Annotated in this window: 53 protein-coding genes (2 of these 53 only partly in view); 28 read left to right on the forward strand and 25 right to left on the reverse strand. The window is 71.0% G+C overall.

The genetic code is table 11. From position 1 onward, the window contains the following. The 6 genes from AB0B72_RS04750 to AB0B72_RS04775 form a co-directional block, all read left to right on the forward strand. Positions 1-686: the 3' portion of a DUF5937 family protein gene (locus tag AB0B72_RS04750; protein ID WP_367736948.1), read on the forward strand. 280 nt of this gene lie to the left of the window's left edge; only the last 686 of its 966 coding nucleotides appear in the window; its start codon lies beyond the left edge, outside the window; the stop codon is at positions 684-686. 93 nt (positions 687-779) lie between these two features. Continuing rightward, positions 780-2,141: a glutamine synthetase family protein gene (locus tag AB0B72_RS04755; protein WP_367737172.1), complete on the forward strand. Its 1,362-nt coding sequence runs from the start codon at positions 780-782 to the stop codon at positions 2,139-2,141. Between the two features lie 373 nt (positions 2,142-2,514). Further along, a complete protein-coding gene (locus AB0B72_RS04760) occupies positions 2,515-3,588 on the forward strand; it encodes an ABC transporter ATP-binding protein (protein WP_367736949.1) in 1,074 nt (357 codons plus the stop codon). Further along, entirely contained in the window at positions 3,585-4,940 is a 1,356-nt protein-coding gene (locus tag AB0B72_RS04765; protein WP_367736950.1) for an ABC transporter permease, read from the forward strand. The genes AB0B72_RS04760 and AB0B72_RS04765 overlap by 4 nt, the downstream gene beginning before the upstream one ends. 2 nt (positions 4,941-4,942) lie before the next feature. Beyond that, positions 4,943-7,696: an alkaline phosphatase family protein gene (locus tag AB0B72_RS04770; RefSeq protein ID WP_367736951.1), complete on the forward strand. Its 2,754-nt coding sequence runs from the start codon at positions 4,943-4,945 to the stop codon at positions 7,694-7,696. 320 nt (positions 7,697-8,016) lie between these two features. Continuing rightward, positions 8,017-8,796, forward strand: a complete 780-nt coding sequence (locus AB0B72_RS04775; protein ID WP_367736952.1) for a hypothetical protein — start codon at positions 8,017-8,019, stop codon at positions 8,794-8,796. Positions 8,797-8,863: 67 nt separating this feature from the next. On the opposite strand, the gene AB0B72_RS04780 is transcribed toward AB0B72_RS04775, so the two are convergent. Further along, positions 8,864-9,727, reverse strand: a complete 864-nt coding sequence (locus AB0B72_RS04780; protein WP_367736953.1) for an alpha/beta hydrolase — start codon at positions 9,725-9,727, stop codon at positions 8,864-8,866. Positions 9,728-9,795: 68 nt separating this feature from the next. On the opposite strand from AB0B72_RS04780, the gene AB0B72_RS04785 reads away from it, so the two are divergent. After that, the gene (locus tag AB0B72_RS04785) at positions 9,796-10,500 is read left to right on the forward strand and encodes a type 1 glutamine amidotransferase (protein ID WP_367736954.1); all 705 of its coding nucleotides are present in this window, start codon (positions 9,796-9,798) and stop codon (positions 10,498-10,500) included. A gap of 340 nt (positions 10,501-10,840) precedes the next feature. Continuing rightward, complete coding sequence (locus AB0B72_RS04790; protein ID WP_367736955.1) at positions 10,841-13,846, forward strand: bifunctional [glutamine synthetase] adenylyltransferase/[glutamine synthetase]-adenylyl-L-tyrosine phosphorylase; 3,006 nt, start codon at positions 10,841-10,843, stop codon at positions 13,844-13,846. 79 nt (positions 13,847-13,925) lie between these two features. Here AB0B72_RS04790 and AB0B72_RS04795 read toward each other — a convergent pair whose 3' ends face one another. Next, positions 13,926-14,336: a hypothetical protein gene (locus tag AB0B72_RS04795; RefSeq protein WP_367736956.1), complete on the reverse strand. Its 411-nt coding sequence runs from the start codon at positions 14,334-14,336 to the stop codon at positions 13,926-13,928. A 308-nt stretch (positions 14,337-14,644) separates the two neighbouring features. Here AB0B72_RS04795 and AB0B72_RS04800 point away from each other — a divergent pair, with 308 nt between their 5' ends. After that, the gene (locus tag AB0B72_RS04800; protein WP_367736957.1) at positions 14,645-16,393 is read left to right on the forward strand and encodes a hypothetical protein; all 1,749 of its coding nucleotides are present in this window, start codon (positions 14,645-14,647) and stop codon (positions 16,391-16,393) included. A 42-nt stretch (positions 16,394-16,435) separates the two neighbouring features. On the opposite strand, the gene wrbA is transcribed toward AB0B72_RS04800, so the two are convergent. After that, positions 16,436-17,053, reverse strand: coding sequence for an NAD(P)H:quinone oxidoreductase (wrbA, locus tag AB0B72_RS04805; protein WP_367736958.1), 618 nt, complete (start codon positions 17,051-17,053; stop codon positions 16,436-16,438). Positions 17,054-17,255: 202 nt separating this feature from the next. Here wrbA and AB0B72_RS04810 point away from each other — a divergent pair, with 202 nt between their 5' ends. Next, positions 17,256-17,612, forward strand: a complete 357-nt coding sequence (locus AB0B72_RS04810; RefSeq protein ID WP_367736959.1) for a winged helix-turn-helix transcriptional regulator — start codon at positions 17,256-17,258, stop codon at positions 17,610-17,612. 110 nt (positions 17,613-17,722) lie between these two features. Here the strand turns inward: AB0B72_RS04810 and AB0B72_RS04815 are convergent, their stop codons facing one another. Continuing rightward, a complete protein-coding gene (locus AB0B72_RS04815) occupies positions 17,723-18,226 on the reverse strand; it encodes a DinB family protein (protein WP_367736960.1) in 504 nt (167 codons plus the stop codon). Positions 18,227-18,385: 159 nt separating this feature from the next. Between AB0B72_RS04815 and AB0B72_RS04820 the strand changes: the two genes are divergently transcribed. Next, entirely contained in the window at positions 18,386-18,889 is a 504-nt protein-coding gene (locus AB0B72_RS04820; RefSeq protein ID WP_367736961.1) for an SRPBCC domain-containing protein, read from the forward strand. 61 nt (positions 18,890-18,950) lie between these two features. On the opposite strand, the gene AB0B72_RS04825 is transcribed toward AB0B72_RS04820, so the two are convergent. After that, entirely contained in the window at positions 18,951-19,712 is a 762-nt protein-coding gene (locus AB0B72_RS04825) for a GNAT family N-acetyltransferase (RefSeq protein WP_367736962.1), read from the reverse strand. A 22-nt stretch (positions 19,713-19,734) separates the two neighbouring features. Then, complete coding sequence (locus AB0B72_RS04830) at positions 19,735-20,793, reverse strand: methyltransferase (protein WP_367736963.1); 1,059 nt, start codon at positions 20,791-20,793, stop codon at positions 19,735-19,737. Positions 20,794-20,931: 138 nt separating this feature from the next. On the opposite strand from AB0B72_RS04830, the gene AB0B72_RS04835 reads away from it, so the two are divergent. Continuing rightward, positions 20,932-22,362 carry a serine hydrolase domain-containing protein gene (locus AB0B72_RS04835; RefSeq protein WP_367736964.1) on the forward strand — a complete coding sequence of 477 codons (1,431 nt, stop codon included), beginning with the start codon at positions 20,932-20,934 and terminating at the stop codon, positions 22,360-22,362. A 365-nt stretch (positions 22,363-22,727) separates the two neighbouring features. Here AB0B72_RS04835 and AB0B72_RS04840 read toward each other — a convergent pair whose 3' ends face one another. After that, positions 22,728-23,393, reverse strand: a complete 666-nt coding sequence (locus tag AB0B72_RS04840) for a hypothetical protein (RefSeq protein WP_367736965.1) — start codon at positions 23,391-23,393, stop codon at positions 22,728-22,730. A 1,415-nt stretch (positions 23,394-24,808) separates the two neighbouring features. Between AB0B72_RS04840 and AB0B72_RS04845 the strand changes: the two genes are divergently transcribed. Beyond that, positions 24,809-25,075, forward strand: a complete 267-nt coding sequence (locus AB0B72_RS04845; protein WP_367736966.1) for a tyrosine-type recombinase/integrase — start codon at positions 24,809-24,811, stop codon at positions 25,073-25,075. Between the two features lie 27 nt (positions 25,076-25,102). Here the strand turns inward: AB0B72_RS04845 and glnA are convergent, their stop codons facing one another. Both glnA and AB0B72_RS04855 read right to left on the reverse strand, forming a co-directional pair. After that, the gene (gene glnA, locus AB0B72_RS04850) at positions 25,103-26,527 is read right to left on the reverse strand and encodes a type I glutamate--ammonia ligase (protein ID WP_367736967.1); all 1,425 of its coding nucleotides are present in this window, start codon (positions 26,525-26,527) and stop codon (positions 25,103-25,105) included. 194 nt (positions 26,528-26,721) lie between these two features. After that, the gene (locus tag AB0B72_RS04855) at positions 26,722-27,813 is read right to left on the reverse strand and encodes a hypothetical protein (protein ID WP_367736968.1); all 1,092 of its coding nucleotides are present in this window, start codon (positions 27,811-27,813) and stop codon (positions 26,722-26,724) included. Positions 27,814-27,919: 106 nt separating this feature from the next. Here AB0B72_RS04855 and AB0B72_RS04860 point away from each other — a divergent pair, with 106 nt between their 5' ends. Continuing rightward, positions 27,920-28,384 (forward strand): RDD family protein, encoded by a 465-nt coding sequence (locus AB0B72_RS04860; RefSeq protein WP_367736969.1) that lies wholly within the window; start codon positions 27,920-27,922, stop codon positions 28,382-28,384. Here AB0B72_RS04860 and AB0B72_RS04865 read toward each other — a convergent pair. The 9 genes from AB0B72_RS04865 to AB0B72_RS04905 all read right to left on the reverse strand — a co-directional run bounded on the left by AB0B72_RS04865 (position 28,381) and on the right by AB0B72_RS04905 (position 37,906). Further along, positions 28,381-29,178: a class I SAM-dependent methyltransferase gene (locus AB0B72_RS04865; RefSeq protein ID WP_367736970.1), complete on the reverse strand. Its 798-nt coding sequence runs from the start codon at positions 29,176-29,178 to the stop codon at positions 28,381-28,383. The genes AB0B72_RS04860 and AB0B72_RS04865 overlap by 4 nt on opposite strands. Before the next feature lie 14 nt (positions 29,179-29,192). Then, entirely contained in the window at positions 29,193-29,864 is a 672-nt protein-coding gene (locus AB0B72_RS04870; RefSeq protein WP_367736971.1) for a DUF4191 domain-containing protein, read from the reverse strand. Positions 29,865-29,893: 29 nt separating this feature from the next. Continuing rightward, a complete protein-coding gene (gene lipA, locus AB0B72_RS04875) occupies positions 29,894-30,835 on the reverse strand; it encodes a lipoyl synthase (RefSeq protein ID WP_367736972.1) in 942 nt (313 codons plus the stop codon). A 73-nt stretch (positions 30,836-30,908) separates the two neighbouring features. Further along, positions 30,909-31,571, reverse strand: coding sequence for a lipoyl(octanoyl) transferase LipB (gene lipB, locus AB0B72_RS04880; RefSeq protein WP_367736973.1), 663 nt, complete (start codon positions 31,569-31,571; stop codon positions 30,909-30,911). Beyond that, on the reverse strand, positions 31,568-32,314 hold the full coding sequence (locus AB0B72_RS04885) for a Type 1 glutamine amidotransferase-like domain-containing protein (RefSeq protein WP_367736974.1): 747 nt from the start codon (positions 32,312-32,314) through the stop codon (positions 31,568-31,570). Before AB0B72_RS04885 ends, lipB begins: the two co-directional genes overlap by 4 nt. A 31-nt stretch (positions 32,315-32,345) precedes the next feature. After that, complete coding sequence (locus tag AB0B72_RS04890; protein ID WP_367736975.1) at positions 32,346-33,239, reverse strand: TIGR01777 family oxidoreductase; 894 nt, start codon at positions 33,237-33,239, stop codon at positions 32,346-32,348. A gap of 82 nt (positions 33,240-33,321) precedes the next feature. Beyond that, positions 33,322-34,851 carry a 2-oxoglutarate dehydrogenase, E2 component, dihydrolipoamide succinyltransferase gene (gene sucB / locus AB0B72_RS04895; protein ID WP_367736977.1) on the reverse strand — a complete coding sequence of 510 codons (1,530 nt, stop codon included), beginning with the start codon at positions 34,849-34,851 and terminating at the stop codon, positions 33,322-33,324. A 32-nt stretch (positions 34,852-34,883) separates the two neighbouring features. Further along, the gene (lpdA, locus tag AB0B72_RS04900) at positions 34,884-36,263 is read right to left on the reverse strand and encodes a dihydrolipoyl dehydrogenase (protein WP_367736979.1); all 1,380 of its coding nucleotides are present in this window, start codon (positions 36,261-36,263) and stop codon (positions 34,884-34,886) included. Between the two features lie 131 nt (positions 36,264-36,394). Continuing rightward, positions 36,395-37,906 (reverse strand): leucyl aminopeptidase, encoded by a 1,512-nt coding sequence (locus AB0B72_RS04905; protein WP_367736980.1) that lies wholly within the window; start codon positions 37,904-37,906, stop codon positions 36,395-36,397. Positions 37,907-38,042: 136 nt separating this feature from the next. On the opposite strand from AB0B72_RS04905, the gene AB0B72_RS04910 reads away from it, so the two are divergent. Together AB0B72_RS04910 and AB0B72_RS04915 are read left to right on the forward strand one after the other, a co-directional pair. Then, positions 38,043-38,390 carry a GntR family transcriptional regulator gene (locus AB0B72_RS04910; protein ID WP_367736981.1) on the forward strand — a complete coding sequence of 116 codons (348 nt, stop codon included), beginning with the start codon at positions 38,043-38,045 and terminating at the stop codon, positions 38,388-38,390. Beyond that, positions 38,387-39,391, forward strand: a complete 1,005-nt coding sequence (locus AB0B72_RS04915; protein WP_367736983.1) for a DUF1648 domain-containing protein — start codon at positions 38,387-38,389, stop codon at positions 39,389-39,391. The genes AB0B72_RS04910 and AB0B72_RS04915 overlap by 4 nt, the downstream gene beginning before the upstream one ends. On the opposite strand, the gene AB0B72_RS04920 is transcribed toward AB0B72_RS04915, so the two are convergent. Both AB0B72_RS04920 and AB0B72_RS04925 read right to left on the reverse strand, forming a co-directional pair. Continuing rightward, the gene (locus AB0B72_RS04920; protein ID WP_367736985.1) at positions 39,384-40,169 is read right to left on the reverse strand and encodes an adenosylcobinamide-GDP ribazoletransferase; all 786 of its coding nucleotides are present in this window, start codon (positions 40,167-40,169) and stop codon (positions 39,384-39,386) included. The genes AB0B72_RS04915 and AB0B72_RS04920 overlap by 8 nt on opposite strands. 208 nt (positions 40,170-40,377) lie before the next feature. Further along, entirely contained in the window at positions 40,378-41,598 is a 1,221-nt protein-coding gene (locus AB0B72_RS04925) for a bifunctional adenosylcobinamide kinase/adenosylcobinamide-phosphate guanylyltransferase (RefSeq protein ID WP_367736986.1), read from the reverse strand. 252 nt (positions 41,599-41,850) lie between these two features. Here AB0B72_RS04925 and AB0B72_RS04930 point away from each other — a divergent pair, with 252 nt between their 5' ends. After that, positions 41,851-42,057: a hypothetical protein gene (locus AB0B72_RS04930; RefSeq protein ID WP_367736987.1), complete on the forward strand. Its 207-nt coding sequence runs from the start codon at positions 41,851-41,853 to the stop codon at positions 42,055-42,057. Between the two features lie 150 nt (positions 42,058-42,207). Here AB0B72_RS04930 and AB0B72_RS04935 read toward each other — a convergent pair whose 3' ends face one another. After that, positions 42,208-43,206 (reverse strand): aldo/keto reductase family protein, encoded by a 999-nt coding sequence (locus AB0B72_RS04935; protein ID WP_367736988.1) that lies wholly within the window; start codon positions 43,204-43,206, stop codon positions 42,208-42,210. Between the two features lie 243 nt (positions 43,207-43,449). Here AB0B72_RS04935 and AB0B72_RS04940 point away from each other — a divergent pair, with 243 nt between their 5' ends. Next, the gene (locus AB0B72_RS04940; protein ID WP_367736989.1) at positions 43,450-44,778 is read left to right on the forward strand and encodes an SMI1/KNR4 family protein; all 1,329 of its coding nucleotides are present in this window, start codon (positions 43,450-43,452) and stop codon (positions 44,776-44,778) included. 46 nt (positions 44,779-44,824) lie between these two features. Here the strand turns inward: AB0B72_RS04940 and AB0B72_RS04945 are convergent, their stop codons facing one another. Then, positions 44,825-45,436 (reverse strand): DUF3043 domain-containing protein, encoded by a 612-nt coding sequence (locus AB0B72_RS04945; RefSeq protein WP_367736990.1) that lies wholly within the window; start codon positions 45,434-45,436, stop codon positions 44,825-44,827. 144 nt (positions 45,437-45,580) lie between these two features. On the opposite strand from AB0B72_RS04945, the gene AB0B72_RS04950 reads away from it, so the two are divergent. From AB0B72_RS04950 to AB0B72_RS04970, 5 genes are read left to right on the forward strand one after another with little or no spacing between them, the layout of a single operon-like run. Next, positions 45,581-46,381: a PspA/IM30 family protein gene (locus tag AB0B72_RS04950; protein WP_367736991.1), complete on the forward strand. Its 801-nt coding sequence runs from the start codon at positions 45,581-45,583 to the stop codon at positions 46,379-46,381. Further along, positions 46,378-46,656 (forward strand): hypothetical protein, encoded by a 279-nt coding sequence (locus AB0B72_RS04955; RefSeq protein ID WP_367736993.1) that lies wholly within the window; start codon positions 46,378-46,380, stop codon positions 46,654-46,656. Before AB0B72_RS04950 ends, AB0B72_RS04955 begins: the two co-directional genes overlap by 4 nt. After that, positions 46,656-47,555 (forward strand): zinc metalloprotease HtpX, encoded by a 900-nt coding sequence (gene htpX, locus AB0B72_RS04960; protein ID WP_367736994.1) that lies wholly within the window; start codon positions 46,656-46,658, stop codon positions 47,553-47,555. Before AB0B72_RS04955 ends, htpX begins: the two co-directional genes overlap by 1 nt. Before the next feature lie 10 nt (positions 47,556-47,565). Next, on the forward strand, positions 47,566-48,114 hold the full coding sequence (locus tag AB0B72_RS04965) for a hypothetical protein (RefSeq protein ID WP_367736995.1): 549 nt from the start codon (positions 47,566-47,568) through the stop codon (positions 48,112-48,114). Positions 48,115-48,158: 44 nt separating this feature from the next. Further along, positions 48,159-48,908: a maleylpyruvate isomerase family mycothiol-dependent enzyme gene (locus tag AB0B72_RS04970; protein ID WP_367736996.1), complete on the forward strand. Its 750-nt coding sequence runs from the start codon at positions 48,159-48,161 to the stop codon at positions 48,906-48,908. Between the two features lie 24 nt (positions 48,909-48,932). On the opposite strand, the gene nadA is transcribed toward AB0B72_RS04970, so the two are convergent. After that, positions 48,933-50,087 (reverse strand): quinolinate synthase NadA, encoded by a 1,155-nt coding sequence (gene nadA, locus AB0B72_RS04975; protein WP_367736997.1) that lies wholly within the window; start codon positions 50,085-50,087, stop codon positions 48,933-48,935. 278 nt (positions 50,088-50,365) lie between these two features. Here nadA and AB0B72_RS04980 point away from each other — a divergent pair, with 278 nt between their 5' ends. Then, complete coding sequence (locus tag AB0B72_RS04980; protein WP_367736998.1) at positions 50,366-50,719, forward strand: HesB/IscA family protein; 354 nt, start codon at positions 50,366-50,368, stop codon at positions 50,717-50,719. A gap of 399 nt (positions 50,720-51,118) precedes the next feature. Continuing rightward, positions 51,119-52,105, forward strand: a complete 987-nt coding sequence (locus AB0B72_RS04985; RefSeq protein ID WP_367736999.1) for a carbohydrate kinase family protein — start codon at positions 51,119-51,121, stop codon at positions 52,103-52,105. A 32-nt stretch (positions 52,106-52,137) separates the two neighbouring features. On the opposite strand, the gene AB0B72_RS04990 is transcribed toward AB0B72_RS04985, so the two are convergent. After that, positions 52,138-52,359: a sulfurtransferase TusA family protein gene (locus AB0B72_RS04990; protein ID WP_367737173.1), complete on the reverse strand. Its 222-nt coding sequence runs from the start codon at positions 52,357-52,359 to the stop codon at positions 52,138-52,140. Positions 52,360-52,433: 74 nt separating this feature from the next. Continuing rightward, positions 52,434-53,567, reverse strand: coding sequence for a cysteine desulfurase family protein (locus tag AB0B72_RS04995; protein WP_367737000.1), 1,134 nt, complete (start codon positions 53,565-53,567; stop codon positions 52,434-52,436). 321 nt (positions 53,568-53,888) lie between these two features. On the opposite strand from AB0B72_RS04995, the gene coxB reads away from it, so the two are divergent. The 3 genes in view from coxB to AB0B72_RS05010 are tightly spaced (each overlapping or abutting the next) and all read left to right on the forward strand, a layout consistent with a single transcriptional unit that may run on beyond the window. Further along, on the forward strand, positions 53,889-54,584 hold the full coding sequence (gene coxB, locus AB0B72_RS05000) for a cytochrome c oxidase subunit II (protein WP_367737001.1): 696 nt from the start codon (positions 53,889-53,891) through the stop codon (positions 54,582-54,584). Further along, positions 54,581-56,242, forward strand: a complete 1,662-nt coding sequence (ctaD, locus tag AB0B72_RS05005) for a cytochrome c oxidase subunit I (protein ID WP_367737002.1) — start codon at positions 54,581-54,583, stop codon at positions 56,240-56,242. Before coxB ends, ctaD begins: the two co-directional genes overlap by 4 nt. Then, positions 56,242-56,375 carry the 5' portion of a cytochrome c oxidase subunit 4 gene (locus AB0B72_RS05010; protein ID WP_367737003.1) on the forward strand. It continues 262 nt past the right edge of the window, so only the first 134 of its 396 coding nucleotides appear in the window; the start codon lies at positions 56,242-56,244; its stop codon lies beyond the right edge, outside the window. Before ctaD ends, AB0B72_RS05010 begins: the two co-directional genes overlap by 1 nt.

A 56,375-nucleotide genomic window follows, 5' to 3' on the forward strand; every position in this document is an offset into this window, starting at 1 on the left:
TCACCGATCCGCGGACGGCGGCCGAGGAGGCGGCGTGGGTGCCGACGACCGACTCCGAGGCGGTCGCGCGCTTCCGGGAGGACCCGGCCAAGGGCGTCCAGCGGGTCGCCGACCGGTTGTGCGACTACTGGGCGGTGGCGCTGGAGGAGTTCTGGCCGCGGATCCACGGCCTGCTCGACGCCGACGTGATGTGGCGCTCCCGCAGGCTGGCGGCCGGGGGAGTGCGGGAGCTGTTCGCCGACCTCCATCCCGCCGTCGCCTGGCACGGCGACAGGCTCGTCACGACCAAGAGGTGCCCGCCGTACGAAGGGGCCATGGCGCCGGAGGGGCTGGTGCTGGTCCCCAGTGCCTTCGGCTGGCCCGACGTGTCGGTGATATGGGAGCCGTACCAGCCGATGCTGAGCTACCCGGCCCGCGGCGTGGGAGACCTGTGGTCGGCCGGCCCGCCCTGCACCCCGGACGCGCTGGCGGCGCTGCTCGGCCGCACCCGCGCGCACATCCTGACCGCCGTCGAGGAGCCGAGGTCGACGACCGCACTCGCACGGCGGCTCGGCCTCACGCCCGGCGCGGTCAGCCAGCACCTGGCCGTGCTCGCGGGGGGCGGTCTGGTGGCGGGGCGGCGGCTCGGCAGGCAGGTGCTCTATCACCGCACGTCGCTGGGGGACGCGCTCGCCTCAGGGGAGTGAAGGACCGCCGCCTCACACCCCCTCGTAACCCCTGTGAAACACACAAGAGGCACACTGGTAGACGACCAGACCTGTATTTCCGAGAGGTACGCCTTGGACCGCCAGCAGGAATTCGTCCTCCGCACGCTCGAAGAGCGGGACATCCGGTTCATCCGGCTGTGGTTCACCGACGTGCTCGGTTTCCTGAAGTCGGTGGCGATCGCGCCGGCCGAGCTGGAGGGCGCCTTCGCCGAGGGCATCGGGTTCGACGGCTCCGCGATCGAGGGATTCTCGCGGGTGTACGAGTCCGACATGCTCGCCAAGCCGGACCCGTCGACCTTCCAGATCCTGCCGTGGCGCAGCGAGTCCCCAGGCGCGGCCCGCATGTTCTGCGACATCCTCATGCCGGACGGCTCGCCCTCCCACGCCGACCCCCGCTGGGTGCTCAAGCGGACGCTGGCCAAGGCCGCCGACATGGGCTTCACCTTCTACACCCACCCCGAGGTGGAGTTCTTCCTCCTGCGCGGCCGGCCGGAGAAGGGACAGAAGCCCGAGCCGATCGACGACGGCGGCTACTTCGACCACACCCCGCACAGCGCCGGGCACGACTTCCGGCGCAACGCGATCATGATGCTGGAGTCGATGGGCATCTCGGTGGAGTTCAGCCACCACGAGGGCGCCCCCGGCCAGCAGGAGATCGACCTCCGCTACGCCGACGCGCTCACCACCGCCGACAACATCATGACCTTCCGCCTGGTCATGAAGGAGGTCGCGCTGGAGCAGGGCGTCTGGGCGTCGTTCATGCCCAAGCCGTTCACCGACTATCCCGGGTCGGGCATGCACACCCACATGTCGCTGTTCGAGGGCGACCGCAACGCCTTCTACGAGCCCGGCTCCGACTACCAGCTCTCCAAGATCGGGCGGTCGTTCATCGGAGGGCTGCTCAGGCACGCCCCCGAGATCACCGCCGTCTGCAATCAGTGGGTCAACTCCTACAAGCGGCTGTGGGGCGGCGCCGAGGCGATCGCCGGGGCGGGCGGCGAGGCCCCCGCGTACGTCTGCTGGGGCCACAACAACCGGTCGGCCCTCGTCCGGGTGCCGATGTACAAGCCGCACAAGGGCGGCTCCACCCGCATCGAGTTCCGCTCGCTCGACTCCTCGTGCAACCCGTACCTGTCCTTCGCCGTGATCCTCGCGGCGGGGCTCAAGGGCATCGAGGAGGGGTACGAGATGCCCCCGGGCGCCGAGGACGACGTGTGGGCGCTCACCAGCGGGGAGCGGCGGGCTCTCGGCATCCAGCCGCTGCCGCAGTCGCTCGACGAGGCGATCGCCGCGATGGAGCACAGCGAGCTGGTCGCCGAGACGCTGGGGGAGCACGTCTTCGACTTCTTCCTCCGCAACAAGCGCACCGAATGGCAGGAGTACCGCCGCCAGGTCACCGAGTTCGAGATCGGCCGGTACCTGCCGGTGCTCTGACCCCGGACCGATCGGGCCGGCCGCCGGCCTGCGACGACACCCTGAACCACCGTGGCGACCTCTTATGGTCGCCCCGGTGGTTCTCGGCTTTCTGGGGGTATTTTCGCCGCTTTTAGGTTATTTGCGACGTTTCCGCCTATTCGCTTTCCGCTGTGGTACAGGCGCCCGCCTGCTCCGGATGGCGATGGTGCTTGCTCGACGGGGGTCCCGTACGTGAAACCTCCCGGGGTCAAGTGGACGATCTTTGTCTGTTCACGCGCCATAAATCCTCTATTGCCGTAATACACACCTTCCGCGTCCTTAGCGTGACTAGCTTTCTCGCTGCCGCACCGATGATCGCCGACCGGTGCCGGGTGCCGACGGAAGGACACGGATGCGAAAGACGGACACGCACGAAAGCCCGGCGGTCCGGGCCCGCGGGATCACGAAGTCCTTCGGTGACGTGGTCGCACTCGACGGCGTCGACCTCGACATGGCGAGCGGGCAGGTCCACGGCCTGGTCGGCCCGAACGGCGCGGGCAAGACGACGCTCCTCGGCCTGCTGCTGGGCCTGGCGGTCGCGGACAGCGGCCGCCTGGAGATCCTGGGCACGCCGGTCGGGCGGACGCTCGCCGTACCGGACGGCGTCGCGGGCTTCGTGGACGGACCGGGGCTCTATCCCTCGCTCACCGCCCGGCAGAACCTTTCGGCCCTGGCCTCCCTGCGCCGGCACGACGCCGGGCCCGCCGCCGACGTCGGCGACGCGCTGGAGCAGGTCGGGCTCACCGACGTCGCCGACGACCGTGTGCGGGGGTTCTCGCTGGGGATGCGCCAGCGGCTGGGGCTGGCCGCCGCGCTGCTCACCAGGCCGCGGCTGCTCGTCCTCGACGAGCCGGCCAACGGCCTGGACCCGGCCGGCAAGCACCATGTGCACCGCGTCATCACCGGGCTCGCCGCGGAGGGGACCGCCGTGGTCCTGTCCAGCCACCGGATGGACGACCTCGCCGCGCTGTGCTCCGACGTCACCATCCTCGCCACCGGACGGGTCGTCTTCTCCGGGCCGGTGAGCAAGCTCGCGGCGGAGAGCGGCGAGCTCGACTACCGGCTGCTCACCTCCGATCCGGCGGCCGCGCACCGGCTGGCGGCGGAGACGCCCGGCCTCCGTGTCGTGCCAGGAGGCGACCCCGGGCGACGGGCGGACGCCGCCGCCGTCGTCGTGCGAGGGCCGGTGGAGGCCCTCGACGAGCTGGTCGTGCGGCTCGTGGGAGCCGGCGTGGCGCTCCGGGAGCTGGGACCGGTGGTGACGCCGCTCGAGGCCGCCTTCCTGGCCCTGACAGGGACCGGCGTCGAGACCGGCGTCGAGACCGGTGCCGAGACCGGCGTCGAGACCGGCGTCGAGACCGGCGTCGAGACCGGCGTCGAGACCGGCACCGTGCCCGCGCAGACCGACCAGGAGGACCCGCGATGACCGCGACCGTCACCGAACCCCGGGCCGGCGCCCGGCCGGCGCCCGTGCTGCACGGCTACCGGTTCGAGCTGGTCAAGCTGCTCTCCCAGTGGCGGATCCGCCTGCTGCTGCTCGCCTGCTGGATCGCCCCCGCGGTCTTCGTGGCCGCGGTCAGCCTGCAGACCTCGCTGCCGGCCGACACGGTCTTCGGCCGCTGGATGAACGCGACCGGCTGGGCCGGGGCGCTCGTTGTGCTGGACTTCTCCTGCAGCTGGGCGCTCCCGCTGCTGACGGCACTGGTCGCGGGCGACGTCTTCGCCGTCGAGGACCGGCTGGGCACCTGGCGCCATCTCCTGGTGGCGGTGCGCTCCCCGCGGCGGATCTTCGTGGCGAAGACCCTCGCCAGCCTCACCGTGATCCTGCTGCTCGTGGCCGGGCTGGCCGCGTCGGGCATCGCCGGCGGTCTGGCCGCGGTCGGCAACCGGCCGCTCGCCGGCCTGGACGGCCATCTCCTCGCCCCGGCGGACGCGGCCGGCACGGTCCTGCTCGCGTGGGCCTGCGTGCTGGCGCCGACGCTGGCGTTCGCCGCGGTCGGCCTCCTCGGCTCGGTCGCCCTGGGCCGTTCTCCGATGGGGCTGCTGATGCCCGCGCTCCTCGCCTTCGCGCTGCAGCTCGCGCAGCTGCTGCCGCTGCCGGTGGCCGTCCAGCTGGCCCTGCCGAGCCACGCCTTCCTCGCCTGGCGCGGGCTTTTCACCAGCCCGGCGCAGGCGGGCCCTGTTCTGATCGGTCTCGTGGTGAGCCTGGCGTGGGCTGCCGCCGCCACCGCCCTGGCCTACCGCCTCTTCCTGCGCCGCGACTTCACCGACCTCGCGTACGACGGGTCGGGCCGCCGGGTCGTCGCCGCGGCCGCCGTGCCGCTGGCCGCGCTGGTCGCCCTCACCGTCGGCGTGATCGCCGTCGCGACCCCGGCCACGGGCTCGGGGATCGAGAAGGGCAAGCTGCAGGGCTCGCTCGCCACGGCCTACGCCCACCTGTACCGGCTGCAGACCCAGGAGCTCCATCGCCCCGAGGTCACCGAGGCCCAGCTGGGTGCAGCCGCGTCCTGCGACAAGGGCGGCTCCCGGGTCGCCGACGAGGGGCCGGGCAACGACTGGCGGTGCGTCGTGTCCTGGCGCCTTCCCGGCGCGACCGCCGTGGGCAGCGCCATCTACCAGCTCGACGTCACCGCGGACGGGCGGTACGTCGCCGACGGAGACGGGCCGAAGGAGGTCAACGGCTACTTCCAGGTGCGCACTCCAAACGGAGACGCGCCCAACCCCCTGTGGCAGTTCGACGGGAACGTCGACCTGCTCACCAGCACCACGAAGGATTGATCATGCAAGTCACGCGCCAGCGCTCCACGAAGGCCGGAAACGGGTCCTTCGATCGGGTCACCGGCCGCCGGGTCCGCCTCCTGGCGGCCGCCACCGCGGCTCTCGTCGTCGCCGGCGGGGGCATCGCCTACGCCTCCACCGAGGGGTTCGGCACCGACCAGGTCGGCCAGACCACCGGCAAGGGCCTGGTCGTCTCCGCCGACCAGTACATCAAGCCGATCGGCGAGCGCCTCGTCATCAACAACGGCAAGATCATGTCGTCCTCGGTCAGCCCGGACGGCACCCACCTCGCCGCCTCGATCACCGACGGCGGGATGGCGCTCGCCATCGTCGACCTGAAGAACTGGAAGGTGCAGCAGCTCGTCGGCAAGAACGCGGCGGCGAACCTGAGCATCAGCGGCAACGACGTGGGCCAGGAAGGCCCCACGTACTCGCCCGACGGTTCGCAACTGTGGCTGGGCCGTGCCGACATGTTCACCAAGTTCACCGTGAACCCGGACGGCTCCCTCGCCAACCCGGTCAACATCTCCATCGCCGCGCAGGGCTCGAAGCACGCGCTGGTGGGTGAGCCGGTGTTCTCCGCCGACGGCAAGACCGTTTACGTCGCCGTCAACGGCCAGAACCGGGTGATCGCCATGGACGCGGCCACCGGGGCCGTCCAGCAGAGCTGGGCCGTGGGGAACGCCCCGCGTGACATGGTCATGGTCGGCACCAAGCTCTACGTCAGCAACGAGGGCGGACGCCCGGCCCAGCCCGGCGAGACGACGATCAACTCCTACGGCACCCAGGTGCCGGCCGACCCGAACACCGGCGCCACCACCACCGGCACGGTCAGCGTCATCGACCTGGCGAACCCGGCCGCCGCCCCGGCGAGCATCGACGTCGGCCTGCACCCGACCGCCCTGTACGTCAAGAACGGCGCGCTGTTCGTCACCAACACCGCGACCAACGACGTGTCGGTCATCGACACGGCCGGCGACAAGGTCGTCCAGACCATCGCCACCCAGCCGTGGCCGCAGGCCTCGGTGGGCTACGAGCCCGACGCCGTGACGCTGACCGACGACGGTCACCTGCTGGTGACGCTCGGCCGCGCCAACGCGGTCGCCGTCTACCGGTACACGAGCCCGCAGGAGCCGGTCAGCTACGTCGGCCTGCTCCCGACGGACTACTTCCCGGCGGAGATCACCACCGTCGGCGACCAGGTGCTGGTCTCCAACACCCGTGGCATCGACGCCCGCCGCCCCACCACGGCCGCCGGGCACGGCACCCACGACACCACGTCGAGCCTGCAGCGGTTCACGCTGCCGGACGACAAGGAGATCGCCAAGTACACGGCCACGGTCTTCGAGCAGAACGGCTGGGGCAAGAACGACGTCAAGGTGGCCCACGGCAACAAGCAGAAGGCCGACCCGGTCCCCAAGCGTCTCGGCGACCCGTCGACGATCAACCACGTCTTCCTGATCGTCAAGGAGAACCGGACCTACGACCAGGTCTTCGGTGACATCGCGAAGGGCAACGGCGACCCGTCGCTCGCCCAGTACGGCGAGAACGTGACGCCGAACCAGCACGCGCTGGTCAACCAGTTCGGCCTGTACGACAACACCTACGACATCGGCACGAACTCCGCCGAGGGTCACAACTGGCTGATGCAGGCCGACAACCCGGAGTACACCGAGTCCACTGCCGGTCAGTACCTGCGCAGCTACGACACCGAGGACGACGCTCTCGGTCACCAGCGGACCGGCTTCATCTGGAGCGGTGCGCAGGCCGCGGGCAAGTCCGTGCGGAACTTCGGTGAGTTCCACCAGTTCCTGACCAAGCCGGCCGGCGCGACGTGGCAGAACCTGTACTGCGACACCAAGAACATGGAAGCCACCGGGGCGGACACCGCCTACACCCTGAACTCGTCCTCGCCGATCCCGTCGCTCAACGACGTGTCGGTGCACGGCTTCCCGAAGTTCGACACCAGTGTCCCGGACATCTACCGGTACGAGATCTGGAAGCGTGACTTCGACGCCAACGGACCGGCGAACCTGAACATGTTCTGGCTGTCCAGCGACCACACCGGCGGCCCGGTGAACGGGGCCGCCCAGGTCGCCGACAACGACCTGGCCGTCGGCAAGATCGTCGACAAGATCTCGCACAGCAAGTACTGGAAGGACTCGGCGATCTTCGTCGTCGAGGACGACTCCCAGGCCGGCACCGACCACGTCGACGGCCACCGCGCCCCGATCCAGATCATCAGCCCCTGGGCCAAGCACGGCGTCGTCGACAGCCACTACTACTCGCAGATCAACATGATCCGCACCATCGAGCAGATCCTCGGGGTCCAGCCGATGAACCAGAAGGACAGCGCCGCCACCCCGATGGCCGCAGCCTTCACCGGCAAGCCCGACTACACGCCGTTCACCGCCCTGCCGAACCGCACCTCCCTGACCCTGGGTCTGTCCGGCGCGAACGTGCCGTCCTGCGGCGCGGACACCCCGGCCCCGCAGGACCCGAACGCCGCCGCCGCGCCGACGGCGAAGGTCCCCGCGGACAAGCAGGAGGTCGCGAAGAAGTGGGGGGCCTGGAAGGCCAAGCAGCCGTTCAACGGGCCCGCGGCCAGGGCCGACTCCGGCAACCCGGAGCAGATGAACCGCTTCTCGTGGTACGAGGCGCACGACTACACGAAGCCCTACCCGGGTGACGGCGAGATCTACACGCCGGACCAGGTGCCGGGCGCCTACATCCCGTCGCCGGAGAACGACGGCTGACCTCCGCGCATCTCACAGGACGGCCCGCCGTGATCCCGGCGGGCCGTCCGCGCGTCCTGGATCGCCGGCATCCCGGATCGCCGGCATCCCGGATCGCCGGCATCCCGGGTCGCCGGCCTCTCCGCCGTGCCCCGCCACGTACGCCCGTGTCATGGCCGCGTTACAGAGTGCTAATGATCCTGACACTCCCGTCTGTTTAGCTGGGCCCCGGGCTGGAACAGTAAAATCGGTTCTCTTGTTACAAGTCTTGCGATGGGCCGAATTCAGACGTGACGGGGAGGCGTAACTCTATGACGGCGGCTGCGGGGCTGCGGACTGTCTTGACTGTTCCGAAGCGCTTCCGGGGGCCTGAGGGCACCGCCAACGGCGGGTGGATCGCGGGCACGCTGGCGGCGTCGCTCGCCGACTCGCTTGGCGGCTCGCCGGGGGACGCGACGCCCGCTTCGCTGGCGGGCGCGGGACACGACTCCGCCGTGGAAGTGACCCTCCATCGACCGGTCCCGCTGGAGACCGAGCTCACGCTTGAGCATGTCGGCAACGCCGTCGCGCTCTGCGACGGCGAACGCCACCTCGTCGAGGCCATCCCCGTCGTGGAGGCGCTGGAGCCCCCGCCGTTCGTGCCGTTCACCGTCGCCGCCCGCGCCGAGGCCGGCTTCCCCGGCCGCCACGGGCACGCGATCGCGGGCTGCTTCGCGTGCGGCCTGCGGGAGCCGGGGGACGGCCTGCGGATCTTCCCCGGTCCCGTCGGGGACACGGGTCTCGTGGCCGCCGGGTGGCGGGTCCCCGTGGGGGTGACCGACGAGCACGGCGTCGTCCCCGCGTCGATCGTCTGGGCCGCTCTCGACTGCGCGACCGGGTGGGCCCACTACCGCGCTCCGGCCGCCGGCTCCGGGCAGCCCGTGGAGACGGCCCTCCTGGGCCGGCTGACGGGCCGGGTGTTCCGCCGGGTCTACCCCATGGGCGCGTACTCCGTCGTGGCCCGCGCCACCGGCCGTGAGGGCCGCAAGCTCTTCGGCGTCAGCGCGGTCTACGAGGGGGACGGCACCCTCGTGGCCGCCGCGAAGGCCACCTGGATCATGCCCCGCCCGGCCGGCGCCTGAGACCGGAGCCTGAGAACGGCGCACGGCCCGGCGCCGCCTGAGAAGGGCACCTGAGGCGGGCGTACGGTCACTCCGGCCGGGTCAGCCGGTCGGCGACGACCGCGGCGCAGCGCCTGTCGAACAGGATCGTGTAGTGGTTGCAGTCCTCCACGACCTCCTCGCGCAGGCCCGGCAGCCTGGCCTTCCACACGGCGGTCACCTCGTCCGTGAGGAAGCCGGTCTCCTGGTTCAGCAGCCCGCGCGGGGCGCGCAGCAGCCACGGGGCCGGCTGGAGCGCCGTGAGCGCGGCGCCGATCGCCTCGTGTTCGACCAGCGGCCACCGGCCGTCCTCACGCACGGCCTCGGCCCGGACCCGCGACCGGACGGCTCCGGCCGGGCCCGTGGCGTCGTAGCGCACGTACTCCTCGATCACCGGGGACCAGTGGTCCCTCAGCGCCGGATGGTCCCTGAAGAAGCCGACGTAGGCCTCGACGTCGGCGTACGTCTGCGACAGCCGGGTGAGCGCCGGGCCCAGCACGGCCGCGAGCGCCTCGTCCGGGTCGGCGCCCGGGGGGAGCGGCAGCGGCAGGCCGCCGTCCACCAGCACCACGCGCGCGTAGCGCCGCTCCGCCCCGTGCAGGGCCGCGACGTACGCCCCCATGGAGTGGCCGGTGAGCACGCTCGTGTCGTCCGCCCCGACGTGGTCGGCGACGAGGGCGAGGTCGCCGGCGTGGCGGTCCAGGCCGTACGGGCCGGGCAGGCCGGCGCTGTGACCGCGCCCGCGCAGGTCGGCGGCGATCAGCGACCAGCCGGACGGCAGCGCGCCGGCGACGGCGTGCCAGGCCATCAGCGAGGCGGACACGCCGTGCGCCGCGATGATCAGCCGGGGGCCGTCGCCGAACCTGGCGATCCGCAGCCACCCGCCGGGGACGGCGACATCATCGAAATTCATGAAACGGACTGTACGGCACGACCTTCTCAGTGATGCCTTATTGGGAGATGTGTCCCTAAGCTCGCTTCATGCGTGAACGAATGATCGTCATCGAGCACGAGGCCGAGGCCCCTCTCGGCTTCTTCGCCGGATGGCTGGAGGATGCGGGAGCGGCCTGCGAGATCGTCCGGCCGTACAAGGGGGACGCGGTTCCCGATCGCGCGGGCGGCGGCCTGCTGGTCCTCGGCGGCGCGGCGTCGGCGTGGGACGACGAGGGCTACGGCTGGCTGCCGGCCACGAGGAGCCTGATGGCGCGGGCGGTGACCGACGGAGTCCCGGTCCTCGGTATCTGCCTCGGCGCCCAGCTCATGACCATCGCCTGCGGCGGCACGGTGGAGCGCGGTGACGCCGGCCTGGAGATCGGCGCCTGCGTGGTGGAGCCGCTTCCCGAGGCCGCCGCCGACCCGCTGTTCTCCGCCCTGCCGCCCGGCCCGCTGCGGGCGGTGCAGTACCACTACGACGCCATGACCGTGCTGCCCGAGGGCGCCGTACGGCTGGCAGGCGGCGACCGGTACGCCCACCAGGCCTACCGGCTCGGCGCGAGCGCGTGGGCCGTGCAGTTCCACCCGGAGGCGACGGCGGGGATCTTCGAGTCCTGGACCGGCGACGGCGACCTGCCCCCCGCCCGCGTGGCCGAGCTCAACTCCCAGGTGAAGGAGGCGGAAGCGGAGCTGGAGGCCACCTGGAGACCCTTCGCGGAGGCGTTCGCACGACTGGTGACCCGTCGCGGCTGACCGCCGCCGCCGGGTGCCCATGCCGTACGCAGGCAGGATTCGGGCGGTGCGCGGGCAATCCGCGTGATGGGCCGATTACGCTGAGAAACCGCTAAGGACGCGCACAGTGTCAGGAGTTACCGTGTGCGCGTGCTCCCAAGGCGCGTCCGTCTCGTGCGGGCGCCCGGGAGCACACCAGGTCAACAGTGGCGGGTGTCCCGATCTTCGAGGGGCGTCCGTGAGAAGCGGCTCCCGGCGGGAGCCGATCTCGGCGAGGAGGCTTCAATCCCATGTGTACGGTTACTGGGAAGGCCTGTCTCGGGGGGCCGGCGTGATCGGCGTCGGCGTGGAGGAAGGAACGGTGGACACCGCGCCTCGGATACAGACGACGGCGGGACGCCTGGCGGCGCTCGGCTTCGCCGACGGCGCCCGGGCCGAGCGGCTGCTCGACGAGCTGGGCCCGGAAGCGGTCGGCGACTTCGCGCTGCTCGACGACCTCGTCCGGGCGGCCGACCCGGACCTCGCGCTGACCTCGCTGTGCCGCCTGGCCGAGCGGGACCCGAGCGTCCTCGGGGCGTTCCGCGCCGACCCCGCTCTGCGCCGCCGGCTGCTCGGCGTCTTCGGCCTGAGCGCCGCACTGGGCGAGCACGTCGTCCGGCACCCGGAGTGCCTGCCCATGCTGCAGTCGCCGGACCGGCTCACCGACCGGGAGATGCGCGAGGAGCTTCTGCTCGCCGTGGGCGCCGACCCGGACGCCCCGGAGCCGGTCGCGGGCGGCGCCACCCTGGAGACGGCGGAGCCCGCGGTCGCCGCGCCCGCCATGGAGGCGCTGCGCGTCACCTACCGGACCCGGCTGCTCCACCTCGCCGGTCTCGACGTCGGCGGCGACGCCTCGCTGGCGGAGACCGCCGCCGCGCTGGCCGACCTGGCCGCCGGCGCCCTGGACGCCGCCCTGGCCATCGCACGCGCCGAGACCGCCGACGCAGGCGGCGCGCGGCTCGCGGTGATCGGGATGGGCAAATGCGGCGGGCGGGAGCTCAACTACATCTCCGACGTCGACGTGATCTTCGTCGCCGAGCCCAGGGAGGGCGTCGACGAGACCAAGGCACTGCAGACGGCGACCCGGCTCGCCCAGGGCATGATGCGTGCCTGCTCCGCGAGCACCTCCGAGGGGTCGCTGTGGGAGGTCGACGCCAACCTGCGTCCCGAGGGCAAGATGGGCCCCCTGGTGCGGACGCTGGACAGTCACCTGGCGTACTACGGCCGCTGGGCGAAGACCTGGGAGTTCCAGGCGCTGCTGAAGGCGAGGCCGGTCGCGGGCGACCTGGACCTCGCGCAGGAGTACGTCGCCGCGGTCAACGAACTGGTCTGGCAGGCCGCCGCCCGGGCGAAGTTCGTCGAGGACGTGCAGGCCATGCGGCGGCGCGTCGAGGCACACGTGCCGCAGAGCGAGGCCCCCCGGCAGATCAAGCTGGGGCCGGGAGGCCTCCGGGACATCGAGTTCGCCGTGCAGCTCCTCCAGCTCGTGCACGGCCGCTCCGACCCGCTGCTGCGCCGCCGGGCCACGCTGCCGGCGCTCGCCGCCCTGTCCCGCGGCGGGTACGTCGGCCGGGACGACGCCAAGGCGCTCGCCGAGGCCTACACCTTCCTGCGCCAGGTCGAGCACATGCTCCAGCTCCACCGGCTCCGCCGTACGCACATGGTGCCCTCGGACACCGCGGACCTGCGGCGGATCGGCAGAGGGCTCGGCATGACGACCGACCCGGTGGGGGAGTTCACCACCACGTGGAAGCGCCACGCCCTGGAGGTGCGGCGGCTGCACGAGAAGCTGTTCTACCGGCCGCTGCTCCAGGCCGTCGCCCGCCTTCCCGAGACCGAGTCCCGGCTGTCGGCCGCCGCGGCGAAGGCCCGCCTGGAGGCGCTCGGCTACGCCGACCCCGAGGGGGCGCTGCGGCACATCGCCGCCATCACCAGCGGGGTCTCCCGCCGGGCGGCCATCCAGCGGACGCTACTGCCGGTCATGCTCGGCTGGTTCGCCGACGCCCCCGACCCGGATGCCGGCCTGCTCGGCTTCCGGCAGGTGAGCGACCGGCTCGGGTCGACGCCCTGGTATCTGCGGCTGCTGCGCGACGAGACCGCCGTGGCCGAGCGCCTGGCCCGTCTGCTCGGCACGAGCCGCTACGTGAGCGGTCTGCTGCTCCACGCCCCGGAGGCCGTGGCGATGCTGGGCTCGCCGGCCGAGCTCGCCGTACGGCCTGCCGCGACGCTCGCCGCCGAGGCCGCGGCCGCGGTCGGGCGCCACGCGGCGAACGCGGAGACCGCGGTCACCGCCGTCCGCGCCCTGCGCCGCCGTGAGCTGCTGCGCACCGCCTGCGCCGATCTGTCCGGGCTGATCGACATCGAGGAGGTCGGCCAGGCCCTGTCGTCGCTGAACGACGTGACGATCCAGGCGGCCCTGGACGCGGCCGTCAACAAGGTCGCCGTCGAGCGGCGCGGCCAGTTCCCCACCAGGATCGCCGTGATCGCGATGGGCCGCCTCGGCGGCCTGGAGAGCTCCTACGCGAGCGACGCGGACGTCATGTTCGTGCACGCGCCCCTGCCCGGCGTGGCCGATCGCGACGCCACCGACGCCGCCCACGCCGTGGCCGAGGAGGCGCGGCGGCTGCTCGCCCTGCCCGCGCCGGACCCGCCGCTCAAGATGGACGCGGGCCTGCGGCCGGAGGGACGGCAGGGGCCGCTCGTCCGCACCGTCGCCTCCTACAAGGCCTACTACGACAGGTGGTCGTCGCCCTGGGAGGCTCAGGCGCTGCTGCGGGCCCGGTTCTGCGCCGGCGACCGGGAGCTGGGACGCGAGTTCACCGCCCTGGTCGACCCGCTGCGCTACCCGCCCGACGGCATCTCGGCCGACGCCATCCTGCACATCCGCAAGCTGAAGGCCCGGATGGAGGCGGAACGGCTCCCGCGCGGCGCCGACCCGACGTTACACACCAAGCTCGGCAGGGGCGGCCTCGCCGACGTGGAGTGGGTGGCCCAGCTCATCCAGCTACGCCACGCGGGAGCCGTACCGGCGCTGCGGACGACCCGGACGCTGGACGCGCTGCGCGCCGCGGTGGGGGAGGGCCTGCTGGACGACGCGGACGAGGCCGTGCTGGCGGAGGCGTGGCTGTTCGCCTCGCGGATCCGCGACGCCATCATGCTGGTGCGCGGCCGGGCGGCCGACAACATCCCCGGGCTGGTCAAGGAGCGTCAGATGATCGCGCGGGCGCTCGGCTACCCGCCGGACGGCTCGGAGGACTTCGTGGACGACTACCGGCGGGTGACCCGGAGGGCGCGCGCGGTGGCCGAGCGGGTCTTCTACGAGGGGTGACGGTCGCGCCGAGATTCCGCGCCGAGATTCCGCGCCGGGCGCTCACCGCGACCGGGTCACCCGGGACCGTACGGGTATTTCAGACGGCCACGCACACGTTCTCGTAGCCGTACGGATAGTAAATGTAATGCTTGTAGCAGTTCCAGTTGATGACTAGAGTGCCGCTGCCCGGAGTGATCGTCGTGGAGCCCGTATAGAATTCGCTGGTGAATCCCGCGGGGCAGAGCGTCGAGAAAGTCAGATACGTCGCGGTGTCCGGAATGTATTTCTGGTAGGTGGTCGGCTGGCCGGGGCCGGACGTGACCGTCGCGAAGCCGCTGCCGCCCGCGTCGTCGTGGATGTAGATGGAGCTGGGACAGCCGCCGCCGCCCTGCAGGCTCCTCACACCGGCCGCGGACGCCGGCTGTGCCGCACTCTGGACGACCCCCGTCGAAGTCGCGAGCACGGCGCCGAGGACGGCGATTGTCCTTCCGAGGCTCTTCGCGCGCATGAGTCCCTGCCTTTTCCTGGGAGAAGAATTGTCGCCCGAATGAAAGGCAGACGGGGCGGCGGCGGTCAACAGCGGCGATATCAGATCGTGAAACCGCCCAGAAAGGGCGGCCGTGACCGCGCCGGGGTCGCTGAAATTTTCACGCGTCCATTCCGGGGCGGCGGCGCTGTTCCCGGATCCGAGCCGTGGGGCGCTCCGCTCGTGAGCCGACGGGGGAATTCCCGGGGGAGACGGGCCGCGGGGCCGAATGGACCGTCATTGCCGAAAACATTGCCATCGCAGGCTGTGACGGTGTATCAACGGTGCGGGTGATCCCTTTGATCTCGTATTACGCGGACCTCGCCATCGGTCTCGTCCTGGCCTTCCTGCTGCTGTCCCTCCTGGTCAGCGGCATCAACGAGGGCATCGTCAAACTGCTGGGCATTCGCAGCAAGTTCCTGTGGGCGTACCTGCGGGACACGCTCGACGGGGGGGAGACCGCCGAGCGCGTCTCCGCGCCGCTGCGGGCGCTCGACCGCGTCCTCCACGCGCTGAAGGGCCTGGGCCGCCGGCTGAGGGCTCCTCTGATGGATCTGCTCCCTCCGCCCGCGGAAGGCCGTTCCCGGCTGCCGGCGACCGTGCTGGGCGTCTTCGCCAAGCTGCCGTTCGGCAAGGACCCGCGGCCTCCCTTCAGCCAGCAGCCCGCGCCGGTGGAGAGCCCGCCGCTCGCTCCCGCCGCAGACTCCGTCGCCGGCGAGCAGATGGCCGCGGAGCAGGTGGTGGCCGATCAGGTGGCCGCGGATCAGGTGGCGGCCGATCAGGCCGCCGCCGAGGCGGCGCCGGCCGAGCCCGTCATGACGGGGGCGGCCACGGGCGCCGCCCCCGGAGACGGCGGCAGTACCGGTGTCCTCGCGGCGGACGGCTCGCCCGTCCGGCTCACCGTCTCGTCGGCCGCCGGTCCCGGCGTCCCCTCCGGCGTCGATCCGGCTCATGGGGCGGATGAGGCCGATCCCGGGGAGTTGGGCCAGAGTGCGGGGGAGGATCCTCAGGTCCCCGTCTGGTCGCCGGGTGATCCGGAGGTCGACCCGGCTCATGGGGCGGATGAGGCCGATCCCGGGGAGTTGGGCCAGAGTGCGGGGGAGGATCCCCAGGTTCCCGTCTGGTCGCCGGGTGATCCGGAGGTCGACCCGGCCCACGACGCGGACCAGGCCGACCCCGGGGAGCGGGTCCCGCCCGCTGGAGGCGGCGGGAACACATTGAGCGCGACCTCTGAGACCGCGACGTCTGACGGCGGGCAGGCGCCGTCCGATGTGGTGCCGCCCAGCCAGGGCAAGTCGATGGCCGAGCTGCTGCACGAGCGGCTGCAGGAGATCGACCACCGCAAGCGCGGCAAGACGAGCATCGCCGACATCCCCCCGGCGCGTTTCGCCGTCGCCATCATGGAGATCGCCACGGAGCACGGCGGCGTCGAGAAGCTCATGCGGGATCTCGACACCCTCGGAAGCCCCCTGTACCGCCCGCTGAAGGCCGTCTGGGACAGGGCGAGCCACGACATGGAGGCGTTCCGCCACGGTGTCGAGGAGTGGTTCGACGGCGAGATGGAGCGCCTGAGCCTCCTCTACCGCCGCTACGTGCGCTGGGTCGTGGCCGTGCTCGGCCTGTTCGTGACGCTCGCCTTCAGCATGGACGCCCTGGAGTACGGCAAGACGCTGCTGAAGGACAACGCGTACCGCAGCGAGGTGACGGCCTTCGCCCAGTCGGGCCCCACCGCACTCGCCCCGTTGCGACAGGAGTGCGAGGCGGGCCAGGACCCCTACACCTGCGTGACCGACGTTCTGAGCACCCCCGCGTTCGTGAAGATCTTCACGTACGCCCCGGTGAGCGCCACGATGGACCCCGGCGGCGGGCCGGTGTGGCGGTGGCGGGGCGGCGAGTGGTGGCATCGCCTGTCGTCGCCCGCGCACTGGCCGGGCTTCCTTCTCACCCTCGTCGCCCTGCTGTTCGGCGCCCCGTTCTGGTGGGACATCCTGCGCCGGATCAGCGGCGTCCGCTCACGCTCGAGCGGGGGCTCGGCATGAGCCGCCCGCGGGGCGCCGCGAGCCGCCTCGAAGGGGAGCCGGTCAGGCGGCGGCTCTGCCTCGCTTGAGCAGCGTGGCGACCTCGGTGACACGGGACCCGATGTGGGCGGCGCCGGCGAGCTTCGTGTCCCCCACCGGGTACGCCCCGTTGCCGTCGGTGTGTGAGACGCCGTACGGATTGCCGTGCTGGAACACGATCGGGTCGCTGTAACCGGGCGGCACGATGATGCCGCTCCAGTGGGTGAAGATGTTGTTCAGCCCCACGATGGTCGTCTCCGAGCCGCCTCCGGTGCCCGTGGAGGTGAACGCGGCGTAGACCTTGTCGGCGAGCTTGCCCTGGGCCCACAGCCCGCCGGCGGTGTCGATGAACTGCTTGAGCTGCGAGGCCATCTGCCCGAAACGGGTCGGGGTGCCCAGGACAACGGCGTCGGCCCACACGAGATCGTCCAGGGAGGCGAGCGGGACGTCCCTGGTGGCCTCGGCGTGCGCCGCCCACTCGGGCTTGCTCGCGACCACCTCGGCGGGGGCGAGCTCCGCCACCCGGCGCAGCCGTACCTCCGCCCCCGCCTTCTCCGCGCCGTCGCGGACGGCCTCGGCGAGCGCGTGCACGTGGCCGGTGGCCGAGTAGTAGACGACGGCGACCTTGGTCTGGACGGTCATGGATCGATCCCTTCGAACAGGTGAGGATGGTGGCGCCCACTCACTCAGAGCCCCTGGGACGTGCCTGACCAGGCACGACAGAGCATGGCTAATGAATAGTAAGTGGCTTACTAAGGGCGCAACCGCCGATGTCGAGAAGGTTAGGATCCCTACTTACGTGTGTCAAGCAGCTTATGAAAGGTAAGGGATGTATGATTGGCGTATGAGCTCCCCCTCTGAGATGTCCGCCTTCTGCCCGCGGTACCACCACGCGGTCGAGATCATCGGAAGGCGCTGGACGGGAGCCATCCTGCGCGGAATGCTGGTGGGCCTCACCCGCTTCTCCGACCTGGCCGCCGCCGTGCCGGGGCTGTCCGACAGGATGCTGTCCGAGCGGCTGAAGGAGCTCGACGCCGAGGGGATCGTCACGCGCGTGGTGCTTCCCGAGACCCCCGTACGCGTCGAGTACCACCTGACCGAGAAGGGCCGCGCCCTGGGCACGGCCATCGACGCGCTGACGGAATGGGCCGAGGAGTGGGTGGACCCGGTCGAGCCGGTCGCCTCCGGGCGAGACCGCTGACCGGGACCGCCCTGCCGGTCTCTGCTGATCTCTGCCGGTCCCTGCCGGTCCCTGCCGGTCCCTGCCGGTCCCTGCCGGCCCCGCCGGGACGGCGGCGCGGGGACGCGCGGTCAGTCGCCGGTCACGCCGTCGGCCATCTCGCGGAGAATGTCGAGGTGGCCGTTGTGCCGGGCCGTCTCCTCGACGAGGTGCATGAGGATCCATCGAAGCGTCATGTGGCGGCCGTCCCTGACGGGGCGCTTCGCCGTGTCGTCCAGGTCGTGTGAGGCGACGAGCTGCCGATAGCGGGCGCACTGGGCCTCGTAGTCGCCGAGCAGCCGGGCGAGCGGGATCTCCACCCCGAGGCTCATCTCGCGGTCCGGCTCCTCCTTCGTCCACGGTCCCTTGTCCTCCTCGCCGAGGAACACTACCTGGAACCAGGAGTACTCCACCCAGTGCAGGTGGCTCACGAGCCCGGACATCGTCATCAGCGGCGAGCCGGGCAGGGGAGCGCTGCGGGCGTGTTCCTCCGACACCCCCTCGCACTTGGCGTGCACGGTCGCTCGCGTGTAGTCGAGGAAGGTCGTCAGCGTGGCGCGCTCATCCCAGCTGGGGGGTGTGTCGGTGCGTGTCATGGGGCGCATCCTGGCCGCCCGCGGCTCGCATGTCGAACGATTAAACGCCCGGCCTCGGGGAGAGCGGCAGGCGAATACGAGAGCACCGCTCTTGACGTGATCGATCTCGATCAGAGAGCATTGCTCTCATCGCGAAGCGCTGCACTGAAGGAGCCCGCCATGGCGAGCAAACTGTTCTACTCCGGCCCGTCCCTGAGCGTCCTGCACGACGACTACGCCGCCAGAGGGCGTATCGACACCGACGCCCCGCTCGTCTCCACCTCCCACCTCGTCGTCGACGCGCCGGTGGGCAGGGTCTGGGAGGTCATGGCTGATCTCGCCTCATGGCCGTCCTGGTCGTCCGGGATCGAGATCGTGGAGCTGTCCCACGTGCGGCCGGGCGCGCCGTTCCGGTGGAAGATGAACGGCGTCACGCTCCGATCGCGCTTCGCCGTGGTGGACACGGAGCGCGAGCTGACCTGGACGGGGACGTTCTTCGGCTACAAGGCGGTGGATCGGCACGTCCTGGAGCCGATCGAGGGAGGACGGACCAGGGTCACGATCGAGGAGTCGCTCGCCGGGCCGCTCCTGCCCCTCCTGTACGGCCAGGGCAAGCTGCGGGCCAATCACGAGCGCTGGCTGGCCGACCTCAGGAGAGCCGCCGAGGCCGGCGCGCAGGCCTGAACGGGTGCCCGCTCATGCGGAGGCTTGCTCTGGTCGTCGGCGCTTCACAGCTCGCCGCCGCTCAGCGCGGTCCAGGCTCGAACATGAAGGGCTGAGTGTGGGTGACGAACTGGAAACCCCGCTTTCTGAGCGTGGGCTCGGAGGTGGGCAGCGCGTCGACGAAGACGTGGGTGCATCCTCGCTCGCGCGCCTCCCGCAGCCTGGCGCCGACCAGCGCGGTGAACAGGCCTCGCCTCCGGTACGCCGTCCTGGTCCGGCCGCCTGCCAGTTCGGCGTACCGGCTGCCTTCCCTGAAGTGGACCCGGCCGCAGGCCGCCGGCTCGCCGTCGACGTAGGCGATGTGGACGCTCATCCGCCGGGGTGCGTCCCGCAGGACCTGGGCGAGCCGCCGCCGTTCCTCCTCGACGTCGTGCCGCCCGATGTCACGGGCGATGTCCGCGTAGTCGGCCAGGCCCCGCTGGTCCACCACTCGCCTGATCTCGCAGCCGGAGGCGCCGAAGCCCGCCAGGGCGGCCTCGTCGACGGCCAGCACCAGCACGCTCTCCCGATCGTCGGGCTCGAAGCCTTCGGCGGCGAGGCGGCGGCCCAGGTCCGGCGGCTCGTCATGGCCGTAGACCTTCCACTCCAGGGTGTATCCGGCCGCCCGTGCCAGTGACATCTCCGCACGGATGACGTCGCCGATCTCCCCTTCCGGGCAGGCGGAGTACACGATCCGGCACTCGGCGCCGTCCGGCGAACGCTCCCGTACGACACGGCCGCGCTCAGCCGCCTCGCCGGCGGCCCGGCGCTCCTCGTCGAGGCCTGCCAGGATGGTGTGGTTCACGTGGTTTGTCCAGCTCTCTGCGTCAGGGGCCCATCGGAGTGCAGTCGATGATGACGTGCCCGAGCGGGGTCGTATCGACGTCGGCGACCTCGAGCCCGGCTTTGGCGGCGAGGGCGATGTAGTCCTCGACGGTGCGTTCGCGGCCGCCGCAGAGCACGAGCATACGCAGGTTCATCTCGGCGAACATGGCCGGGTCGTCACGTGAACCGCCACGCGACTCGATCATCATGACCCGTCCGTCCCGCCCGGCCGCGTCGGCGCACCGGCGCAGGATCAGCGTGGCCTCGTCGTCGCCCCAGTCGTGCACCACACGCCTGAGCACATACACGTCACCTCCGGCGGGCAGCGGATCGAAGAAGCTCTGGCCGGCGAACTCGCACCGTGTGTCCAGCCCGCGCTCGGCCAGGTGCCGCCGCCCTCGATCCACTGTCTCCGGCAGATCCACGAGCGTGCCCCGCAGATGCGGGTTGGCGGGCAGCACTTCGGCGAGCAGGATGCCTGTGCCGCCGCCGACGTCGACCACGTGCCGCACAGCGGACCAGTCGTACCCCCGGGCCGCGTCGGTGACGTAGTCGGGTCCGGTGGCCATCACCGCGTCGAACGACTCGCTCATCTGCGGGTTCGCGGCGAGATAGTGCCAGAACGGGGCGCCGAAGACCGTCTCCCACGCCGGTTGCCCGGTGCGGACCGTGTGCAGCAGGCCGGTGAACGCCACGTCCATCTGCCCGCCGAACCCATCCAGGTCGAGCCACATCCGCATCCCGGAAGGATGGCCGGACGCCAGCAGCGCGGCGGGCTCGTTGACCGCGAACCTGCCCGGCTCCCGTTCGGTGAACACCCCCCGGCAGGCCAGGTGACTCAGCAGCCGGCCCAGCGCGTCCGCGTCGGTGCCGGACCGGTGTGCCAGCTCCTCGACGGGCACCGTGTCGCCGCCCATCAGATCGGTGAGCCTCAGCGAGGCCGCGACCCGCACCGCCATCGGCGTGACCAGGTCGATCACGGGTGCCAGCACCTCCCATGCCGATTCCCATGTCGACCGCGTGCCCTGCTCGTCCTGCTCGTCGGCACCCGTCACGGCCACGACCCCTTCTCTCGCTTCGGCGCATCCCCATGCGGAGGGCACGAACCGAAATCCCCGGCTGTCGGTGTGCCGATTCTGCACCGCCGCACCGACAAAAACCGGTGTGGCAGCCGATCGCGGATCCGTTAGTGTGCCCGGATGCCTTCTCAGCGGACCCTGCTGCCGCGCTCGACGCCGTCCGCCTCGGGGATTTCGCCCCGTTCGATCGCCGCGCTGCTGGACCGGCTCGAAGCACGATCCGTCGAGTGTCACTCCCTCATGGTCGTACGCCACGGTCACGTCGTCGCCGAAGGCTGGTGGGCGCCGTACTCGGCGGAGCGCCCGCACCTTCTCTACTCGCTGACCAAGTCGTTCACCTCGGTCGCCGTGGGAATCGCGATCGCCGACGGGCTGCTCTCGCTGGACGACCGGGTGGTGGACGTCCTGCCCGAACACGTCCCGGCCGGCATCTCGGACCAGGCACGCCGTCTCACCGTTCACCACCTGCTGTCCATGACGACCGGACGCCGCACCGACAGCCTCGCCGAAGCCTGGCGCCTGGAACCGGACGACCTGGTGAAGGGTTTCCTGCGCGTACCGTTTCCGGAGCCCGAGGGCACACGGCACGCCTACGACAACGCGACCACCTTCATCCTGGCCCGGATGGTGGAACGGGTCACGGGCCGTAGCCTGCAAGACCTGATCGACGAGCGCCTCTTCACGCCGATGGGCGTCGACCATGCCGAATGGGACCGGGTGGCGAGCGGCGCCGTCTTCGGATTCCACGGGCTGCACCTCACGACCGAGGCCGTCGCCGCCTTCGGCGAGCTGCTGCTGCGCGGAGGCCTCTGGGGCGACCGGCGGCTCGTCCCGCGCGAATGGGTGGAGCTCGCGACCAGACGGCACATCGACACCCTGCGCCCCGAGGACGGATCGGGGGACGCCGACTACCTTCGCGGGTACGGCTACCAGTTCTGGATGTCGCGTCACGGCTACCACGGTGACGGCTCCTTCGGCCAGCTGTGCGTGGTCGTCCCGTCGCACGATCTCGTGGTCGCCATGACCGGCGCCCATACGCAGGCACAGGCGGTGCTCGACGCGATATGGGAGTGCCTGCTGCCCGGCATGGACCATGCGGAAAGAGCCCAGGACGAGGAGATCCTCGCCGATCGGCTGCGGCGGCTGTCATTCGCGCCCGTGGTTGGTTCGGCCGCCCCGGAGCGTTCCGTCACGGCGAGACTCGACGCCTCCGCCCAGGATTCGGCTCTGCCCGATGGGACCCCGGTGACCGTCGATCCCGTGGAGGGTGGATGGCTCCTGCGGTTCGGGTCGTTCCTCAACGTCGAGGCCGGCCACGGCGAATGGCGGGAAAGCTCGCCGCTCGGCCGCCCCGTCGTCGCCGCCGGCGCCTGGCTCGGCGAAACGTTCGTCGCCGACCTCTACGTCATCACCACCCCGCACCGGGTCCGGCTGGTGGTCGACCCCGACGCGGGGACAGCGGTGGCGACGTGGAACATCGTGCCCCTGACCGGCCCCAGTCTGGACGTGCACCTGCGGTCGCCGCTGATGACCCGGCCCGATGTCGCGTAGGCGCGGCAGCCGATCACACGTCGTAGTACAGCTTGAACTCTCGCCTGGCAGTTCTTCACCTGCGCCGATCACGTCGAGTAGTGCTCTGACCAGGCAATATAGCTCTCAACGTCTGCCATGGACTTCTGGCGTTTCACGGTCTCGGACGGAACCAGAACGGAACTGACATCTGCGTCGCTCTCATCCGGGAGAGAGGACGAGGTGCTGACATATCTGATTTTGTGACCACTGACCTATTCGGCGTAGAAGTCGCCGACCAGGTGGACATAATACCGGTCACCTGCGCGAATATCCGTGCAAGTCCGCAAAAGTTTGGGGTCGTTCGCCCCGTTGCAACCCACTTTGTCGTTCGTTCTCCTTGAACGCTACGCTGCTGGTTCGTCAATGGTCTGCAGCCCGGCCAGCGTCCGGGACAAGGCGAACCACGCTTTCAGCCGAACCCAGAACCGCCAGCGTGGCCCGTCCAGTACTACGGCCATTTGCTTCGTCAACTCCAGCACCCGAGCGCACTGCTCTGACCGCGAGCGTCCAGACAGAAGCACCCCAAGCTGGACGAACAGGTAGTCGGCGACGAGCGCCCGAGCCGGTCCAGTGAACGTCGCTAGGTAGCGTCCCGCGTCGTCGACCAGTTGTCGAACCTCAGCTTCCAGCCGCTCGAACTGCCGCGCCCGTTCAGCCCGGAGCTTCTTCAGCACCGCCTCGCTCACTCCGGCCGGCATCTCCATCGCCGCCGCTGTAGCCGCCATTCCGATGACGGCCAGCCGAGCGAGCAGTTCCCGCCGGGTCCGCACCGCCTCCAGGATGCGTTCCTTCCGCGCTTCCAGACGAGGCTTGGCCGCGTATTCGATGCCTAGGGTGACCACCAGCGACACAGCTGTCGGCACCAGTAATGACTCCAGATTCAACGCCACTTCTCCATCTGCCACCTGGCTGAAGAGTCGAGTGTAATGAGTCGACAGGCTGCCGTGCGCGGCTATGACCGCGAACAGATGCGACGAGATCCCGGCGCGTCCCGCTGCTGACTGCATCATCAGGTTGAAGGGTCAGTGATCGACATGGCGGTCTATAGGCCGGGTTCTTCTGAGGTTCGTCGAGTGACCTGCGGCGGGACGGTCAGTAACGCGCTGAGCAGGCTTTTTATGTTGCACTCGTTGTCGGCAGTTTGCGGAATCTTGCGCGCTCTGCCGGAACAGGGGCGGAACAGAGGGCGACGTCACCACAGCACAGATCCAGTTCAAGATCGCTTGGGCTGGATGCGGAAGATCTAGTGTGACGGCTCTAATGGTTAGATACTGACGAGACTGGTGTGTTTAGCTGATTGGTTGGCTTCTAGGTTTTGGGAACCCGCAGCGCCGGTGAGGAGTTACTAGAGGCAGGAGTTCGTATCCAGCATCCCACTCTGGAGGTTTGGTGGTTCAGCACCCCAATGATCTTCGGCCTCCTGGTGCTCAAACTCTCGTAGCGCGTTCTGTAGCTTTCACAATTATCCCTCTAGTTGTGGCTACGATACTCCTGATCGACCTGATATGGGAGGTGGTGCGCAGTAATGTATCGCCTACATTTAGGCAAGAGTGGCCTTTTAGGTTCACCATTCTAGATTCAGAAGTAGCTGCGGTCCTTTTGGTTGCGGTAGGGGGGCTAATCTTTGCTCGTGAGCAATTCGCCAGATCCGTTAGGCCGCTTATCGGTTGGAGTAGCGATATTGCAGGAAACTCCACTTTGATGGATCAGGACCCAAGCTGGCTTATAAGAATCCATAATGGTAGCCCGGGTCCGTGTGTTGTACACGAGTGCTTCTATCGCGTTAGTATTGCGCAGAGCAATCCTAGTGAAAATCCAAGTAGCGAAGTCTCGGCATGGGGATCGTATGGTGATGTAGTTGAGAGCCTGGCGGCAGTTGGCCTGAAAATAGGGCGAGACTACGGCCTGGACCATAGCGCTCGCGGTGGCGTCATACGCTCTCTGTCCGCAGGTGAGGGCCGGGAACTTGCTGCGTTCTCGGCTTCGGCTCTGCATCTGATCGAGTCACTCGACATCAAATTTCGAGTGATCGATATCGCTGGCAATACTCACGAACGCGTAGTTTACACTTTATATTCCGTGCCGAGCCGCAGCGGAAATTAAAAACCCATGGTGACCGTGGTCATCCGTCTGCTGGGCTTGCCTAGGTCGATGGCAGGCGGGATGCGCCCGCACCCCAGCCACCCCACCAGCCGCACTAGCGTGCGGCCCCCATCCCCGGAGCCGGAGCGCCCCAGCCGGAGGCGAACAACAGCCGGCCTCAGGCTCGGCACCTTCCAGCCCCCCGCGATAGCTCTGTACGGTCGCCAGCGGCCTTCCCCCGTCCGCGCGGCTCTTAGCCGGCCGCCGGGAGCGTCAGCGGGAGGCGGCGGCGTGCCGTGACGGCGGCGCGTGCGGCCCGGCTTCGGGCCGCCTTGAGCGAGCAATGCGGAAAGCCCGTGGCAAGGTGCAGGACCTTCCCACGGGCTTCCGATTCCACGACTTGCGGCACTACCTCGCGTCGCTCCTGATCTCCTCTGGCGCTGATGTCAAGGTCGTTCAGGCCCGTCTCCGGCATGCCAGCGCCAAGACCACGCTCGACACCTACGGCCACCTGTGGCCCGACTCTGACGAGTCGACCCGGGCCGCCGTCGATGCGGTGTTCGCCGCTCGGACGGAACTGAGGCAGAACCAGACGGGCACCGCGCGGTGAACGAGCACGTCACCGCGCGGTAGCCGATCACACGTCGTAGTAGAGCTCGAACTCGTGCGGGTGCGGGCGCAGGCGGATCGGGTCGATCTCGTTCTCGCGCTTGTAGGCGATCCAGGTCTCGATCAGGTCCGGCGTGAAGACGCCGCCCTCCAGCAGGTACTCGTGGTCGGCCTCGAGGGCGTCGAGGACCTCGGTCAGCGAGCCGGGCACCTGCGGGATGTTGCGGGCCTCCTCCGGCGGGAGCTCGTAGAGGTCCTTGTCGACCGGCTCCGGCGGCTCGATCTTGTTGCGGATGCCGTCCAGGCCCGCCATGAGCTGCGCCGCGAAGGCGAAGTACGGGTTGCAGGACGGGTCCGGAACGCGGAACTCGATGCGCTTGGCCTTGGGGTTGGAGCCCGTGATCGGGATCCGGACGCAGGCCGAGCGGTTGCGCTGCGAGTAGACGAGGTTCACCGGAGCCTCGTAGCCCGGCACCAGGCGGTGGTAGCTGTTCACCGTCGGGTTGGTGAAGGCCAGCAGCGACGGCGCGTGCTTGAGCAGGCCGCCGATGTAGTAGCGGGCGGTGTCCGACAGCCCGGCGTAGCCGACCTCGTCGTAGAACAGCGGCTCGCCGTCCTTCCAGAGCGACTGGTGGCAGTGCATGCCGGAGCCGTTGTCACCGAAGATCGGCTTGGGCATGAACGTGACCGTGCGGCCGGACTGGATGGCCGTGCTCTTGATGATGTACTTGTACAGCATCAGCTTGTCGGCCGTCTTCAGCAGCGTGCCGAACCTGAAGTCGATCTCGGCCTGGCCGGCGGTGCCCACCTCGTGGTGCTGCATCTCGGTCTCGATGCCGGCCTCGATGAGGTTGCGGACCATCTCCGAGCGCAGGTCGGTGAAGTGGTCCATCGGCGGGACCGGGAAGTAGCCGCCCTTGAACCGCGGCTTGTAGCCGAGGTTGCCGCCCTCCTGGGCCTTGCCGGTGTTCCAGGCGCCCTCGATGGAGTCGATGTGGTAGAAGCTCTCGTTCGCTCCGGTGGAGAAGCGCACGTCGTCGAAGATGTAGAACTCGGCCTCGGGGCCGAAGTACACGGTGTCCGCGATGCCGGTCCCCTTGAGGTACTCCTCGGCCTTGCGGGCGACGTTGCGCGGGTCGCGGCTGTAGGCCTCGCCCGTCAGCGGGTCGTGCACGAAGAAGTTGATGTTCAGCGTCTTGTGCTGACGGAACGGGTCCAGCACAGCCGTCGAGGGGTCGGGCAGCAGCAGCATGTCCGACTCGTGGATGGCCTGGAAACCACGGATCGACGATCCGTCGAACATCAAGCCGTCGGAGAAGACGCTGGGCCCGAAGTTCTCGGACGGGAAAGTGAAGTGGTGCGTCGTCCCCGGCAGGTCGGTGAACCTGACGTCAACGAACTGCACACCCTCGTCCCGGATGAAATTCAGGACGTCATCTGCGGAGTTGAACACTCTCGAACCTCCCAGGGGCATGGGCTAGCAGACCCGAAAATAGGCCTGTGCCGTTTCCGTGCCATGTCTCGATTGTTTCGCGCGTGTTAATGGAACACGCATGCCGGCACACACCCCGGAGGTCGCGTGCGAAGCCTCGGCGCGCGCACGGGCGGTACTGCCCGCCACTTACCACTGTACGACTTCCGCGCAGGTCAAGTGCCCAATGAGAGCCGGCATTCGTTCGGGTGGGGCACATCCTCCCTCCGGTCGTAGGGGTCGAAGGGCGCGCCGGAGGGCTCGACCTTCCGGGGCTGCCCGCTGAAGTGGGGATGAACGAATCCGTCGTGGACGTCGCAACTCGCCCCGGCCGTCCCGATCGACTCGCTTTCCACAACGACGACTGTCTCCCCGTCTTCTTCGCGCGCGGAGAATTCCCCCTTGTAATGCCGGACCAGCCGGGTCGGCGCCCGCCGGTCGCCAGGCCGGTTCACCGCGTACACGAAGAGGTAGTCCACGCTGATCGTGACACCTCCGGGGCGGCCGTGCCCGTCCCGCCGGGAGGGGACGCGCGGCGTGACGGTGGTCTCGCCCTCCACCTTGACGACATCGGTCGCCGGCTCCGCCTCACCCGGGGCGAGGCTGAAGACGCGTGACCGGCTGTCGGACGGGCCGCCCTTCCCGAGGCTCCGGAGGAAGGCCCGCCGCTGCGCGGGTTCGAGGAGCCGGATGAAGGCGTCGGGCCGCCCGCCCCGCAGGGTCGCCGGGTCGAGGTGGGCGGCGGCCAGCAGCCGCCGTACCCCGCTGAGGGCCGCGGCGACCTGCGCCCGGCTCAGCCCTCCGAGCGCCAGCGGCGGCGGCATGACCAGCCCTTTCTCCCCGTCGGCGTAGCCGGCGGCCGGCGACCCGGCGAACGGGTCGGCGGCGAGCATCGTGCCGAGGCCGCCGCTGTCCGCGAAGGCGTCGTCCTGCTCGGCGAGGGGAGTGAGCACGGGGCCCGGCCGGGCGACGGCGGGGCCGATGGCCGGCCGGGCCGCGGGCTCGCCGCCGCCTCTCAGGGAGCCGAACCGGTCGAGGACGTCGGGACGCAGGCTGATCACCAGCCCCACGACGACCACCACGGCGGCGAACGCGATCACGACGACCGGCGCGCGCCCCCGGGGCGGCTGGGGCCGCCCGGTCCCGAGCTCGGCGTTCCGCGTGAGCCGCCGGATCTCGTCCTCGTCGAACTGCGCGACCAGCGCCTCGAAGCGCGCGTCGATGTCATCAGGGTCCGCCGGCCGCACTGTCCACTCCAAGCGCTCCAAGGAGAAACGATCACAATAGAGGACGAAACAAGCGATGGCGTGCCCATGATGACCCTCCAGGCCTCCGGACGCCAGACCGGTCACCCCTCCCGATACGCTGACGACCATGAGTGACCGGCAGCCGACGCGATGGACGCAGACCTGGCTGAGCGGGCCCCGGGCCGCCGGGGCCGGCCTCGGACACCCCGGCGAGCGGCTGGGCCTGCCGGAGCAGGGGCGCGGAGCGGTCGCCCCGTGGGGGCGCCGGCTCGTCGCGGTCGTGGTCGACTGGGTGCTGTGCACCTGGGCCATCGCCGGAGGCCTGCTCCACGCGAAGGGCCAGGAGCTCGGCGTCGTGGCGCTCGGGGTCTTCGCCGCCGAGTACGTGCTCCTCGTCGGCACGATCGGCATGACGTTCGGGATGCGGCTGCTCGGCATCCGGGTGGCCGCCCTCGACGGGGGCCGCCCGTCATTCGCCGGCGTGCTGGTCCGCACGTTCCTGCTGTGCCTTGCCGTCCCCGCGCTGATCTGGGACAGGGACCGCCGCGGCCTGCATGATCGCGCCGCCGGCACCGTCGTGGTGAATCTCTAGCCCGCCTCGGGACGCCGGCACCGGAAGATGGCGGTGCCGGGCAGGACCCGGCCGCGCAGCGGGCTCCACCCGCCCCAGACCCGGTCGTGCCCCCCGGGCCACTCGGGCTCGATCAGGCCGGTCAAGATCAGGCCGGCGGAGACGATCAGGCCGACCCAGTCGCCCATCGTGCGGTGGTGCTCCACGTAGGACGGCACCCCTCCGGAGGAGAACTCGACGTACGGCGACCGGTCGAAGTACGGCCGGTCGGCGGTCAGCCCGCGGGGCCCGGGGTCGTCGGGGAACGCCCACCGCACCGGGTGGCTGACGGAGAACACCAGCAGTCCGTCCGGCCGCAGCACCCGGCGGATCTCGCGCAACGCCACACCGGCGTCGGCGACGAACGGCAGCGCGCCGAACGCCGAGCAGGCCACGTCGAACGACTCGTCGCGGAACGGCAGGGCCTCGGCGTCCGCCTGCGCGACGGGCAGCGAGGTCCCGGCCGACAGGTCGATGCGGCGGGAGTGCTGGAGCTGCCGGTACGACAGGTCGATCGCGGCGACCTCGGCGCCCCGGCCGGCGAGCCACCGGCCGCACTGCCCGGCGCCGCACCCGATCTCCAGCACCCGCCGGCCGGCCACGTCGCCCAGCAGGCGGGCGTCGGCCTCGTCCAGGCCCTCGGGGCACCACACGAAGCCGTCGTCGCGGAGGAAGCCGCCGTGCTCGGCCTGGTAGTCGTCGGCCGCGCCGTCCCACCAGCCCCGGTTGGCCCGGGAGGTCTCGACGGGGGAGACGGGCTTCCTGCCGACGTCCATCGGATCCGGCCGGGTCAGCGTGTCTTGGGGCCGCGGGGCATCCGCACGCCCTTCGGGATCGGGCCCTTCGGCATCGGCACGGCCGGGGTCAGCGCGCGCATCCGGTTGTTGACCTCGGAGACCGCGCCCTTCTTGAGGTTGCGGGGGAGCTTCATCAGGTGCCGCTGGAGCTTCGCGAGGGGCACCTGGCCCTCGCCGTCACCGCACTGGATGTCGTAGACCGGCACGTCGACCGCCACCCGCTGAACGCGCTTCTTCTCCGCGACCAGCATCCGCTGCACCCGGTTGGTCGGGCCTTCGGAGATCAGGATGACCCCCGGGAAGCCGACGACCCGGAACACCAGGTCCTGGTCCCGGTTGACGGCCACCGGCTTCTCCTCGACGTGCCACGTCCCCCGCATGCCCTGCAGGATCGCGTACGCCGCGCCGGGCTGGCCGTGGAGCATCGAGTACTGCGCGGACTGCGCGAGCCGGCTGAAGATCAGCATGCCCACGAGCACGGCCGCGAACACGCCGAACACGATCCACGTCCAGCTGAAGATCACGCCAAGCACGACGAACAGGATGAGCGTGCCCAGAGCCGACGCGTACACGATCGGCATGCCCTTGGGATTTGCCTGCTTGATGATCTGGGCGACCATCCGGAGCTGCTTGAGGCGTCCCGGAGCCGCTGGGTCTTTGGCCATGGTGTGAAGGATACAAATCCCGGGGTGAATTAATGAAAACGAGACTCGCCCACGCGGGCGGCGATCGCCTGCTGGTACAGGCGCCCGGCCCGGTAGGACGAGCGGACGAGGGGTCCGGACATGACGCCGGCGAACCCGATCTCCTCTGCCTCCCGCTGGAGCTCGACGAACTCCTCGGGCTTCACCCACCGGTCCACCGGGTGGTGGCGGGGGGTGGGCCGCAGGTACTGGGTGATCGTCACCAGGTCGCAGCCCGCCTCGCGCAGGTCGCGCAGGGCCTGGACGATCTCCTCGCGCTCCTCGCCCATGCCGAGGATGAGGTTCGACTTGGTGACCAGGCCGGCCTCACGGGCCAGGGTGATCACCTGGAGGGAGCGCTCGTACCGGAACGCGGGGCGGATCCGCTTGAAGATCCGCGGCACCGTCTCGATGTTGTGCGCGAACACCTCGGGCCGGGCCGAGAAGACCTCTTCCAGCTGCCCGCGGTCGCCGTTGAAGTCGGGGACCAGCAGCTCGACGCCGCAGCCGGGGACGGCCTCGTGGATCCGCCTGGCGGTCTCGGCGTACAGCCAGGAGCCGCCGTCGGGGAGGTCGTCACGGGCGACGCCGGTCACCGTGGCGTACCGCAGGCCCATCTGCAGGACCGACTCGGCCACGCGGCGCGGCTCGTCCCGGTCGTACTCGGCGGGCCTGCCGGTGTCGATCTGGCAGAAGTCGCATCGCCGGGTGCACTGGTCGCCGCCGATGAGGAAGGTCGCCTCGCGGTCCTCCCAGCATTCGGAGATGTTGGGACAGCCCGCCTCCTGGCAGACGGTGTGCAGGCCGGCGCCCTGGACGAGGGACTTGATCTCGTTGAAGTTGGGGCCGTTCCGCAGACGCGTCTTGATCCACGGGGGCTTCTTCTCGATGGGGGTCTGGCTGTTGCGCACCTCCAGGCGGAGGAGCTTTCTGCCTTCCGGAGCAACCGTCACGCATCCAGCTTATTACCTGGTCTCGCGTGATCTGAGACCGCTCCCTGGCCGCCCGCGCGACGTGACGCGCGTCTCAGGACAGGTCTTCCTCGTACACGTCGTACGGCTCCACTCCGAGGGCCTCGGCCAGGCGCTTCTCCGCGAAGGGGAGGACCTCCTCCGCCGTGATGCGGCGGCCTGTCTCGGCCGACAACGAGGTGACTCCGGCGTCGGCGGCCTCGCCGGTGGCGATCCGGTTGTACCAGCTCAGGTCGTTGACGCAGTTGAGCGCGAAGCCGTGCATGGTGACGCCGCGGGACAGCCGGATGCCGATCGTGCCGATCCTGCGGTCCGGCAGGCCGTGCCCGGCGTCGCCCGGCACCCACACGCCGCCCCGCCCCTCGACCCGCCGGGCGACCAGCCCGAAGTCGGCGCAGACCTGGATGAGGACCTCCTCCAGCAGCCGGACGTAGGCGATGACGTCGCCGATCCGGATGATGGGGTATCCGACGAGCTGCCCGGGGCCGTGCCAGGTGATCTTCCCGCCGCGGTCGACGTCGATGACCGGCGTGCCGTCCGTGGGCCGCTCGCCGGGGAGGGTCGTCTTGCCCGCCGTGTAGACCGGCGCGTGCTCCAGCATCAGGCACAGGTCGGACAGCTCCTCGGCCACCCGCCGGGCGTGCAGCCGCCGCTGAAGATTCCAGGCCTGCTCGTACGGAACGTCGACGCCCATGCGGACGATGGCCAGACCTTTCACGTCTTCAGGGTAGACGCCAGCTGGCGGGGCTCGATACGGAACTCCTTGACTCCGGTCCCGTCACGCTCGATCCGGTACGCCTGGCCGCGCGGGTCGACGGTGACCGCCTGGATGAACTCGGTGCCCACGTAGTGGAGCGCGACCCCCTCGTCGGCGGCGTACCCCTCGGGCAGCTCACCCGACGCGACCGACTCGTGCAGCAGCGTGCGCCGCTGCGGGTCGGAGTTGTAGTGGACGCCGCACGAGAACGGCAGCAGGCCGAGCCCCTCCGACCACGGCCGCAGGGCGGGGCCGAAGGAGTCGGTGTTGCCGCCGACGTGCCAGCACAGGGCTCCGGCGCTCTGCCCGGACAGGACGACGCCCGACCGCCAGGCCTCGGCGAACGCCTCGTCCAGCCCGTGGAGGCGCCACAGGGCGGCGAGGTTGGCGACGCTGCCCCCGCTGACGTAGATGGCGTCCTGCTCCAGGATCCACTCCCGGGGGTCGTCGACGTTCGGCATCGGGAAGACCGTCAGGTGGCTGACCTCGACGTCCCAGCGGTTGAACGCGCCGTACATCTTGAGCAGCCACTCGGCGTCGTCGCCCGTCGCGGTGGCCAGCAGGCCGAGCCTCGGCCGGTCCTGGCCGGTGAGGTCGAGCACGTAGCGCAGCAGGGCGGTGGGCTCGATGAACCCGTACCGCTCCGACTGCCGGAACGACCCGCCCCCGATGGCGACGATGTGCGACTGCCCGATCCGGCTCATACTCCACTCCCGTCTCAGCCTTGCGGTTTCCCTAGAGTACGGCGGTGAGCGCCTCGCCGAGGGTGGGATGGGCGAACCGGTGTCCGGCGTCCAGCAGCCGCCGGGGGAGCACCCGCTGACCCGCCAGGACGGCCTCCTCGACGAACTCGCCGAGCGCCAGGCGCAGCGCGAAGCGGGGAGCGCTCACCGGCATCGTGGGCCGGTGCAGCGCCTTCGCGAGGGTCGCGGTGTACTCGGCGTTGGTCACCGGCTCCGGGGCCGTCACGTTGACCGGCCCGGAGACCTCCTCGTGGGCCAGGAGGAACCGGACGGCCGCCACCCAGTCGGGCAGGGTGATCCACGACACGTACTGCCGGCCGCTGCCGAGCGTGGCGCCCGCCCCCATCTTGAAGATCGGCACGATGCGGGCGAGCATCCCGCCGTCACGGCTGAGCACCACGCCGGTGCGGAGGAGGACGACCCGCAGGCCCGCATCGCGCGCGGGCGCCGCCGCCTCCTCCCACCGGTCGGCGAGGCCGGCCAGGAAACCCTTCCCGGCCGGCGCGGACTCATCGACCGCCAGGTCGCCGGTGTCGCCGTAGAAGCCGATCGCCGAGCCGGACAGCAGCGCCGGGGCCTTGCCCTCCAGGGCCGCCAGGGCCCGGGCGACCGTCCGCGTCCCGGCGACCCGGCTGTCCACCAGCTCGCGTTTGTACGACTCCGACCACCGGTGGTCGCCGATGCTCGCCCCGGCCAGGTGGACGACGGCGTCCGCGCCTTCCAGCGCCGCCGGGTCGAGCACGCCCTCACGCGGGTCCCAGAACCGCTCGCCGGGCCCCGCGGGCTCCCGCCGTACAAGGCGGACGACCTCGTGCCCGTCGCCGCGCAGGGACGCGACCAGGGCCGAACCGAGCAGGCCTGACGAGCCGGTCACAACGATGGTCATGCCTACCAGGCTAGGACGGCCACCCGGTGACGGCGAAGGCCGCCCCGCGGGTCGCGGGACGGCCTCCGGAAAAGGTGCCGGCTCAGGCCAGGCCGAGCTGGCCCTCGAAACGGCCCTCCTCGAGACGACGCTTGATCGTCGTGAGGAAACGGGCGGCGTCGGCGCCGTCGACCAGGCGGTGGTCGTAGCTGAGCGCCAGATACACCATCGAGCGGACCGCGATGACCTCGCCCTCGGGGGTGTCGAGCACGACGGGACGCTTGACGACCGCGCCGGTGCCGAGCATGCCGACCTGCGGCTGGTTGAGGATCGGCGTGTCGAACAGCGCGCCCCGGCTGCCGGTGTTGGTCAGCGTGAACGTGCCGCCGGTCAGCTCGTCCGGGCTCACCTTGTTGGTGCGGGTTCGCTCGGCCAGGTCGGCGATCTTGCGGGCCAGCCCGGCGATGTTGAGGTCGCCCGCGTTCTTGATCACCGGGACGATCAGGCCGCGCTCGGTGTCGGTCGCGAAGGCCAGGTGCTCGGCGTCGAAGTACGTGACCTCGTTGGTCTCGCTGTTGATCGTGGCGTTCAGCTTCGGGTGCTGCTTGAGCGCCTCGACGGTGGCCAGGGCGAAGAACGGCATGAACGAGAGCTTGACGCCCTCACGCCGCTGGAAGTCGGCCTTCGCGCGCTCACGCAGCTGCGCGATCCTGGTGACGTCGACCTCGACCACGGTGGTGAGCTGGGCCGAGACCTGCAGCGACTCGACCATGCGCTTGGCGATGGTCTGACGCAGGCGCGACATCTTCGACGTGGTGCCGCGCAGCGTGGTGTCCACCTGGATCGGCTCCGGAGCGGCGGCCGCCGCGGCGGGAGCGGCCTGGGCGGCCGCGGGGGCGGCCGCGGCGGGAGCCTGGGCCTCGGGCTGCGGGGCGGGGGCCGCGGCGGCGCGCTCGCGCTGCACACGGGCCGCCTCGATCACGTCCTGCTTGCGGATCCGGCCGCCGACGCCGGTGCCGGTCAGCTCCTCCAGGTCGACGCCGTGCTCGGCGGCGAGCTTGCGCACCAGCGGCGTGACGTACGGGCTGTCGCCCGACGTGGGCAGCGCGGTCGGCTCGGCGGCGGCCGGAGCCTGCTGCGCCGGAGTCTGCTGGGCCGGAGCCTGCTGGGGCTGGGGCTGGGGCTGGGGCTGGGGCGCGGGAGCGGGAGGCGCCTGCTGGGGCGTCACGACCGCGGGCGCGGGCTGCGGGATCGACGAGATCGGCGCCTGCTGCCGCGGCGCCTGGGCCGGCTCGGGCTCGGGGGCCGGCTCCGGCTCCGGGGTCTCGGCGCGCTCGGGCTCGGGCTCGGGCTGGGGCTGCGGCGTCTCGGCGGCCTGGGGAGCCGCGGCCGCGCCGTTCGAGTCGATCAGCGCCAGCTCGGCGCCGACCTCGACGGTCTCGTCCTCGGCGACGATGATCTTGGTGAGGTAACCCGCGGACGGGGAGGGGATCTCGGTGTCGACCTTGTCGGTCGACACTTCGAGGAGCGGCTCGTCGGCCTCGACGTGGTCGCCTTCGTTCTTCAGCCAGCGGGTCACGGTGCCCTCGGTGACGCTCTCGCCGAGCTGGGGCATGGTTACGGAGACCGGCATTGTCTTCTTCTCTCGCGTTCGCTAGGAGGGCTTCAGTTGTGGACGTGGAGCGGCTTGCCGGCCAGGGCCAGCATCGCCTCGCCGAGGGCCTCGGACTGGGTCGGGTGCGGGTGGATCAGCTGGGCGACGTCCGTGGCCGTGGCCTCCCAGTTGTAGATCAGCTGAGCCTCGGCGATCAGCTCGCCGACGCGGGCGCCCACCATGTGCACGCCGAGGACCCGGCCGTCGCGCTCGGCGACGACCTTGACCTCGCCCTGAGTCTGCAGGATCTTGCTCCGGCCGTTGCCGGCGAGGTTGTACGACAGCTCGACGACGTCGTGCCCGCGCTCCCGGGCGGTGGCCGTGCCGATGCCCACCGACGCGACCTCGGGCTCGGAGTAGGTGATGCGCGGCACGCCGTCGTAGTCGATCGGGACCGGGTTCAGGCCGGCGATGTGCTCGGCGACCAGGATGCCCTCGGCGAAGCCGACGTGGGCGAGCTGGAGGGTGGGAATCAGGTCGCCCACCGCGTACACGCCCGGGACGTTGGTCCGGCAGAACTCGTCGACCGGCACGTAGCCGCGGTCGACGGTGACGCCGGCCTCCTCGTAGCCCAGGCCGGCCGAGATCGGGCCGCGCCCCACGGCGACCAGCATGAGCTCGGCGTCGATGGTCTTGCCGTTCTCCAGGGAGACGACGACGCCGGTGCCGGTGGTCTTGACGCTCTCGAACCTGGCGCCCAGCTCGTACTTGATGCCCCGGCGGCGGAAGGCCCGCTCCAGCAGCTTGGAGCTGGACTCGTCCTCCAGCGGCAGCAGGTGAGGCAGCGCCTCGACGATCGTCACCTCGGCGCCGAACGAGCGCCACACGCTGGCGAACTCGACGCCGATGACGCCGCCGCCCAGGATGACGACCGAGGACGGCACGTGGTCGAGGACCAGCGCGTGGTCGCTGCTGATCACCTTCTCGCCGTCGATGTCGAGGCCGGGCAGCGACTTCGGCGCCGAACCGGTCGCGAGCACGACGTGCCGGCCCTCGAAGACCTGGTCGCCGACGGTCACGCGGTTCCGGCCGGTCAGGCGGCCCTCGCCCTCGACCACGGTGATCTTCTTGCTCTTGATGAGCCCGGTCAGGCCCTTCCAGAGCCCGCTGACGACCTTGTCCTTGTACGCGTGGACGCCGGGGACGTCGATGCCCTCGAGCCGGGTGCGCACGCCGAACGACTCGCCCTCGCGGGCCTGGTCGGCGAGCTCGGCCGCGTGCAGCAGCGCCTTGGTGGGAATGCAGCCCCGGTGCAGGCAGGTCCCCCCGACCTTGTCCTTCTCGATGAGGACGACGTTCATGCCGAGCTCGGCCGCTCGGAGGGCACAGGCGTATCCACCGCTGCCGCCCCCCAGGACGACGATGTCGAAGGGGCCGCTGCCATCAGCCACTGGATTGCTCCTTGTCGGATTCACATGCCGCCGGATCGGTCCGGCTGCATCTTTTCACTTGTCCATGAAGATCGTGGTGTCCGGGGCCCTCTCCGCCGCGACTCGCACGTCCCGGCCCCGGCCACCCTCTGTTACTGAACAGTCTCGGCGGTCTCGCCGTTCCCGGCGTACCGCTCGGCGATGGCGATCAGGGTGCGCGTGATCGCGCCGGTGCCGCCCTTGGGGGTGTAGCCGTGCGGCTCGCCCTTGTTGAACGCCGGACCGGCCATGTCGATGTGCGCCCAGCGGACCTCCGCGGGGACGAACTCGCGCAGGAAGATGCCGGCGGCCAGCATGCTGCCCCACCGCTCGGGCTGCAGGTTGGCGATGTCGGCGATCGGGGAGTCGAGCCCCTTGCGCAGCTCGGACGGCAGGGGCATGCCCCAGGCGCCCTCGCCCTGCCCGGCGGCGATCTCGACGACCTGCTCGCGCAGCGCGTCGTCGTTCGCCATCACCCCGGCGGTACGCCAGCCGAGGGCGACGATCTGGGCGCCGGTCAGCGTGGCGACGTCCACGATCAGGTCGGGGTGGTCCTCCGTCGCGCGGGCGATGCCGTCGACCAGCACGAGGCGGCCCTCGGCGTCGGTGTCGAGCACCTCGACGGTCTTGCCGCTGTAGGTGTGGAGGACGTCGGAGGGGCGCTGCGCGCTGCCGGACGGCATGTTCTCCGCCAGGCACATGTAGCCGACCACGTTGACCGGCAGGCCGAGCCGGGCCACCGCGAGGAGCGCGCCGAGCACCGCCCCGGCCCCGCCCATGTCGGACTTCATCCAGTCCATCGCCGCGGCGGGCTTCAGCGACAGGCCGCCCGAGTCGAAGGTGATGCCCTTGCCGACGAACGCGACCGTGCGCGAGGCCTCGGGGTGCGTGTAGGCGAGCCTGACCAGGCGCGGCGGGTTCACCGAGCCCTGGCCGACGCCGACGATGCCGCCGTAGCCGCCCTTCTTGAGCTGGATCTCGTCGAGCACCTCGACCGACAGGCCGGCCTCGCCGCCCTTCTCCTCGGCGATCTCGGCGAGCCGGGCGGGCCACAGGTCGGAGGGCGGGGTGTTCACGAGGTCGCGGACGAGGGTGACCGAGTCGGCGACCGTCGTGGCGTGCCGTACGGCCTCCTCGGCGCCCCGCGCCCCGGAGAGCACCACCAGCTCGCCGACCGGCGGCCTGAGGTCGCCGTCCGTGCGGTAGCGGGTGAAGCCGTACGCCCCGAGCAGGCCGCCCAGCGCGACCGCCTCGGCCTGCTCGGCGGTGGCGGCGGGAAGGGCGATGGTGGCGGTCGCCGTGCCCGCCAGCGACCGGACGGCGGCGCCGGCCGCGCGGCGTAGCGTCTCCAGCTCGTAGTCGCCGTCCGGCTGGTCACCCAGACCGACCGCGACGATGACGGGGGCGGGGATCGAGCCGAAGGTCGGGATCTTGGCGATCTCCTCCGCCTTGCCCCGGAAACCCACTGTGGTGAGGATTTCGGTGAGCCGGCCGTCCAGGGCCTGGTCGAGGCTTGCGGCCCCGGGAGCCGTACTGAGGCCCTCCGGAGATCCGTGGACGCCGATTATGAGGGCACCGGTCTCGTCGGAGACCGTGTCAGATGCGTTGACGCGCACTGTGGTCACGTGAGCCGATGCTAGCTGGGCTTTCTCCCCTACGCATAAACGAGGGTTCATCCTACGTATCGACTCTCTGGATGATGCCAATGGGGCTAGCACCATATTGTCCTTCGATGCTTATGGTGCTAATGTCGCTAGCATCATGTTACTCACGCTTGATCTCAACGATCCCCGGCCCCTGCATGAGCAGGTGACCGCCGCCATCCGGCGTGCGATCACGGACGGGAAGATCGCGCCCGGTGACCGCCTGCCTCCGGCGCGGGATCTCGCGGACGCGCTCGGCGTCAACGCCAACACCGTGCTCCGCTCGCTTCGCCATCTCAGAGACGAAGGGCTGCTGGAGTTCCGGCGGGGCCGCGGCGTGTCCGTCCTGCGCCGCCCCGACGCCCGCCAGGCCCTCGAGTCCCAGGTCCGCGACCTGCTTGACGAGGCCGCGAGACACGGCTTCCGCCCCCACGAGGTAATCGACCTCATCAAGGAACTGTCATGAACACTTCCCCGTCCGCCGAGGGCTCCCGCCCGCGTACCCGGTTTCTCACCGCCGCCGTCGCCTGGACCGCCCTGGTCGCCGTGGCGCTCGCCGTCATGCCGCTTCCGTTCCGGGACAGGCTCCCCAGCCCGATGGCCACGCACTGGGGGCCGTCCGGAGATCCCGACGGCGCCATGTCGCTGACCGCCCTGATCGTCTTCGCCCTGGCGCTGTGGCTCGCGGTCGCGGCGCTCTGCCTCGCCGCCGCCTCGCGGGGGCGGGCGCTCACCCGGCGGTCCGCCCGCGCGTGGCTCGTCGCCGGCCTCGTGTGGGGCGCGGCCTTCTCCCTCGGCCTGGAGGCCGTCACGGTCGCCGCGAACCTCGGCAGGGCAAGGTGGGAGGACGCCGCTCCGCTGGGCCCGCAGGCCGTGCTGGTCGCCGTCGCCGCGTTCGCCGCCGGGGCGATCGGGTATCTCGCCGCCCGCCGCGGTCCCGACGAGCCGCCGGCCATGCCGGACGTGCCCCAAACGGACCTCGGGCTCGATCCCGGCCGGAGCGCCGTCTGGGTGTCGTCGGTGTCGTCGCCGCCCTTGTTCGCCGTCGGGCTGGTGGTCCTGGTCGCCGCCGGCTCACTGGCCGTGGCCGCCCTCTTCGGCCTGCCGGCCCCGGCGGGGCCCATGGCGGCGGTGACGGCGGTCGCCGGCCTGGCGGTGCTGTCGGTCTCCACGGTGGCCGTCACGGCCGGGCCGGAGGGCCTGCGGATCGGGTTCGGCCCCCTGCGGTGGCCCTCGCGGCGGGTGCCGCTGAGCCGGATCGAGCGGGCCTGGGCCGAGCGCGCGTTCCCGTCCGAGGTCGGCGGGTGGGGCTACCGCGGCCTTCCCGGGGCGGCCACGATCATGATCCGGGGAGGGGACTGCCTCGTCGTCCGCTACACGTCGGGGGGACAGCTCCGGATCAGCGTCGATGACGCGGCCAACGGAGCCGCCCTCCTCAACGCTCTCCTGTCCGCGCCCCTCAGGTGACGGCGTAAACCAGCAGCGCCGCCGTCGTGGAGGTCTCGATGAGCGCGCCGAGCACGTCGCCGGTGACTCCGCCCAGGCGCCGTACGGCACGGCGGCGCAGCAGCCAGGCCGCCGCCGGCCCCGCTCCCAGGGCGAGGAGCGGCGTGAGGAGCCCTCTCACCGGCTCGCCGTACGGCAGGCCGGTCAGAGCGCCGGCGGCGGCGAGGAGCGCGGCCGTCGCGGCCGTGGCCGCCAGCGCCGGGCCCCGCCGTACGGTGCCGGCGACGAGGGCGCCGAGCCCTCCCGGGCGGGCGGCGGGCACGCCCTCCCGGCAGGCCCACGTGACCGCCAGCCGACCGGCCGCGCAGGCGGCGGGCAGGGCCGTCGCGGCCGCCGGCCCGGCCACCGACTGGGCCTGTGTCAGCGCCGCCACCTGCACGAGCAGGGTGAGCACGAGTGTGACCACGCCGAAGGGCCCGATGTCGGAGCGCTTCATGACGTCGAGGGCGGCCTGCGCCGGCTTGCCGCTGCCCAGTCCGTCGGCGAGGTCGGCCAGCCCGTCCAGGTGAAGGGCGCGGGTCAGCCAGGCGAGCGTCGCGAGCGCGAGAACGGCGGCGAGGAGCGGCGACCCGGACAGCCGCCCGGCGGCGGTCAGGACGACCGCCGCCACGAGCCCGAGACCCACGCCGGCCAGCGGCGCCAGGACCATCGCGCGGCCCGCCACGTCGCGGTCCACCCCGTCCACCCGGACCGGCACGATCGTGAACATCCCCACAGTGAGGCGCCATGCGGCGCCCACGGCGGGCTCATCGGATCTTCCGGGCACAACGGAGGATCGTAGTGAGGCCCGTCCGGGCGCGATCGGCCTGGACTCGATCAGGCGGGCTTGGCCCTCGGCCGGCGGACACCGGCGGGCCGCCATCGGCCTGTCGGGGGGATGCGTGGGACGACCTGGGACGGTGTGGGGACAACCGGGGGCGGGGTGGAATCGGATCGGCGGGCCGTGATCAGACCGGCAGCGGCACGACCCTGCCGGCGACGATCAGGGCGACGTCTTCCGACTCGCGGGCCAGCCGCTGGTTGAGCCGGCCCAGCGCGTCGCGGAACACCCTTCCGCTCGCGCTCGCCGGGACGACGCCGAGGCCGACCTCGTCGCTGACGGCCACCACCGGCCCCTGGGCCTGCCGCCACGCGGCCACGAGTTCGTCGCACCGCCGCGCCACCCGATCTCGCGCGTCCCGGTCGCTCCCTTCTGTCTCTACACGGCTCCCCTCCGCGTCCCCGCCGGGCTCCTGCTCCGTGTCGTGACTCCGCCCATGGTGCGGCTCGTGGGCGGCGGCGTGGGAGTCCGGGGCTTCCGGCCAGGCGCCGCACTCGTCGAAGACGGCGGCGAGCCACGTGCCCAGTCCGTCTATCAGCAGCGTCCCGGGAGGGTCGCCGAGGATGGCGACGAGGTCGGTGGTCTCAGCCGTACGCCAGTGGGCCGGGCGGCGCAGCCGGTGCGCCCGCACGCGCGCGAGCCACGCGGGGTCGTCGCCGCCCGTGGGCCCCGTCGCCACGTAGGTCACGTGAGGCTCCCCGGCGACGCGCATCTCGGCCTCCTCCGACTTGCCCGATCGCGAGCCCCCGAGCAGCAGTGTGCGCGGTGGAAGGCCCGCCGGCCGTCTCTGCGCCCCGCTGACGACCGCGACCCGAGTCGTCTCACGCACCGGGTGGAGGCCGGAGAACGCGCCTGGGGTGAGGCTCAGCACCGTCCCGTCCGGTACGGCCCCGGCCCCCCAGAAGTCGAGCCTTCTCGCGAGCTCCGCCTCGGTCGGCATCCGATGGTCGAGGCCGACGGCGATCACCCGTGTGGCGGGCGTGACCAGCCCTCTGTGGCGCAGGTCGCCCAGCCGCCCCGGCTCGTCGAGCAGGTCGGCGAGCACCAGGTCGAAGGGCGCGGCGGGGGACGGCGCGGGTTGCGCGGCGCGGTGGAGGGGGCCCGGGGCGTACAGCACGCGCTCTCCGCCCCGGCCGGTGATCTCCCAGCCGTGGCTCCCCAATTCGACGCCGCCGGTAGGGCCGGTCGTGATGCCGGGGCCCAGGTCGCGCGGCAGCCGTACGGCGCCGTCCACGACGATCGACGCCGGGCGGCGGTGGCCGGAGGGGAGCCGGCCGCAGGACGCGCAGCCGCATCCGGGCTCCGGCCAGCCACCGGGCCCGCCGGTTCCCTCCAGGTGGACCTCCATGCCATCCCTTTCACGGCCGGACGTCCCCCGCCGAGCCTCGGATCCCGCCGGAGGCCGGGCGGGACCGGCGGTGCGAGGGGGGCGAGACGGCGGGAGAGCGAGAGGATAGGGTCCGCTGCACGGCCTTGCCCGGACCGCCGGACGTCCGGGCATCGGACGCCGGAGACCGGGCAGCGGACGGGCCGGGCAGCGGAGACGGAACGGACGGCGGGCCGGGTGGCGCCCGGACGCCGCCAGAAGGAGCGTGTGGGGATGATATGGCGTTGGCGGTACGAGGACGCGAACGGCGGCGAAGTGACGGACCGGCCGCTGCCACGCGAGATCTTCACCAGCCAGTCCGATGCCGAGTCCTGGCTGGGGGAGACCTGGCGCGAGCTGCTCGAGGCCGGTGTCGAGCAGGTCACGCTCCTGGAGGACGAGCGGGTCGAATACGCGGGCATGTCACTGCGCGCGCAATGAGATCGGCCCAGTAAGACAGGCCCAGTAAGACAGGCCCAGTAAGACAGGCGCGGTAAGACAGGCGCGGTAAGACAGGCCCAATGAGACCGGCGCACTGAGACCGGGTGCCGGCCGTCCCCTGCGGTCGCCGGGGACGGCCGGCCGGGGGACCTAGGGACGCCGCTCAGGGCTGACGGTCTTGGCGGGGTCGCGCTCGACCACCGAGCCGAGCACGTCGTCGATCTTGCGGATGACCTCCTCGTCGAGCCGCACCCCGGCGGCCTTGACGTTGTCACGCACCTGCTCGGGCTTGGTGGCGCCGACGATGGCGGAGGACACGTTCGGGTTCTGCAGCACCCACGCCACGGCGAGCTGGGCCATCGTGAGGCCGAGGTCGGCAGCGATGGGCTTGAGGTCCTGCACCCGTCGCAGCAGCTCGTCGTCCATCATGCGCCCGATGAAGCCGGAGCCGCTGGGGTCGGTCGCGCGCGACCCGGCGGGCGGGGGCTGCCCGGGGAGGTACTTGCCGGTGAGCACGCCCTGGGCGATGGGCGACCAGACGACCTGCCCGAGGCCCTCCTTCTCGCACAGCGGCACGACCTCGGCCTCGATGACCCTCCACAGCATCGAGTACTGCGGCTGGTTGGACACGAGCCGGTCGAAGCCCATCTCGTCGGCGATCTTCAGGGCGCGGGCGATCTGGTCCGCCGTCCACTCGCTCACGCCGACGTAGAGGACCTTGCCCTGCCGTACGAGGTCGTCGAAGGCGCGAAGCGTCTCCTCCAGCGGCGTCTCGAAGTCGAACCGGTGGGCCTGGTAGAGGTCCACGTAGTCGGTCTGGAGGCGGCGCAGCGAGCCGTTGATCGACTCGAGGATGTGCTTGCGGGACAGGCCGCGGTCGTTCCTGCCAGGTCCGGTGGGCCAGTAGACCTTCGTGAAGATCTCCAGTGACTCGCGGCGCACACCCTTCAGGGCCCGCCCGAGCACCTCCTCGGCTTTCGTCCCCGCGTAGACGTCGGCGGTGTCGAAGGTCGTGATGTCCTCGTCGAGGGCCGCCCGCACGCATTCGACGGCGGCGTCCTCCTCCACCTGGGAGCCGTGGGTGATCCAGTTTCCGTAGCTGATCTCGCTGACCATGAGGCCGCTTCGGCCGAGATGGCGATATTCCATGGTCCGACCATAACCACACCATGGGCGCCTCTAACCGGCGGCCGGTCAGGACCGGGGCGAGGGGGCCACCGGCCCTCGGCGGCCTCGCTCCGGGCGGAGCGTACAGCCGGTCGGCCCCGCGACGCCGCTCCACGGTCTGGCCCGTGTGGACGGTGAACGGCTCCGCCGGGCGACGCCGCCCGCATCCCCCGGCTCCGCTCACGCGCGGGAGGGCCGTGCGGGGTTCGCGATAAGGTGCCCGGCGTGCGCGGGTTGATCGCTTCACGTCCCGTACGGCTGGCCCTCGTGGCCGCGCTGGTCCTCGGCGCGGCCTTCGGGCTCGCCCTCGTGCTGCGCGGACGGCGTGCTGCCCCGGCGGCTCGGCGGCCTCAGGCCGGTCAGCGGGACGCGGAAGGCCCTGCGTCGCCCGGCGGACGTGAGACCGGCCCGGAGCCGGCCGCCGCGGCGATCGATGAGCGCGGACGGCAGGCCCGGGCGAAGGCGTCCGTGCCCGCGGTGGGGAACGTCAGGCGATCCCCCCGCCGGAGGGTCCGGGTGACACGGGTCGCGGCGGTGCTGGGGGTCCTGGCAGCGCTTGGCGTGCTGGCCGTGGCATGGACTCTCGGCGTGGGTGACGGCACTTCCGCGGCGGCCGGGCACGGCGTCGCGAAGACGTCCACCGGTGCGGCGGGCGCCTCTCCCGGCGGCTGCCCGGCCGGGACGGCCCCGCCCTGCGGTGACGCCGTGGTCACGCCCGTGGCCGGGCATGCCGGTACGAGGTCCGCCACGCCCTGCGCCACGGCGAGCGACACGACGGAGAGCGGGGACGACGCCGGCGCTGACGCGGGCGCAGTGGCCGGGAACGCGGCGGGCGGCACCGGGGCCGACGGGGACGGCGGCCCCGCCGGGAACGTCGCGGGGAGGCGGCACGCGGCACGAGGGACGGTCCGGCCGATCGATCACCGGGTGACGGCGGCCGTGAACCGCCAGTGGCGCAGGATCGAGAGATGGCTCAGCGCGAACGCGCCGGCGACCCTCGCGCGGCTGAACGGCCCGGCGAGCCCGCGGCTGATCGCCAGGGCCGAGGCAAGGCTCGGGACGCGCATCCCCGACTCGCTGCGGGCGTCGATGCTGAGGCATGACGGGGCGCGGGGAGGCCTGGGCTTCCGGTTCCCCCCGTCGTTCCGGCTGCTGACCGTGCGGCAGGCCGTGGCTGCCGGCAGGGCCACCGGCGGGGCTGCCTGCGACGGCGGCTGGGTGCCCTTCGCGGTGGGTGAGGATGGCCGTCACCTGCTTGCCGGGTCCCGCACCGGAGAGGTCGCGTGGCGCACGGATGCCGCCAACGCCGGAGTCCCGGACGCGCAGAGCCCTGACGCTCACGGCTCGAACGCCGCCGGCCCAGATGCCGGGGCTTCTGACGGCGAAGCTGCGGGAGCCGTTGGCCCCGCTCCCTCCGGGCCGGGCGTGGCGGTGGCGTGGCCGTCGTACTACGGCCTGCTGAAGGCCACCGCCGACGCCCTCGTGAGCGGCACGCTCGTCGACGGGGCGAGGCCGGAGGTGACCCGGGGCGCGTTGGAGTGGACGCGCCGATGAGCGTCCGCCCGGCCCGGGACCCGGGCGGGGCGGACGCGCGGACCGCTCAGCGCTTGGCCGGCACCGGCGCGCCGCCGGGCAGGACGACCGGCTTGGGGAAGCGCAGCCGGCGGATCTGCGACGAACGCATGGCCGCGTAGAAGCCGACGCCCTTCAGGTCCTCGCCGGGGAACTTCTCCGCCGCCTCCTTCTTCACGCGACCGGCGACGTAGAAGGAGCTCACCAGGACGAGCACCATCACGACGGGCAGGGACATCGTGTAGACGAGGAGCACCACGCTGCGGATCTGGAGCGGGAACGGCACCATCGACAGCAGCATGATCACGAGGACGGCGGGCAGGAAGAACTGCCCGGGGAGGCGGCGGGAGTCGACCCAGTCGCGGGCGAACTTCCGCACGGGGCCGCGGTCGCGGGCGGGGAGATGACGCTCCTCCCCGCGGAGCATTCCCTCCCGCTGCCGGGCACGCAGCGCCTTGTCGCGGTCGCGCTGAAGCCGATAGGCCTCCTTGCGGTTGGAGGGAGCCGTCACCGGCGAGCGGCGGCGGCCCTGGGCCTCGCTCCGCTTCGGGGTGGGACGGCCCTTGCCCGGAGTGGTTACGGGCTTAGAATCATCTACGGGGGAGTCCTCCGTAGGGCTCTGCGTGCGACGTCGGAACACGCCGCCCAGCCTACCGGGAGTGCAACTTAGTGACGCCCTCGCGCGTTATGCGTAGGGTGAACCCAGGCGGCTTCGCCGCTTTTGAGGGGCTGGAACGACTGGGGTCACTCACGCACAACCTTGAGAAGGGGACGGCCGACGCGCATGAGCGTGATGAAGAGACTTTCCATGATCTTCAAGTCCAAGGCCAACAAGGCCTTGGACAAGATGGAGGATCCGCGGGAAACCCTGGACTATTCGTACCAGCGGCAGCTTGAGCTGCTGCAGAAGGTGCGCAGGGGAGTGGCGGACGTCGCCACCAGCCGCAAGCGGGTGGAGCTGCAGATCAACCAGCTCGAGGGCCAGGCCACCAAGCTGGAGAACCAGAGCCGGCAGGCCCTGGGGGCCGGCCGTGAGGACCTGGCGCGTGAGGCGCTCACCCGCAGAAACGGTCTCAACACCCAGATCGCCGACCTGCGCATCCAGTACAACAACCTCCAGGGCGAGGAGGAGAAGCTCACCCTCGCCAGCCAGCGGCTCCAGGCCAAGGTCGACTCCTTCCGCACGAAGAAGGAGACCATCAAGGCCACCTACACGGCCGCCGAGGCGCAGACGCGGATCAACGAGGCGTTCTCCGGGATCTCGGAGGAGATGGGCGACGTCGGCCTCGCCGTGCAGCGTGCCGAGGACAAGACCGCGCAGATGCAGGCGCGCGCCGGAGCGATCGACGAGCTGCTGGCCAGCGGCGCCTTGGAGGACTTCACCGGCCAGCGCGACGACATCCAGGCGGAGCTCGACCGCATGGGCGGCGGCCAGGACGTCGACCTGGAGCTGGCCCGTATGAAAGCCGAGCTGGGGCAGGGACCGGCGCCGAAGAGCGCGATCGAGGCCGGCCAGCAGGGTCAGGCGGCGCCCGCCAACCCGCAGCACACCCAGCAGCTGCGCCAGCCGGGGGAGGGCCTGTGATAGTCCGCATCATGGGCGAGGGCCAGGTGGAGATCGCCGCCGGCGACATCGAGGTGCTCAACGCGCTCGACAGCGAGCTCGAGGCCGCGATCGAGTCCGGCGACGAGGACCGGTTCCGCACCAAGCTGCACGCCCTGCTCGACAAGGTCCGCCACGTGGGCAAGGCCCTGCCGGACGAGTCGCTGGAGCCGTCCGAGCTCATCCTTCCGCCCGCCGACGCCTCCATCGAGGAGGTGCGGGAGATGCTCGGGGACACCGGGCTCATCCCCGGCTGATGTCCGCCACGCGGTTCGCCCCTGATCGCGGCCTGTCCATCCGGATGGCCGTGACGATGTTCCTGCTCGGCCTGCTGTACGTGGCCTTCATGGTGGTGCTGATCGTGGCCGGGGTCCGGGCGGTCGCCGTCCTGGTGATCGCCGCGGGCTTCCTCCTGGTGCAGTACTTCCTGTCCGACAAGATCGCGCTCTTCGCGATGAACGGGCGCGAGGTCTCCCCGGAGGAGGCTCCGGAGCTGCACGGGATCATCGATCGGCTGACCGCGATGGCCGGCATGCCGAAGCCCCGGGTCGCGATCGCGGACAGCGACATGCCCAACGCGTTCGCGACCGGGCGCAACCAGAAGAACGCGGTGGTCTGCGTGACCACGGGGCTTCTGCGCAGGCTCGACGCGCAGGAGCTCGAAGGCGTGATCGCGCACGAGATGTCGCACGTCGCCCACCGCGACGTCGCCGTGATGACGATCGCCTCGTTCCTCGGCATCGTCGCCGGGCTGATGACACGGTTCGCCCTCTACAGCGGCCTGGCGGGCGGCGGGCGCAGGGACAACAACAACGGCCCGCCGATCGGCCTGATCATCTTTCTGGTCTCCGGGCTGGTGTACGCGGTCAGCTTCCTGCTGACGCGGGCGCTGTCCCGCTACCGGGAACTGGCCGCCGACCGCGCCGCCGCGCTGCTGACGCAGCGGCCCTCCGCCCTCGCGAGCGCGCTCACGAAGGTCAGCGGCGAGATCGCCAGGATTCCCACGAAGGATCTGCGCCAGGCTCAGCCGTTCAACGCCTTCTACTTCGCCCCGGCCCTGTCGGGGCAGAGCATCGCCACGCTGCTGTCCACGCACCCGCCGCTGGAGCGCCGCCTGGAGCAGCTCGCCCGCGTGTCGGCCGCGCTGGGCCGCTGATGGGACGCTGATGGGCTGGTTCGACGCCCTGCTCGGGCGGTCCAAGCCGGCGAAGCCCGATCTCGACGCGCTGTTCGCGCTGCCGTCGGCCGCCGTCACGCTGGAGGCCGCGACCGGCTTCCGGCCGGCCGGTGTGGGGTCGGTCTCCTTCCGCGCGGCGGAAGGAGGCGCCTTCGCCCGGCTGGAGCGCGACGTCCAGTCGCTGATGGGCAAGGTGGAGGCCTCCGAGGACTCCTTCGGCTACACCTGGCTGCTGGTGCGCGAGCCCGATGTGTCCACCCTCGTCACCGACCTGCACGCCGCCAACTCGTCACTGGAGTCCGCCGGTTTCGGGCCGTCGCTGCTGTGCTCGCTCGTGGCGTTCGGCGACCCGTCTGGCCGGCGGCTCGCGCTGGTCTACCTCTACAAACGGGGCACGTTCTACCCGTTCGCCCCCCTCGGGGACAGCCGCAGGGACAACGCCCTGGAGCTGCAGGTGCGCGGGGTCCTCGCCGGCGAGCTGAAGATCGAGCCCGACCTGTCCAGCTGGTTCCCGGTCTGGGGCGCCCCGGGCCTGTGAGCCCCGGTTCCCCCGTTCCCCTTTCCGTACGCGCCGGAGGCACGATGAGGACGTGGACGCATCTCGAGTACGCGGAGGCCGCGGGCCGGGAGATCACGCGGATGGCCGGGGCCGTACGCGGGCTCGACCCGGCGGCGCCCGTGCCTACCTGCCCGGGATGGAACGTCGCGGACCTGGTCGCGCACACGGGGATGGTGCACCGGTGGGCGGCGGCGATGGTCAGGGACGCCGCGCCGCGCCGCTACGACCGTGACGCCATGGACCACGGGATCCCCGTCGACTTCGCGGGCTATCCCGGCTGGCTGGAGGCCGGCGGCGCGGTGCTCGTCGAGGCTCTCAAGGGGCAGGACCCGGACACGGAGGTGTGGGGCTGGGCGGGAGACCGGCGTGCCCGGTTCTGGTCCCGCAGGCAGCTCCATGAGACCGTCGTCCACCGGGCCGACGCCGAGATCGCGGGCGGCGTCGCGCCCCTCGTCGACGAGGACGTGGCGGCCGACGGCGTGGAGGAGTTCTTCGACGTGCTGCCGTACGCCCGCTGGCGGCCCGAGGTCGCCGAGCTCAGGGGCGACGGCGAGACGATCTCCTGGCAGACCGGCGGCGCCGGCTGGCTGGTCCGGCTGAGCCCGGACGGCTACACCTACGAGCGGTCGGGAGAGCCGGGCACGGTGACCGTACGCGCCGGCACCGCCGGCGAGCTGATGCTGATCGCCTGGGGACGGCGTGACCCGGAGGACCACGCCGTCGAGGGCGACGCCGCGCTGCTCCGCTGGTGGAGCGAGCGCTCACGCATCTGACGGATCCGCCTGACGGCGCCGAGACTAGGGGAGCGCCAGCATGCGGTCGAGCGCCACCTTCGCCCAGTGGGTGGTGTCCACGTCCACCGTGATCTGGTTGACGACCTCCCCCGCGGCCAGCGACTCCAGCGCCCACACGAGATGCGGCAGGTCGATGCGGTTCATCGTCGAGCAGTAGCACACGGTCCGGTCGAGGAACGTGATGGTCTTGTCCGGGTGGGCCGCAGCCAGGCGCTTGACCAGATTCAGCTCGGTGCCGACGGCCCAGGACGACCCGGCGGGAGCCTCGTCGAGCATGCGGATGATGAACTCCGTCGACCCCACGTGGTCGGCCTTGGTGACGACCTCGTGGCGGCACTCAGGGTGGACCAGCACGTTGACCCCCGGGATGCGCGCGCGCACCTCGTCGACGCACTCGGGGCTGAACCGCCCGTGGACGGAGCAGTGGCCCTTCCACAGGATCATCTTCGCGTTCTCGAGCTGCTCACGGGTCAGCCCGCCGTTCGGGCGGTGCGGGTTGTAGACGACGCAGTCGTCGAGCGACAGGCCCATCTCCAGCACCGCCGTGTTGCGCCCGAGGTGCTGGTCGGGCAGGAACAGCACCTTCTCGCCCCGCTCGAAGGCCCAGTCGAGGGCCCGCTTGGCGTTCGACGAGGTGCAGACGGCGCCGCCGTTGCGCCCGCAGAACGCCTTGATGTCGGCGCTGGAGTTCATGTAGGTGATCGGCACCACCCGGTCCGCGATGCCCGCGTCATCCAGGGCGTCCCAGCAGTCCTCGACCTGGGTGAAGGTGGCCATGTCGGCCATGGAGCAGCCCGCCGCGAGGTCGGGGAGCACGACCTTCTGGGCGTCGCCCGTCAGGATGTCGGCCGACTCGGCCATGAAGTGGACTCCGCAGAACACGATGTACTCGGCCTCGGGGCGGGCGGCAGCCTCGCGGGCCAGCTTGAACGAGTCGCCTGTCACGTCGGCGAACTGGATGACCTCGTCGCGCTGGTAGTGGTGACCGAGGACGAACAGCCGGTCGCCCAGCCGCTCCTTGGCCGCGCGGGCCCGCTCCACCAGCGCCGGGTCGGACGCGGCGGGCAGCTCACCGGGGCAGTCGACCCCGCGCTCGCTGCCGGGATCGGTGCCCTGACCGAGGATGAAGAGCGGAAGGCCGGTCTGTGTGATCGTCACGACCACACCCCCTTCGGGGACTTATCGTCGAACTGACGACTAATCATCGCACATGGTTCGTCCTCTTTGTCGCGGGGGCCGGTGGGGGGCACGCGGGCGTTCACTCAGGGCTCGCGCAGGGCTCGCGGGGTGGCGCGGGCGTCTCCCGGGGACGGGGCGCCAAGGAAGCGAGCCGGTGGAATGTGTGGCGATCGGCGGGTGTTGGTAGCGTCTAGGTAGGACGTCAAGACCAATCGGCCGCTCCGGGTGAGCGGTTGGCGCAGACGCGGGAGTCGCACATGACGGTTGAGAGCAGCGAGACCACGCAGCAGGGCCTGATCCTGACTGACGCGGCCGCCGGCAAGGTCAAGAGCCTGCTGGAGCAGCAGGGCGAGGAGGGACTGCAGCTGCGGGTGGCCGTCCAGCCGGGTGGTTGTTCCGGGCTGCGCTACCAGCTCTTCTTCGACGACCGTTCGATGGACGGCGACGTCGTGTCCAGCTTCGGCGGCGTGAGCGTCGTCACCGACCGGATGAGCGCGCCGTACCTCGTCGGCGCCACGGTGGACTTCGTCGACACCATCGAGAAGCAGGGCTTCACGATCGACAACCCCAACGCGACCGGGTCCTGCGCCTGCGGCGACTCGTTCAACTAGGACGTCCCGGCGAAGCGGCCTGGGGACGGGAGCCTCCAGGCCGGCCTCCGGTGTCCCCGGCGGAGGCCGGGTGCCCGATCCTCCGGGCAGGCGGGCCGCGTCCTTCGAGCCTCGTGACGGCGGCCCGTTCGAACGCCTCCGGACGCGTGGGCGCCTGAGCGGCCCCGGATCTCCTGAACGCCCCGTGCGGCAGTGCCGTACGGGGCGTCGCCATGTCCGAGACGGTACGCTCGACAGGTTCGCCATGACCGCTGGGCGGCTCATCGGCCCGTGACCCGTTCCGGCCCACGCCCCCGGCTCCACCTGTTCCCCGGACACCGTTACTCGGACAACGTCCCTTCGAACACCGTCCCACCGCATACCGTCCCCCGAGATGCTGACAACGAGGAGAATGACCCCGTGCGCATCGCCGTGACCGGCTCCATCGCCACCGACCATCTGATGACGTTCCCCGGCCGCTTCGGCGACCAGCTCATCGCCGAGCAGCTCGACCGTGTGTCGCTGTCGTTCCTGGTCGACGACCTGCAGATCCGCCGCGGAGGTTGCGCGGCCAACATCGCCTTCGGCATGGCGTGTCTGGGACTGACGCCGATCCTGGTCGGAGCCGTCGGCGCCGACTTCGCCGACTACCGGTCCTGGCTGACGCGGCACGGCGTCGACTGCGACTCGATCTACGTCTCGGAGCTGCACCACACGGCCCGGTTCCTGTGCACCACCGACGACGACCACAACCAGATCGCGTCGTTCTACACCGGCGCGATGGCCGAGGCGAGGGAGATCGAGCTCGGCCCGGTCGCCGAGCGCCTGGGCGGGCTGGACCTGGTGCTGGTGAGCCCCAACGATCCGGCGGCGATGCTGCGCCACACCGACGAGGCGCGCACCCGCGGCATCCCGTTCGCCGCCGACCCCTCCCAGCAGCTCGCGCGGATGCCCGGTGAGGAGATCCGGCAGCTCGTCGACGGCGCCGCCTACCTGTTCAGCAACGACTACGAGCTGGGCCTGATCCAGCAGAAGACCGGCTGGTCGGACGGGGAGCTCCTGGACCGGGTGGGCATCCGGGTCACCACCCTCGGTCCCAAGGGCGCCAGGATCGACCGCAAGGGCGAGCCGTCGCTGCACGTCTCCCCGGCCCCGGAGGCCGGCAAGGTCGACCCCACCGGTGTGGGCGACGCGTTCCGCGCCGGCTTCCTGTCGGGGCTCGCCTGGGGGCTGCCGCTGGAGCGGTGCGCCCAGATCGGCAACCTGACCGCCACCCACGTGCTGGAGCGGACCGGAGGCCAGGAGTACGAGCTGCGCCAGAGCGGGTTCCTCGACCGCTTCGCCTCCGCGTACGGCGGCGACGCGGCGGACGAGGTGGCCGCCCACGTCCGGTGTCACCACGCCTGACGGCGGGTCTCCCCGGGGGGCGGCGGTCCGCGTCAGTAGTTGCGGCGCACGTGGATGGACCAGCCGCCTCCGGGCAGCTCGTGGCTCGCCACGTGCTCGTGCGACTTGAGGCGGCACCAGGCGGGGATGTCGGTGAACGCGGCGGGGTCGTCGGCCAGCACGGCGACCACGTCGCGCATCGCCACGTCGTTGATCCGCTCGGCCAGCATGATGATGGGGATGGGGCACTTGCGGCCCAGCGCGTCGATCGTCAGCGCGGGCCGCTCCTGCGGCTGCGCCGGCTCAGCCGGGGCGGCCTTCGGCCCGTCGCCCGTCCGTCTTCGCCAGATCACTGGACCCCCAAGCTCGACCGGATGCGCCGCACGATGTCCGGAAGCACCGCCAGGAAGCGGTCGACGTCCTCCTCGGGCACGCCACGGGGGAGCGATACCCGGACGTTTCCGTGCGTAAGCACTCCCATGGCCTCCAGAACATGTGATGGCCGAAGCGTACTCGCCGTACAGGAGCTTCCGGACGAAATGGCGAAGCCGGCCCGGTCGAGCTCGGTCAGCAGCGCCTCACCTTCGACGTAGAGGCAGGAGAACGTGACGATGTGCGGCAGCCGCCGCACGGGGTCGCCGATCACCTCGACGTCCGGCACCAGCCGCGGCACCTCGGCGCGGATCCGGTCGACCAGGGCCGACAGGCGGCGGCCCTCCGCCGCTTCCTCGGCCGCCCGCGCGCGCAGCGCGGCCGCCGCGGCCACGACGGCGGGCACGTTCTCGAACCCCGGCACCCGCCGGCGCTCCCGCTCGTCCTCCGGGTACGGCGACCGCCAGCGGACGCCCTTGCGGACCGCGAGCACCCCCACGCCGGCGGGGCCGCCCCACTTGTGCGCGCTCGCGGTGAGGACCGACCACCCCGCCGGGACCGGCAGCCGCCCGGCCGACTGGGCGGCGTCGACCAGCAGCGGCACCCCGGCCGCGCGGCACGCCTCGGCCGCCTCCTCGACCGGCTGGAGCGTCCCCACCTCGTGGTTGGCCGTCTGGAGGCAGGCCAGGGCCGTGCCGGGGCGGGAGACGGCGGCGGCGAACGCCGCCGCGTCGACGCGGCCGGTGATGTCCACGCCGACGGTCTCCGCGGTGCCGCCGCCGCGCTCGTGCACCTCGGCGGCGTGCAGCACGCTGGAGTGCTCGACCGCGCCCGTCACGAGGTGGCGTCCCACCCGGCGGCGGCCGTCGAGCGTCCCGAGAACGCCCAGGTGGACGGCCTGCGTGCCGGAGGCGGTGAACGACACCTCGTCGGGGCGGGCGCCGAGATGCCCGGCTACCTCCGCCCTCGCCTGCTCCAGTAACATCTGGGCGCGGCGCGCGGCGCCGTACAGGCGCGCGGGGTCGGCCCAGCCGGCCTCGATCGCCGCCAGCAGCGCGTCGCGGGCCGAGGGGTGAAGCGGTTCGGTCGACGCCGCGTCGAGGTAGGCCACAGTTAGGACATTAACGGGGGCTGCTCAGAGGGGCGGGGCCGGTCCGCGCTAATGTGTCCCCCAGCGTGAACTCAACAAGTAGAGGGTGCGACGGCGGGAAAGACATGCTGGTCGCACCCAATGGTCAAATTGGAAAAATCGCCCGGGAGAGGAACTCCTGGGCTTCATCTGTGGGGTAGGCGATCCGTGAGTCCGACCCGCCGTACGACACGGCGACCGTGGGCACGCCGCCGGTTGCCCGGCGCCGCCGCCGTGGTGCTGCTGGTGGCGTCCGCGACGGCGTGTAGCAACGATGCGCTCGATCAGTGGTCCCGAGGAGGCATGCCGGAGGGTGTCACCAAGCAGGCCGGCATCGTCCAGACCTTGTGGAACGGGAGCTGGATCGCGGCTCTGGCCACCGGCGTGGTCGTCTGGGGCCTGATCCTGTGGGCCTGCGTGTTCCACCGCAAGAAGAAGGGCTCGACCGACGCCCTGCCCCCTCAGGTGCGGTACAACCTGCCGATCGAGATCCTCTACACCGTGGTGCCGGTCATCATGGTCGCGGTGTTCTTCTACTTCACCGCGCGGGACGAGAGCGCGATCACGAAGATCACGCAGGACGCCCCGGTGAAGGTGGCCGTCGAGGGATACCAGTGGAGCTGGCGCTTCACCACGGACTACCAGGGCCAGAAGGCGGTCACCGCCGGCGTCCCGGTGGACCTGAGCAAGCAGAGCCCGCAGACCCCGCAGGGGCCCCAGCTCGTGCTGCCGGTCAACACCCAGGTGCAGTTCGACCTGCACTCGCCTGACGTCATCCACTCGTTCTGGGTGCCCGCGTTCCTCTTCAAGCAGGACGTCTTCCCCGGCAACGTGCACAACCGTTTCCAGATCACGACGCTCAACCGGACGGGTGTCTTCTTCGGCCGCTGCGCCGAGCTCTGCGGCACAGAACACAGCAAGATGCTGTTCTCCGTGAAGCTCGTCCCGCAGGCGGAGTTCGACCAGTACATCAAGAGCCAGGCGGGGAGTGCGCAGTGACCGCCATCCAGGAACCGGCCCGCATCGCGCCGAGGCCGTACACCAAGGGCACGGTCATCGCCAAGTGGCTGTCCTCGACCGACCACAAGGTGATCGGTCACCTCTACCTGATCTCGTCGTTCGTGTTCTTCATGATCGGCGGCGTCATGGCGCTGGTCATCCGCGCCGAGCTCGCCCGCCCGGGGCTGCAGTTCGTGTCGACGGAGCAGTACAACCAGCTGTTCACCATGCACGGCACGATCATGCTGCTGATGTTCGCGACGCCGCTGTTCGCGGGGTTCGCCAACGAGCTGATGCCGTTGCAGATCGGCGCCCCCGACGTGGCGTTCCCCCGGCTGAACATGGTGAGCTACTGGCTCTACCTGTTCGGCAGCACGATCGCCGTCGCAGGCTTCTTCACCCCCGGCGGGTCCGCCTCCTTCGGCTGGACCGCCTACACGCCGCTGTCCAACGTGATCACCTCGCCCGGCGTCGGCAGCGACCTGTGGATCATGGGTCTGGCGCTGTCCGGCCTCGGGACGATCCTCGGCGCGGTGAACTTCATCACCACCATCGTCACGATGCGCGCCCCCGGCATGACGATGTTCCGCATGCCGATCTTCACCTGGAACATCCTGCTCACCAGCATCCTGGTGCTGCTGGCCTTCCCGGTGCTGGCGGCCGCGCTGCTCGCCCTGGAGGCCGACCGGAAACTCGGGGCCCACATCTTCGACTCGCCGACCGGCGGCCCGATGCTGTGGCAGCACCTGTTCTGGTTCTTCGGCCACCCCGAGGTCTACATCATCGCGCTGCCGTTCTTCGGCATCATCACCGAGATCCTGCCCGTCTTCAGCCGCAAGCCGGTTTTCGGGTACATCGGCCTGGTCGGCGCGACGATCGCCATCGCCGGTCTTTCCGTGACGGTCTGGGCGCACCACATGTTCGTCACCGGGCAGGTGCTGCTGCCGTTCTTCTCGTTCATGACGTTCCTCATCGCGGTGCCGACCGGCGTGAAGTTCTTCAACTGGATCGGCACCATGTGGCGGGGGCACCTGTCGTTCGAGACGCCGATGCTGTTCGCCGTCGGCTTCCTGGTGACCTTCCTGTTCGGCGGCCTGACCGGCGTCATCCTGGCCTCGCCGCCTCTGGACTTCCACATCAGCGACACCTACTTCGTCGTCGCCCACTTCCACTACGTGGTCTTCGGCACCGTGGTGTTCGCGATGTTCGCGGGCTTCTACTTCTGGTGGCCCAAGTTCACCGGCCGGATGCTCAACGACAAGCTGGGCAAGGTCCACTTCTGGACCCTGTTCTTCGGGTTCCACCTCACCTTCCTGGTGCAGCACTGGCTCGGCGTCGTCGGCTTCCCCCGGCGGTACGCCGACTACTCGGCGGCGGACGGCTTCACCGATCTGAACATGATCTCGTCGGCGGGCGCGTTCCTGCTGGGCGCCTCCACGCTGCCGTTCCTCTACAACGTGTGGCGGACCTGGCGGACCGCCCCGAAGGTCATGGTCGACGACCCATGGGGGTACGGCAACTCGCTCGAGTGGGCCACCTCCTGCCCGCCCCCGCGGCACAACTTCACGTCGCTGCCGCGCATCCGTTCCGAGCGCCCGGCGTTCGATCTCAAGTACCCGCACCTCGCGGCCAAGCCGGCACTGGAGGACGAGGCCTGATGAAGATCCAGGGGTGGATGTTCCTGCTCTGCGGCGTCTTCTTCGCCGCGGCCGACGTCGTGTACTGGTTCTGGTCGAAGGAGCCGACCGGCACCACGGCCATGGCCATCTCCGTGGGCCTCGCGTTCATGAT

The sequence above is a fragment of the Microbispora sp. NPDC049125 genome (assembly GCF_040802045.1).
Classification (GTDB): Bacteria; Actinomycetota; Actinomycetes; order Streptosporangiales; family Streptosporangiaceae; genus Microbispora.

What these genes read in the sequence shown, in the direction of transcription:
- sucB (WP_367736977.1), bottom strand. Translation starts at nt 34,851, where the DNA reads ATGCCGGTCTCCGTAACCATGCCCCAGCTCGGCGAGAGCGTCACCGAG.
- AB0B72_RS04780 (WP_367736953.1), bottom strand. Translation starts at nt 9,727, where the DNA reads ATGAATTTCGATGATGTCGCCGTCCCCGGCGGGTGGCTGCGGATCGCC.
- AB0B72_RS04935 (WP_367736988.1), bottom strand. Translation starts at nt 43,206, where the DNA reads ATGGAATATCGCCATCTCGGCCGAAGCGGCCTCATGGTCAGCGAGATC.
- AB0B72_RS04770 (WP_367736951.1), top strand. Translation starts at nt 4,943, where the DNA reads ATGCAAGTCACGCGCCAGCGCTCCACGAAGGCCGGAAACGGGTCCTTC.
- AB0B72_RS04785 (WP_367736954.1), top strand. Translation starts at nt 9,796, where the DNA reads ATGCGTGAACGAATGATCGTCATCGAGCACGAGGCCGAGGCCCCTCTC.
- AB0B72_RS04845 (WP_367736966.1), top strand. Translation starts at nt 24,809, where the DNA reads ATGCGGAAAGCCCGTGGCAAGGTGCAGGACCTTCCCACGGGCTTCCGA.
- AB0B72_RS04885 (WP_367736974.1), bottom strand. Translation starts at nt 32,314, where the DNA reads ATGAGCCGGATCGGGCAGTCGCACATCGTCGCCATCGGGGGCGGGTCG.
- AB0B72_RS04970 (WP_367736996.1), top strand. Translation starts at nt 48,159, where the DNA reads ATGAGGACGTGGACGCATCTCGAGTACGCGGAGGCCGCGGGCCGGGAG.
- AB0B72_RS04835 (WP_367736964.1), top strand. Translation starts at nt 20,932, where the DNA reads ATGCCTTCTCAGCGGACCCTGCTGCCGCGCTCGACGCCGTCCGCCTCG.
- AB0B72_RS04865 (WP_367736970.1), bottom strand. Translation starts at nt 29,178, where the DNA reads ATGGACGTCGGCAGGAAGCCCGTCTCCCCCGTCGAGACCTCCCGGGCC.
- AB0B72_RS04980 (WP_367736998.1), top strand. Translation starts at nt 50,366, where the DNA reads ATGACGGTTGAGAGCAGCGAGACCACGCAGCAGGGCCTGATCCTGACT.
- AB0B72_RS04870 (WP_367736971.1), bottom strand. Translation starts at nt 29,864, where the DNA reads ATGGCCAAAGACCCAGCGGCTCCGGGACGCCTCAAGCAGCTCCGGATG.
- AB0B72_RS04950 (WP_367736991.1), top strand. Translation starts at nt 45,581, where the DNA reads ATGAGCGTGATGAAGAGACTTTCCATGATCTTCAAGTCCAAGGCCAAC.
- AB0B72_RS04930 (WP_367736987.1), top strand. Translation starts at nt 41,851, where the DNA reads ATGATATGGCGTTGGCGGTACGAGGACGCGAACGGCGGCGAAGTGACG.
- AB0B72_RS04910 (WP_367736981.1), top strand. Translation starts at nt 38,043, where the DNA reads ATGTTACTCACGCTTGATCTCAACGATCCCCGGCCCCTGCATGAGCAG.
- AB0B72_RS04815 (WP_367736960.1), bottom strand. Translation starts at nt 18,226, where the DNA reads ATGACACGCACCGACACACCCCCCAGCTGGGATGAGCGCGCCACGCTG.
- AB0B72_RS04915 (WP_367736983.1), top strand. Translation starts at nt 38,387, where the DNA reads ATGAACACTTCCCCGTCCGCCGAGGGCTCCCGCCCGCGTACCCGGTTT.
- AB0B72_RS04810 (WP_367736959.1), top strand. Translation starts at nt 17,256, where the DNA reads ATGAGCTCCCCCTCTGAGATGTCCGCCTTCTGCCCGCGGTACCACCAC.
- AB0B72_RS04820 (WP_367736961.1), top strand. Translation starts at nt 18,386, where the DNA reads ATGGCGAGCAAACTGTTCTACTCCGGCCCGTCCCTGAGCGTCCTGCAC.
- AB0B72_RS04890 (WP_367736975.1), bottom strand. Translation starts at nt 33,239, where the DNA reads ATGACCATCGTTGTGACCGGCTCGTCAGGCCTGCTCGGTTCGGCCCTG.
- AB0B72_RS04965 (WP_367736995.1), top strand. Translation starts at nt 47,566, where the DNA reads ATGGGCTGGTTCGACGCCCTGCTCGGGCGGTCCAAGCCGGCGAAGCCC.
- AB0B72_RS04860 (WP_367736969.1), top strand. Translation starts at nt 27,920, where the DNA reads ATGAGTGACCGGCAGCCGACGCGATGGACGCAGACCTGGCTGAGCGGG.
- wrbA (WP_367736958.1), bottom strand. Translation starts at nt 17,053, where the DNA reads ATGACCGTCCAGACCAAGGTCGCCGTCGTCTACTACTCGGCCACCGGC.
- coxB (WP_367737001.1), top strand. Translation starts at nt 53,889, where the DNA reads ATGCCGGAGGGTGTCACCAAGCAGGCCGGCATCGTCCAGACCTTGTGG.
- AB0B72_RS04925 (WP_367736986.1), bottom strand. Translation starts at nt 41,598, where the DNA reads ATGGAGGTCCACCTGGAGGGAACCGGCGGGCCCGGTGGCTGGCCGGAG.
- AB0B72_RS04840 (WP_367736965.1), bottom strand. Translation starts at nt 23,393, where the DNA reads ATGATGCAGTCAGCAGCGGGACGCGCCGGGATCTCGTCGCATCTGTTC.
- htpX (WP_367736994.1), top strand. Translation starts at nt 46,656, where the DNA reads ATGTCCGCCACGCGGTTCGCCCCTGATCGCGGCCTGTCCATCCGGATG.
- AB0B72_RS04760 (WP_367736949.1), top strand. Translation starts at nt 2,515, where the DNA reads ATGCGAAAGACGGACACGCACGAAAGCCCGGCGGTCCGGGCCCGCGGG.
- AB0B72_RS04765 (WP_367736950.1), top strand. Translation starts at nt 3,585, where the DNA reads ATGACCGCGACCGTCACCGAACCCCGGGCCGGCGCCCGGCCGGCGCCC.
- AB0B72_RS04795 (WP_367736956.1), bottom strand. Translation starts at nt 14,336, where the DNA reads ATGCGCGCGAAGAGCCTCGGAAGGACAATCGCCGTCCTCGGCGCCGTG.